The 57,671-nt window shown below is 58.3% G+C and carries 48 protein-coding genes (2 of these 48 running past the window's edge); 24 read left to right on the top strand and 24 right to left on the bottom strand.

The window, feature by feature from the left end; all coding sequences use genetic code 11:
• The 3 genes from focA to pflA form a co-directional block, all read left to right on the top strand.
• Positions 1-575 carry the 3' portion of a formate transporter FocA gene (focA, locus tag ABLV04_RS01470; RefSeq protein WP_023289015.1) on the top strand. It extends 283 nt beyond the left edge of the window, so the window shows 575 of its 858 coding nt (coding positions 284-858); the start codon falls outside the window, past its left edge; the stop codon is at positions 573-575.
• Between the two features lie 51 nt (positions 576-626).
• Positions 627-2,909, top strand: coding sequence for a formate C-acetyltransferase (gene pflB, locus ABLV04_RS01475; protein WP_023289014.1), 2,283 nt, complete (start codon positions 627-629; stop codon positions 2,907-2,909).
• A gap of 191 nt (positions 2,910-3,100) precedes the next feature.
• Positions 3,101-3,841 (top strand): pyruvate formate lyase 1-activating protein, encoded by a 741-nt coding sequence (gene pflA / locus ABLV04_RS01480; RefSeq protein ID WP_002898145.1) that lies wholly within the window; start codon positions 3,101-3,103, stop codon positions 3,839-3,841.
• A gap of 153 nt (positions 3,842-3,994) precedes the next feature.
• Here the strand turns inward: pflA and ABLV04_RS01485 are convergent, their stop codons facing one another.
• The 9 genes from ABLV04_RS01485 to lrp all read right to left on the bottom strand — a co-directional run bounded on the left by ABLV04_RS01485 (position 3,995) and on the right by lrp (position 17,817).
• Positions 3,995-5,143 carry an MFS transporter gene (locus ABLV04_RS01485; protein ID WP_008805851.1) on the bottom strand — a complete coding sequence of 383 codons (1,149 nt, stop codon included), beginning with the start codon at positions 5,141-5,143 and terminating at the stop codon, positions 3,995-3,997.
• Between the two features lie 274 nt (positions 5,144-5,417).
• A complete protein-coding gene (locus ABLV04_RS01490; RefSeq protein ID WP_048297152.1) occupies positions 5,418-6,281 on the bottom strand; it encodes a dimethyl sulfoxide reductase anchor subunit family protein in 864 nt (287 codons plus the stop codon).
• A 1-nt stretch (position 6,282) separates the two neighbouring features.
• A complete protein-coding gene (locus ABLV04_RS01495) occupies positions 6,283-6,900 on the bottom strand; it encodes a DMSO/selenate family reductase complex B subunit (protein WP_180265787.1) in 618 nt (205 codons plus the stop codon).
• 10 nt (positions 6,901-6,910) lie between these two features.
• A complete protein-coding gene (dmsA, locus tag ABLV04_RS01500; RefSeq protein ID WP_044521912.1) occupies positions 6,911-9,349 on the bottom strand; it encodes a dimethylsulfoxide reductase subunit A in 2,439 nt (812 codons plus the stop codon).
• Positions 9,350-9,547: 198 nt separating this feature from the next.
• Positions 9,548-10,840, bottom strand: coding sequence for a serine--tRNA ligase (serS, locus tag ABLV04_RS01505; protein WP_004201371.1), 1,293 nt, complete (start codon positions 10,838-10,840; stop codon positions 9,548-9,550).
• 91 nt (positions 10,841-10,931) lie between these two features.
• Positions 10,932-12,275: a replication-associated recombination protein RarA gene (gene rarA / locus ABLV04_RS01510; RefSeq protein ID WP_032455263.1), complete on the bottom strand. Its 1,344-nt coding sequence runs from the start codon at positions 12,273-12,275 to the stop codon at positions 10,932-10,934.
• Positions 12,276-12,283: 8 nt separating this feature from the next.
• Positions 12,284-12,895, bottom strand: coding sequence for an outer membrane lipoprotein chaperone LolA (gene lolA / locus ABLV04_RS01515; protein ID WP_004201368.1), 612 nt, complete (start codon positions 12,893-12,895; stop codon positions 12,284-12,286).
• A gap of 122 nt (positions 12,896-13,017) precedes the next feature.
• Positions 13,018-17,187, bottom strand: coding sequence for a DNA translocase FtsK 4TM domain-containing protein (locus ABLV04_RS01520; RefSeq protein ID WP_348815272.1), 4,170 nt, complete (start codon positions 17,185-17,187; stop codon positions 13,018-13,020).
• Between the two features lie 135 nt (positions 17,188-17,322).
• Positions 17,323-17,817: a leucine-responsive transcriptional regulator Lrp gene (lrp, locus tag ABLV04_RS01525; RefSeq protein ID WP_000228469.1), complete on the bottom strand. Its 495-nt coding sequence runs from the start codon at positions 17,815-17,817 to the stop codon at positions 17,323-17,325.
• A gap of 532 nt (positions 17,818-18,349) precedes the next feature.
• On the opposite strand from lrp, the gene trxB reads away from it, so the two are divergent.
• The 5 genes from trxB to infA all read left to right on the top strand — a co-directional run bounded on the left by trxB (position 18,350) and on the right by infA (position 24,234).
• Positions 18,350-19,318: a thioredoxin-disulfide reductase gene (gene trxB, locus ABLV04_RS01530; RefSeq protein ID WP_048334585.1), complete on the top strand. Its 969-nt coding sequence runs from the start codon at positions 18,350-18,352 to the stop codon at positions 19,316-19,318.
• 114 nt (positions 19,319-19,432) lie between these two features.
• Complete coding sequence (gene cydD, locus ABLV04_RS01535; protein ID WP_348815274.1) at positions 19,433-21,199, top strand: cysteine/glutathione ABC transporter permease/ATP-binding protein CydD; 1,767 nt, start codon at positions 19,433-19,435, stop codon at positions 21,197-21,199.
• A complete protein-coding gene (cydC, locus tag ABLV04_RS01540; RefSeq protein WP_023289007.1) occupies positions 21,200-22,921 on the top strand; it encodes a cysteine/glutathione ABC transporter ATP-binding protein/permease CydC in 1,722 nt (573 codons plus the stop codon). It begins immediately after the preceding gene.
• Between the two features lie 39 nt (positions 22,922-22,960).
• Positions 22,961-23,662 carry a leucyl/phenylalanyl-tRNA--protein transferase gene (aat, locus tag ABLV04_RS01545; RefSeq protein WP_023289006.1) on the top strand — a complete coding sequence of 234 codons (702 nt, stop codon included), beginning with the start codon at positions 22,961-22,963 and terminating at the stop codon, positions 23,660-23,662.
• A 353-nt stretch (positions 23,663-24,015) separates the two neighbouring features.
• Positions 24,016-24,234, top strand: coding sequence for a translation initiation factor IF-1 (infA, locus tag ABLV04_RS01550; protein WP_001040187.1), 219 nt, complete (start codon positions 24,016-24,018; stop codon positions 24,232-24,234).
• Positions 24,235-24,356: 122 nt separating this feature from the next.
• On the opposite strand, the gene clpA is transcribed toward infA, so the two are convergent.
• The gene (gene clpA, locus ABLV04_RS01555) at positions 24,357-26,636 is read right to left on the bottom strand and encodes an ATP-dependent Clp protease ATP-binding subunit ClpA (RefSeq protein ID WP_004201360.1); all 2,280 of its coding nucleotides are present in this window, start codon (positions 26,634-26,636) and stop codon (positions 24,357-24,359) included.
• A gap of 30 nt (positions 26,637-26,666) precedes the next feature.
• The gene (clpS, locus tag ABLV04_RS01560) at positions 26,667-26,984 is read right to left on the bottom strand and encodes an ATP-dependent Clp protease adapter ClpS (RefSeq protein ID WP_002896520.1); all 318 of its coding nucleotides are present in this window, start codon (positions 26,982-26,984) and stop codon (positions 26,667-26,669) included.
• A 325-nt stretch (positions 26,985-27,309) separates the two neighbouring features.
• On the opposite strand from clpS, the gene cspD reads away from it, so the two are divergent.
• On the top strand, positions 27,310-27,531 hold the full coding sequence (gene cspD, locus ABLV04_RS01565) for a cold shock-like protein CspD (protein ID WP_002896516.1): 222 nt from the start codon (positions 27,310-27,312) through the stop codon (positions 27,529-27,531).
• Between the two features lie 76 nt (positions 27,532-27,607).
• Here the strand turns inward: cspD and macB are convergent, their stop codons facing one another.
• The 3 genes from macB to ABLV04_RS01580 all read right to left on the bottom strand — a co-directional run bounded on the left by macB (position 27,608) and on the right by ABLV04_RS01580 (position 32,464).
• Positions 27,608-29,548, bottom strand: a complete 1,941-nt coding sequence (gene macB, locus ABLV04_RS01570; protein ID WP_044521907.1) for a macrolide ABC transporter ATP-binding protein/permease MacB — start codon at positions 29,546-29,548, stop codon at positions 27,608-27,610.
• Positions 29,545-30,660, bottom strand: coding sequence for a macrolide transporter subunit MacA (macA, locus tag ABLV04_RS01575; protein ID WP_004201357.1), 1,116 nt, complete (start codon positions 30,658-30,660; stop codon positions 29,545-29,547). The genes macB and macA overlap by 4 nt, the downstream gene beginning before the upstream one ends.
• Before the next feature lie 145 nt (positions 30,661-30,805).
• Entirely contained in the window at positions 30,806-32,464 is a 1,659-nt protein-coding gene (locus tag ABLV04_RS01580) for an ATP-dependent endonuclease (RefSeq protein ID WP_147733849.1), read from the bottom strand.
• 418 nt (positions 32,465-32,882) lie between these two features.
• Here ABLV04_RS01580 and aqpZ point away from each other — a divergent pair, with 418 nt between their 5' ends.
• The 4 genes from aqpZ (at position 32,883) to hcr (ending at position 37,368) form a co-directional block, all read left to right on the top strand.
• Positions 32,883-33,578 carry an aquaporin Z gene (aqpZ, locus tag ABLV04_RS01585; protein WP_004201355.1) on the top strand — a complete coding sequence of 232 codons (696 nt, stop codon included), beginning with the start codon at positions 32,883-32,885 and terminating at the stop codon, positions 33,576-33,578.
• A 115-nt stretch (positions 33,579-33,693) separates the two neighbouring features.
• Positions 33,694-34,593 carry a lysine exporter LysO family protein gene (locus ABLV04_RS01590; protein WP_023289001.1) on the top strand — a complete coding sequence of 300 codons (900 nt, stop codon included), beginning with the start codon at positions 33,694-33,696 and terminating at the stop codon, positions 34,591-34,593.
• A gap of 143 nt (positions 34,594-34,736) precedes the next feature.
• Entirely contained in the window at positions 34,737-36,389 is a 1,653-nt protein-coding gene (hcp, locus tag ABLV04_RS01595) for a hydroxylamine reductase (RefSeq protein WP_180265790.1), read from the top strand.
• Between the two features lie 10 nt (positions 36,390-36,399).
• The gene (gene hcr / locus ABLV04_RS01600; RefSeq protein WP_032455254.1) at positions 36,400-37,368 is read left to right on the top strand and encodes an NADH oxidoreductase; all 969 of its coding nucleotides are present in this window, start codon (positions 36,400-36,402) and stop codon (positions 37,366-37,368) included.
• Between the two features lie 86 nt (positions 37,369-37,454).
• Here the strand turns inward: hcr and ABLV04_RS01605 are convergent, their stop codons facing one another.
• Positions 37,455-37,889 (bottom strand): DoxX family protein, encoded by a 435-nt coding sequence (locus ABLV04_RS01605; RefSeq protein WP_147733851.1) that lies wholly within the window; start codon positions 37,887-37,889, stop codon positions 37,455-37,457.
• Between the two features lie 151 nt (positions 37,890-38,040).
• On the opposite strand from ABLV04_RS01605, the gene poxB reads away from it, so the two are divergent.
• The 4 genes from poxB to ABLV04_RS01625 all read left to right on the top strand — a co-directional run bounded on the left by poxB (position 38,041) and on the right by ABLV04_RS01625 (position 43,353).
• Positions 38,041-39,759, top strand: coding sequence for a ubiquinone-dependent pyruvate dehydrogenase (gene poxB, locus ABLV04_RS01610; protein WP_023288997.1), 1,719 nt, complete (start codon positions 38,041-38,043; stop codon positions 39,757-39,759).
• Between the two features lie 38 nt (positions 39,760-39,797).
• Positions 39,798-40,799, top strand: a complete 1,002-nt coding sequence (gene ltaE / locus ABLV04_RS01615; RefSeq protein WP_023288996.1) for a low-specificity L-threonine aldolase — start codon at positions 39,798-39,800, stop codon at positions 40,797-40,799.
• Between the two features lie 10 nt (positions 40,800-40,809).
• Positions 40,810-42,252 (top strand): SDR family oxidoreductase, encoded by a 1,443-nt coding sequence (locus ABLV04_RS01620; protein ID WP_048297143.1) that lies wholly within the window; start codon positions 40,810-40,812, stop codon positions 42,250-42,252.
• Between the two features lie 87 nt (positions 42,253-42,339).
• Positions 42,340-43,353, top strand: a complete 1,014-nt coding sequence (locus ABLV04_RS01625) for an NAD(P)-dependent oxidoreductase (RefSeq protein WP_002896399.1) — start codon at positions 42,340-42,342, stop codon at positions 43,351-43,353.
• Here the strand turns inward: ABLV04_RS01625 and ABLV04_RS01630 are convergent.
• Together ABLV04_RS01630 and ABLV04_RS01635 are read right to left on the bottom strand one after the other, a co-directional pair.
• Positions 43,350-44,180, bottom strand: a complete 831-nt coding sequence (locus ABLV04_RS01630; protein WP_147733852.1) for an N-acetylmuramoyl-L-alanine amidase — start codon at positions 44,178-44,180, stop codon at positions 43,350-43,352. The two genes, ABLV04_RS01625 and ABLV04_RS01630, sit on opposite strands and share 4 nt — an antisense overlap.
• Before the next feature lie 31 nt (positions 44,181-44,211).
• Positions 44,212-45,351 (bottom strand): GGDEF domain-containing protein, encoded by a 1,140-nt coding sequence (locus tag ABLV04_RS01635; RefSeq protein ID WP_023288993.1) that lies wholly within the window; start codon positions 45,349-45,351, stop codon positions 44,212-44,214.
• Positions 45,352-45,712: 361 nt separating this feature from the next.
• Between ABLV04_RS01635 and yahO the strand changes: the two genes are divergently transcribed.
• The 7 genes from yahO (at position 45,713) to artJ (ending at position 50,768) form a co-directional block, all read left to right on the top strand.
• A complete protein-coding gene (gene yahO, locus ABLV04_RS01640; protein ID WP_023288992.1) occupies positions 45,713-45,985 on the top strand; it encodes a DUF1471 family periplasmic protein YahO in 273 nt (90 codons plus the stop codon).
• A 254-nt stretch (positions 45,986-46,239) separates the two neighbouring features.
• Entirely contained in the window at positions 46,240-46,755 is a 516-nt protein-coding gene (locus ABLV04_RS01645) for a lipoprotein (RefSeq protein ID WP_023288991.1), read from the top strand.
• A 226-nt stretch (positions 46,756-46,981) separates the two neighbouring features.
• Positions 46,982-47,710, top strand: a complete 729-nt coding sequence (gene artP / locus ABLV04_RS01650; protein WP_032428704.1) for an arginine ABC transporter ATP-binding protein ArtP — start codon at positions 46,982-46,984, stop codon at positions 47,708-47,710.
• 20 nt (positions 47,711-47,730) lie between these two features.
• Positions 47,731-48,462, top strand: a complete 732-nt coding sequence (artI, locus tag ABLV04_RS01655; protein ID WP_002896390.1) for an arginine ABC transporter substrate-binding protein ArtI — start codon at positions 47,731-47,733, stop codon at positions 48,460-48,462.
• A gap of 6 nt (positions 48,463-48,468) precedes the next feature.
• Entirely contained in the window at positions 48,469-49,185 is a 717-nt protein-coding gene (artQ, locus tag ABLV04_RS01660; RefSeq protein WP_023288989.1) for an arginine ABC transporter permease ArtQ, read from the top strand.
• Positions 49,185-49,853: an arginine ABC transporter permease ArtM gene (gene artM, locus ABLV04_RS01665; protein WP_004201338.1), complete on the top strand. Its 669-nt coding sequence runs from the start codon at positions 49,185-49,187 to the stop codon at positions 49,851-49,853. Before artQ ends, artM begins: the two co-directional genes overlap by 1 nt.
• A gap of 183 nt (positions 49,854-50,036) precedes the next feature.
• Positions 50,037-50,768 carry an arginine ABC transporter substrate-binding protein ArtJ gene (gene artJ / locus ABLV04_RS01670; RefSeq protein WP_032455247.1) on the top strand — a complete coding sequence of 244 codons (732 nt, stop codon included), beginning with the start codon at positions 50,037-50,039 and terminating at the stop codon, positions 50,766-50,768.
• Between the two features lie 77 nt (positions 50,769-50,845).
• On the opposite strand, the gene ABLV04_RS01675 is transcribed toward artJ, so the two are convergent.
• From ABLV04_RS01675 to potG, 7 genes are all read right to left on the bottom strand, one after another.
• Positions 50,846-52,318: an ATP-binding protein gene (locus ABLV04_RS01675; RefSeq protein WP_048334568.1), complete on the bottom strand. Its 1,473-nt coding sequence runs from the start codon at positions 52,316-52,318 to the stop codon at positions 50,846-50,848.
• Complete coding sequence (locus tag ABLV04_RS01680) at positions 52,315-53,031, bottom strand: response regulator transcription factor (RefSeq protein ID WP_023288987.1); 717 nt, start codon at positions 53,029-53,031, stop codon at positions 52,315-52,317. Before ABLV04_RS01680 ends, ABLV04_RS01675 begins: the two co-directional genes overlap by 4 nt.
• Before the next feature lie 78 nt (positions 53,032-53,109).
• Complete coding sequence (rlmC, locus tag ABLV04_RS01685) at positions 53,110-54,237, bottom strand: 23S rRNA (uracil(747)-C(5))-methyltransferase RlmC (protein ID WP_048297139.1); 1,128 nt, start codon at positions 54,235-54,237, stop codon at positions 53,110-53,112.
• 41 nt (positions 54,238-54,278) lie between these two features.
• On the bottom strand, positions 54,279-54,767 hold the full coding sequence (locus ABLV04_RS01690) for a YbjO family protein (RefSeq protein WP_023288985.1): 489 nt from the start codon (positions 54,765-54,767) through the stop codon (positions 54,279-54,281).
• Positions 54,768-54,824: 57 nt separating this feature from the next.
• Positions 54,825-55,670: a putrescine ABC transporter permease PotI gene (gene potI / locus ABLV04_RS01695; RefSeq protein WP_023288984.1), complete on the bottom strand. Its 846-nt coding sequence runs from the start codon at positions 55,668-55,670 to the stop codon at positions 54,825-54,827.
• A complete protein-coding gene (gene potH, locus ABLV04_RS01700) occupies positions 55,667-56,620 on the bottom strand; it encodes a putrescine ABC transporter permease PotH (RefSeq protein WP_004201331.1) in 954 nt (317 codons plus the stop codon). The genes potI and potH overlap by 4 nt, the downstream gene beginning before the upstream one ends.
• 10 nt (positions 56,621-56,630) lie before the next feature.
• Positions 56,631-57,671, bottom strand: partial view of a putrescine ABC transporter ATP-binding subunit PotG gene (gene potG, locus ABLV04_RS01705; protein WP_147733867.1) — the 3' portion only. The gene runs 93 nt beyond the window's last position; 1,041 of the gene's 1,134 nt are visible here — the last part of the coding sequence; the start codon falls outside the window, past its right edge; the stop codon is at positions 56,631-56,633.

Consider the following 57,671-nt stretch of genomic DNA (forward strand, 5'->3'; position numbering starts at 1 on the left):
TGATCGTGGTGGCGAAAGCCAGCGGTCGAATTACCTGGGGGCAACTGGCAAAAAACTGGCTCAACGTCTATTTTGGTAACCTGGTGGGAGCACTGCTGTTTGTGCTGCTGATGTGGTTATCAGGCGAATATATGACTGCCAACGGCGGTTGGGGGCTCAATGTCCTGCAGACCGCTGACCACAAAATGCACCATACTTTTGTGGAGGCCGTGAGCCTGGGTATCCTCGCTAACCTGATGGTTTGTCTCGCCGTATGGATGAGCTATTCCGGTCGTAGCCTGATGGATAAAGCGATGATCATGGTCCTGCCGGTAGCGATGTTCGTTGCCAGCGGCTTTGAGCACAGCATCGCCAACATGTTTATGATCCCGATGGGTATCGTAATCCGCAACTTTGCAAGCCCGGAATTCTGGACCGCAATCGGTTCGACTCCGGAAAGTTTCTCTCACTTGACCGTTATGAACTTCATCACTGATAACCTGATTCCGGTAACTATCGGGAACATTATCGGCGGGGGTCTGCTGGTCGGGTTGACATACTGGGTCATTTACCTGCGTGGCAACGACCATCACTAAGGGTTGTTTCAGGCAGTAAATAAAAAATCCACTTAAGAAGGTAGGTGTTACATGTCCGAGCTTAATGAAAAGTTAGCCACAGCCTGGGAAGGTTTTGCGAAAGGTGACTGGCAGAATGAAGTCAACGTCCGTGACTTTATTCAGAAAAACTACACCCCATATGAAGGCGACGAATCCTTCCTGGCTGGCGCGACTGAAGCGACCACCAAGCTGTGGGACAGCGTAATGGAAGGTGTAAAACAGGAAAACCGCACTCACGCGCCTGTTGATTTTGACACTGCCCTGGCTTCCACCATCACCTCTCACGACGCAGGCTATATCGAGAAAGGTCTGGAAAAAATCGTTGGTCTGCAGACCGAAGCGCCGCTGAAACGTGCGATCATCCCGTTCGGTGGTATTAAAATGGTTGAAGGTTCCTGCAAAGCGTACAATCGCGAGCTGGACCCGATGCTGAAAAAAATCTTCACTGAGTACCGTAAAACTCACAACCAAGGCGTTTTCGACGTCTATACTCCGGACATCCTGCGCTGCCGTAAATCCGGCGTGCTGACCGGTCTGCCGGATGCTTACGGCCGTGGTCGTATCATCGGTGACTACCGTCGCGTTGCGCTGTACGGTATCGACTTCCTGATGAAAGACAAATTCGCCCAGTTCAACTCTCTGCAAGCGAAACTGGAAAGCGGCGAAGATCTGGAAGCGACCATCCGTCTGCGTGAAGAAATCGCTGAACAGCACCGCGCGCTGGGCCAGATCAAAGAGATGGCGGCTAAATATGGCTACGACATCTCCGGTCCGGCGACCACCGCTCAGGAAGCTATCCAGTGGACCTACTTCGGTTACCTGGCTGCCGTTAAATCTCAGAACGGCGCGGCAATGTCCTTCGGTCGTACCTCCAGCTTCCTGGATATCTACATCGAACGTGACCTGCAGGCGGGTAAAATCACCGAGCAAGACGCGCAGGAAATGGTTGACCACCTGGTCATGAAACTGCGTATGGTTCGCTTCCTGCGTACCCCGGAATACGATGAACTGTTCTCCGGTGACCCGATTTGGGCAACAGAATCCATCGGCGGTATGGGCGTTGACGGCCGTACTCTGGTGACCAAAAACAGCTTCCGCTTCCTGAACACCCTGTACACCATGGGGCCGTCTCCGGAGCCGAACATCACTATCCTGTGGTCTGAAAAACTGCCGCTGAGCTTCAAGAAATTCGCTGCTAAAGTGTCCATCGATACCTCTTCTCTGCAGTATGAGAACGATGACCTGATGCGTCCGGACTTCAACAACGACGACTACGCTATCGCATGCTGCGTAAGCCCGATGGTTGTTGGTAAGCAAATGCAGTTCTTCGGTGCTCGCGCCAACCTCGCAAAAACCATGCTGTACGCTATCAACGGCGGCGTGGATGAAAAACTGAAAATGCAGGTGGGTCCGAAATCTGAACCGATCAAAGGCGACGTTCTGAACTTCGACGAAGTGATGGAACGCATGGATCACTTCATGGACTGGCTGGCTAAACAGTACGTCACTGCGCTGAACATCATCCACTACATGCACGACAAGTACAGCTACGAAGCCTCTCTGATGGCGCTGCACGACCGTGACGTTATCCGCACCATGGCGTGTGGTATCGCGGGTCTGTCCGTTGCTGCTGACTCCCTGTCTGCAATCAAATATGCGAAAGTTAAACCGATTCGTGACGAAGACGGTCTGGCTGTCGACTTCGAAATCGAAGGCGAATACCCGCAGTTTGGTAACAACGATGCTCGCGTCGATGACATGGCCGTTGACCTGGTTGAACGTTTCATGAAGAAAATTCAGAAACTGCACACCTACCGCAACGCGATCCCGACTCAGTCTGTTCTGACCATCACCTCTAACGTGGTATATGGTAAGAAAACCGGTAACACCCCAGACGGTCGTCGCGCTGGCGCGCCGTTCGGACCAGGTGCTAACCCGATGCACGGCCGTGACCAGAAAGGTGCTGTTGCCTCTCTGACCTCCGTAGCGAAACTGCCGTTTGCTTACGCGAAAGATGGTATCTCTTACACCTTCTCTATCGTACCGAACGCGCTGGGTAAAGATGACGAAGTTCGTAAGACCAACCTGGCGGGTCTGATGGATGGTTACTTCCACCACGAAGCGTCCATCGAAGGTGGTCAGCACCTGAACGTGAACGTAATGAACCGCGAAATGCTGCTCGACGCGATGGAAAACCCGGAAAAATATCCGCAGCTGACCATCCGCGTATCTGGCTACGCTGTACGTTTTAACTCCCTGACCAAAGAACAGCAGCAGGACGTTATTACCCGTACCTTCACTCAGACCATGTAATTCCCTGTCTGACTGAAAAAGCGTACAATAAAGGCCCCACATCAGTGGGGCCTTTTTAACAAGCAATCCCCGCCCTAGCCTGCTTTGCCAGTTATCTATACTTTGGGTATCTGTCAAAACAGACTCGACACAGCCGCTGAGCTGTGCACCAACACGGCCCCGGATGGGCCACATCTGGAGAAAACACCGCAATGTCAGTTATTGGTCGCATTCACTCCTTTGAATCCTGTGGCACCGTTGATGGCCCGGGCATCCGCTTTATTACCTTTTTCCAGGGCTGCCTGATGCGCTGCCTGTACTGCCATAACCGTGATACCTGGGATACCCACGGCGGCAAAGAAATCACCGTTGAAGAGTTAATGAAAGAGGTGGTGACCTATCGTCACTTTATGAATGCTTCCGGCGGCGGCGTCACCGCATCGGGCGGCGAAGCGATCCTGCAGGCGGAGTTTGTTCGCGACTGGTTCCGCGCCTGTAAGAAGGAAGGTATTCATACCTGTCTCGATACCAATGGCTTTGTTCGTCGCTACGATCCCGTTATCGACGAACTGCTGGAGGTAACAGACCTGGTGATGCTGGATCTCAAGCAGATGAACGATGAGATTCACCAGAACCTGGTCGGCGTCTCTAACCATCGTACGCTGGAATTCGCCCAGTATCTGGCGAAGAAGAATATCAATGTCTGGATCCGCTACGTGGTGGTTCCGGGCTGGTCAGACGATGATGATTCCGCGCACCGCCTGGGCGAATTTACCCGCGATATGGGCAATGTCGAAAAAATCGAGCTGCTGCCCTACCATGAGCTGGGCAAACACAAATGGGTAGCGATGGGCGAAGAGTACAAGCTGGACGGCGTCCATCCGCCGAAGAAAGAGACCATGGAGCGAGTCAAAGGCATCCTTGAGCAATATGGGCACAAAGTGATGTACTAATCCCACCGGGCCGGTGATGCGCTTATGCCGGCCTGCAACGGCGTGGGAAGCTGTTACCGTCCAGCCGTTGCATTCTTATGCAAGACGGCTCTACTGCAGTAAGCACAGGCTATTAAAACCGATGACGCGCAGCATGCGCTGCGCGCTACAGGGTCAGGCGTGCGCCACCGGCGTTGGATGATGCCCGGCTTTGCGCAGCAGGGTCAGCAGATAGATAAACGACACGCTGGCGATCATAATAAACAGCAGGTTATCCGAGAAGTTCTGCATCAGCATCGCCGTCAGCGTCGGGCCCAGCAGGCTGCCGATGGTATAGCTCATCAACAGCGCCTGGTTCATTGCCACCAGCTGATGGTGCTCCACTTTTTCACAGGCCCAGGCCATCGCCACCGGATAGAGGGTAAAGCCCGAAGCGCCCAACACAAACAGCGCCGGCGCCATCGCCGCCTGGCTGAGCATCGCCATACATCCCAGAATCACCACAAAAACCTGCACCCGCAGCACCAGCAGGCGACCGTAGCGGTCTGCCAGGCGCCCTACCGGCCACTGGCCGAGGATCCCGGCGCTAACCATCACCGCCATCCAGAAGCCAATGCCGGCGTCGCTGACGCCCTGATGGTTCAGCCACAGCGGCATCAGACCATACAGCGAGCCGAGGACAATCCCTGAGATAATGCAGCCATTGACCCCATGGCGCGCCTGGCGCAGCTTCAGCATCGGCCAGATACGTACCGTTTCATGCGGCTCTTCGGCCTGCCCCATGATGCGGGTAAACAGCAGCGGCAGGATCGCCGCCAGCGCCAGACCCGTCACCCACGGCAGGACGCTCATTAAATCGGTGGGGAGTTTACTGACCATCAGCTGGCCCAGTACGGTACCGACGTAATAGACCATCATGTACGCCGCCAGCAGACGACCGCGGCTGCGTGAAGTGCCGCTGCAGACCAGCGCGCTTTCCACCACCACCCAAATCATCGCGCAGCCTACGCCGGCGATAAAACGCCAGCTCAGCCACGTCCAGAAGCCCACGGTGATCCCCAGCCCTACGCAGCCGACGGCGAATATTAACGACGCGAGATAATAGCTGCGGTTAAACCCCAGGCGCTTGATCACCCAGCCGGCAAGCAACGTACCGGCCAGATTGCCGGTAAAATAGGATGACCCTACCATGCCGACCTGCCAGGTTGGCATATTTTCATGGGCGAGCCAGAGCGGGACGAGCGTATTCAGCACCGCTATCGCCAGGGTCAGTAAAAGCAGGCCACAGAGCAGCATTTGCACTGGCCGGGTGTAGATGGTCATGGGTAAAAACCGTGAGGAATGTTCAGATCGCGAGCGAATCATGCCACCGCTAAAAACATTGTCAATCCACCTGAAATCAGGCCTGACGCGGTTTTGCCGGGCACGATAGAAGTTTTTTATCCACAGAACGGATAAAGATGAGGCAACAGATAATACGCTGTTGTTTTTCTTAATTTATTAATAAATCTTGCTGTTAATTTCAGTCGAAAAATTTCATCTATCGACAGCACGTTTTCATCATGCCGGCACGCCTGCGCCGGCATGATGACGCTGATTAACTGGCGATAGCCATCCCGACGGTCATATGCAGACCATAGAATACGCCGCGGCCGATCATCTCTCCCGCCAGCACCAGAACAAACGCCAGGCCGAGCAGCGAGACCGCCGGCTTGCGACCGCGGATCTGCGGCACGCACCAGCAGGCCAGGGCCAGCGCCAGCAGCACCACGCGCCAGGCCATAAGCAGCCCATAATCCGGCACCAGGGCGGAGGCCTGCTGAACTGAGCTGCGGATAGTGGCGAGTTCACTCCCCTGCATCAGGACCACCACGATACTCACCAGCAGCGCCAGTAAAGTGACCACCGGCAGCAGGCGCAGCGCCCAACCGTCGACGCCTGCGACGCGCAGCAGCAGGTAGCCCAGCAGCGGGCCGCCGATAAACAGCGTCAGGAAGAAGCTCAGCGGCGTCCAGACGGTATACCAGGTCGGCACCGTGTCGATGGTGTTATAGACCCGCACCATCATCCAGACGAAGATCACCCCAAGCGCCATGGTCGCTACCAGCCACAGGCTACGCAGTCCGGCAGGCAGCTTTTTACACACGGCCAGCAGCCAGCCAATCCCGCCGACGGCGAAGAAGATCGCCCCGCTGGCTATCTCATTACTCAGCGATGAGGCCCCTACGCGATTGAGCGAGTTAAAGGCCCGCAGCGGCGAACCGAGGTGCATTGTCGAGGCGATAAACCCGATCCCCATCAATACCCACAGGCCGAACATGCTACCCACCACGCGCTGCTCCTGCTCACGGGAAAGCTTGCCCGTCATGAGCGCCAGCGCCAGGACGATGAAGCCGCCCGCGACGCACTGGCCGAAGACCGTAAAGATCATCAGCGGCCATTCATGCCATCCGTTTCCCATCTTACACCTCCTTCGGGTTTGCCATGTAACCGGTGGTATCGCCACACGGCCGGGCATTGGCGTTAGGTTTGATCACGATGCTCGGCCGGGTAAAGTGCGCCGAAGGCAACGGCGCCACCGCCGCCAGCTGGCCGTGCTTAGCGCGCAGTTCGGCAATCGGCCCGAAATCCAGCGCCCGCAGCGGACAGGACTCGACGCAGATCGGCTTTTTCCCGTCGGCGACGCGCTCGTGGCAGCCGTCACACTTGGTCATATGGCCTTTGTCGGCGTTATATTGCGGCGCGCCGTAAGGACAAGCCATATGGCAGTAACGGCAGCCAATGCACACCTCTTCGTTGACCACCACAAAACCGTCTTCGCGCTTGTGCATCGCTCCGCTCGGACAGACCTTGGTGCAGGCCGGATCTTCGCAATGGTTACAGGCGATGGAGAGGTAATAGGCGAACACGTTCTGATTCCAGACGCCGTTATCCTCCTGCCAGTCGCCGCCGGCATATTCATAAATGCGGCGGAAGCTGACCTCCGGGGTCAGATTTTTGTAGTCCTTACAGGCCAGTTCGCAGGTCTTGCAACCGGTGCAACGGGCGGAATCAATAAAAAATCCATACTGAGTTGTCATCGGTTACTCCTTACAGCTTCTCAACCTGGACGAGGTTGGTATGCGACGGGTTCCCCTTCGCCAGCGGCGAGGGGCGCTGGGTGGTCAGCACGTTAATGCTGCCCGCCTGATCCACGCGCGAGGCGTCCGGGTTATACCAGGCCCCTTCCCCCAGCGCGACCACGCCCGGCATCATGCGCGGGGTCACCTTCGCTTCGATATGCACTTCCCCACGGTCGTTGAAGATGCGAATGCGATCGCCGTTGGCAATGCCGCGCTGGCGGGCATCGATCGGGTTAATCCACATCTCCTGCCGACAGGCAGCCTTCAGTACATCGACGTTGCCGTAGGTTGAATGGACGCGCGATTTATAGTGGAAGCCGGTCAGCTGTAGCGGGTATTTCGCCGTCAGCGGATCGTTGTAGTTTTCGAAGCCCGGGGTGTAGATCGGCAGCGGATCGATGACATCGCCTTCCGGCAGCTCCCAGGTGGCGGCGATTTTCGCCAGCGCCTGCGAATAGATTTCAATCTTGCCCGAAGGCGTGGTCAGCGGATTAGCCTGCGGATCCTCGCGGAAGGCTTTATAAGCCACATGGTGCCCTTGCGGATCGCGCTGCTTATAGATGCCCTGCTGACGGAAGGTGTCGAAATCCGGCAGGTCGGGAATCGCTGTACGCGACTGCTCATACAGATAGCGCATCCAGCCTTCCTGGGTACGGCCTTCGGTAAATTTTTCCTCGACGCCGAGGCGCTTCGCCAGCTCGCTGGTCATCTCATAGATAGTTTTGCATTCAAAACGCGGCTTGATGGCCTGGTCGGCAAAGATGACGTAGGACATGTTGCCGCAGGAAGCATCCAGCGCGAAATCCATCTGCTCAGAGGCGGTGCAGTCCGGCAGCAGAATATCGGCGTATTTCGCTGACGAGGTCATATGGCAGTCGATGACCACAATCATCTCGCACTTCTTGTCGTCCTGCAGGATCTCGTGGGTGCGGTTAATCTCTGAGTGCTGGTTGATCAGGCAGTTGCCCGCATAGTTCCAGATCATTTTGATCGGCACATCGAGCTTATCTTTGCCACGCACCCCATCGCGCAGGGCGGTCATTTCCGGGCCGCGCTCAATCGCATCGGTCCACATAAACATCGAGATGCTGGTCTGAACCGGATTCTCCAGCGTCGGCATGCGCTCAAACGGCAGGCTGTAGGAGCCCTCGCGCGCGCCGCTGTTGCCGCCGTTGATCCCGACGTTACCGGTCAGAATGGCGAGCATCGCGATAGCCCGGGTGGCGATTTCGCCGTTGGCGTGACGCTGCGGCCCCCAGCCCTGGCTGATATAGGCCGGTTTGGCGCTGGCAATTTCGCGCGCCAGTTTAACAATGCGTTCGCGCGGAATACCGGTTATGGTCGAGGCCCACTCCGGCGTTTTGGCGATACCGTCGGCGCCCTGGCCAAGTATCCAGGCTTTATAGTGGCCATTGGCCGGGGCATCGGCAGGCAGAGTTTTCTCGTCGTATCCCACACAGTATTTATCGAGGAACGGCTGATCGACCAGATTCTCGGTGATCATCACCCACGCCAGACCCGATACCAGCGCCGCATCGGTACCGGGGCGAATCGGGATCCATTCATCTTCGCGTCCGGCGCCGGTGTCGGTATAGCGCGGATCGATAATGATCATCCGGGCATTGGATTTCTGGCGCGCCTGCTCAAGATAGTAGGTCACCCCGCCGCCGCTCATCCGCGTTTCGCCTGGGTTGTTGCCGAACAGCACCACTAACTGGCTGTTTTCAATATCCGACGGGCTGTTGCCATCCGCCCAGCCGCCGTAGGTGTAATTCAACCCTGCGGCAATCTGCGCGGATGAATAGTCGCCGTAATGATTGAGATACCCACCGCAGCAGTTCATCAGACGGGCAATCAGGGTTTTCCCCGGCGGCCAGGAGCGGGTCAGCGTGCCTCCCAGCGTGCCGGTGCCGTAGTTCAGATAGATGGACTCGTTGCCGTAGTCTTTAATCAGGCGCTGCGTCGTGCTGGCGATGATATCGAACGCCTCTTCCCAGCTGATTTGCTCGAATTTACCCTCACCGCGTTTGCCTACGCGCTTCATCGGATATTTCAGCCGATCGGGGTTATAAACCCGGCGGCGCATAGACCGCCCGCGCAGGCAGGCGCGCACCTGATGCAGGCCGTCATAGTTATCGTCACCGGTATTATCGGTTTCGACGTATTGAATCGCGCCATCCACCACGTGCATGCGCAGCGGGCAGCGGCTACCGCAGTTGACGGTGCAGGCGCTCCAGACCACCTTCTCACTGGCCGGGGCAGGCGTGTCGGCGGCGTGGGCCATACGGGAAAAGGGTAACGTTAGTGCGTTGCTGGCCAGCGCCAGGCCGCCTATTGCCGTGGTTTTCATCAGACCACGGCGGCTTACCTCAGCAGCCAGTAAAGCATCGGGGGCTTTAATTTTCATGGATACTCGCTTTGGTTGCTCACAATAAACTGACAAGCGCTATATAGTGATATATATAAGGCTTTGAAATATTATTGGTTTTTTATGCTGGTTTAATCCAAAGGGAGTATCACTGCATTCGCGGATGGGATTATTGCCCGGTATCAATAAGGATGTAAAAAAAGCGCCCGCAGGCGCTTTTAAGGGAGAAGGTAAAAATTAACCGATATATTCGAGGCCGCGCATATACGGGCGCAGGATTTCCGGGATCTCGATACGGCCATCAGCCTGCTGATAGTTTTCCATCAGCGCCACCAGGGTACGACCGACCGCCAGGCCAGAACCATTCAGGGTATGAACGAGACGGGTCTTCTTGTCGGACTTGCTGCGGCAGCGAGCCTGCATACGACGCGCCTGGAAATCCCAGACGTTGGAACAGGAAGAGATCTCACGGTAGGTGTTCTGCGCCGGGACCCACACTTCGAGGTCATAGGTTTTGCAGGCGCTGAAGCCCATATCGCCGGTGCACAGCGCGACCTTACGGTAAGGCAGGCCCAGCAGCTGCAGCACTTTCTCGGCGTGGCCGGTCATCTCTTCCAGCGCCGCCATCGAGTCTTCCGGACGGACAATCTGCACCATTTCAACTTTATCGAACTGGTGCATACGGATCAGACCACGGGTGTCGCGACCATAAGAACCTGCTTCGGAACGGAAGCACGGCGTATGGGCGGTCATTTTTATCGGCAGATCGTCTTCATCGATAATTTCATCACGCACCAGGTTGGTCAGCGGCACTTCCGCCGTCGGGATCAGCGCGTAGTTGCTGCTGTCAGCCTCTTCTTCCAGCGGACGGGTATGGAACAGGTCGCCGGCAAATTTCGGCAGCTGACCGGTGCCATACAGGGTGTCCTGGTTAACCAGGTACGGGACATAGTTTTCGCTATAGCCATGCTGTTCAGTGTGCAGATCCAGCATGAACTGCGCCAGGGCGCGGTGCAGACGGGCCAGCTGGCCTTTCATCACCACGAAGCGCGAACCGGTGAGCTTAACGGCGGCGGCAAAATCCAGCCCCCCGTGCATTTCACCCAGCGTCACGTGATCGCGCACGTCGAAATCGAACTGGCGCGGCGTGCCCCAGCGGCTGACTTCAACGTTGTCGTTTTCGTCACGGCCAACCGGCACGTCATCGTGAGGAATATTCGGGATCGCCAGCGCGATATCGCGGATTTCCGCCAGCAGCGCTTCCAGCTCGGATTTTGCGGCATCCAGCTGTTCGCCGAGTTTGTTCACTTCCAGGCGTAATGGCTCGATGTCTTCCCCGCGCGCTTTCGCCTGGCCAATGGATTTCGATCGGGAGTTGCGCTCCGCCTGCAGGTTTTCCGTTTGCACCTGCAGAACTTTACGACGCTCTTCAAGCGCGCGAAGTTTATCTACATCCAGCTTAAAGCCCCGGCGTGCCAGTTTTTCTGCGACTGCGTCTGGCTCGGTACGCAGCAGATTGGGATCGAGCATGCTTATCCTGTGCTTATCGAATTAAAAAAAGAATAGTGGCCGCAGACTACGACCACGGAAATAGTGTAATAACCTTACCGCAACGCCTCAATTAGCGGTAGCGTTTTATCGGGCTATTTTGATCCTGTTCAGCGAGCCAGGCGAGCTTTTCGCCAATTTTGCCCTCAAGCCCCCGGTTTGTCGGGCGATAATATCGCGTTTGCGCCATTTCCTGCGGGAAGTACTGCTCACCGGCGGCGTAGGCGTTAGGTTCGTCATGAGCGTAACGATACTCCTGCCCATAGCCCATCTCTTTCATCAGCTTCGTCGGGGCATTGCGCAGATGCACCGGAACGTCATAGTCCGGACGGTCTCGCGCGTCGGCCAGCGCCGCTTTAAAGGCGGTGTAGACCGCATTGCTCTTCGGCGCGCAGGCCAGATAGACAATGGCCTGGGCAATCGCCCGTTCGCCTTCCGCCGGCCCGACGCGGGTAAAGCAGTCCCACGCCGAAATGGCCACCTGCATCGCCCGCGGGTCGGCGTTGCCGACGTCTTCCGAGGCAATCGCCAGACAACGGCGGGCAACGTACAGCGGATCGCCCCCGGCGGTGATGATCCGCGCGTACCAGTAGAGCGCCGCGTCCGGCGCGCTCCCGCGCACTGACTTATGCAGGGCGGAAATCAAATCGTAGAAACGGTCGCCTTTATTATCAAAGCGCGCGCTGCGCTCGCCGGCGATCTCGGTCAGCAGTTCCGCCTTCAGCACCCGCTTGCCCGCATCATCGCTCTCGGCCATATCGGCCATCATTTCCAGGGTATTCAGCGCCCGCCGCGCATCGCCGTTCACCAGTTCGGCGATGGCCCTGCGGGTCTCATCCGGCAATACGATATCCTGGCCGCCGTAGCCGCGGGTTTTATCGTGCATCGCCTGGTCAAGCACCTGCTCGATATCGTCGGTGGTGAGCGATTTCAGTAAGTAGACGCGGGCGCGGGAGAGCAGCGCCGAGTTAAGCTCAAAGGAGGGATTTTCGGTGGTCGCGCCAATAAAGGTGATGGTGCCATCTTCAATATGCGGCAGAAAGGCATCCTGCTGGCTTTTATTGAAGCGATGCACTTCGTCAACAAACAGAATCGTTCGTCGGCCGGCGTTGCGATTCTGCCGCGCGCGCTCAATGGCCTCGCGGATCTCTTTCACCCCGGAGGTCACCGCCGAGATCCGTTCGACATCGGCGCTGGCATAGCGGGCGATCACTTCCGCCAGGGTAGTCTTGCCGGTGCCCGGCGGCCCCCAGAGGATCATCGAATGCAGGTGCCCGGCTTCGATCGCCCGCGGCAGGGGTTTGCCCGGCGCCAGCAGGTGCTGCTGGCCAATATACTGCGCTAAATTTTCTGGCCGCATGCGAGCGGCCAGAGGTTGAAACGCGTTGTCGGAAAAATCGAGCGACAGATTGCTCACTTTCGCCTCTACTTACGTTGATCGTCCACCGTCACCCCTTTCGGCGGCGTAAAGGTGAACTTAGATGCGTCGACGGCGCCGTTCTGCTGCGATTTCAGCTGATAGCTGCTGCGCTGATCATCCTGCTCGACGGCGCTGAACTGATGGATGGTGCCGTCCCGACCGACGTTGATCGTGAACTGCTTCAGGTTGCCGCTGCCGCTTTTCGGCGTCAGCACAAAATCATCGCCGTTTTGTTTGATATTGTACTGCTGCCAGTCGCTGGACTGGTTGCGGGCAATCAGCATAAACGGCGTGTTGCTGGTGGCGTCTTTCAGCCAGGTCGCCGTGGCCTGCTCGACGAACGGGTTATAGAACCACAGGGTTTTACCATCCGAAACGAGGACGCTCTCATCCGGCTGGGTCATATGCCAGTTAAACAGATTCGGGCGTTTTACCCACAGGTCGCCCTGTCCGTCCTGCACGGCGTTGCCGCTGCCGTCGGTGACTTTTTGCGTGAAGCTGGCATGGAAGCTGCTCACTTTATCAAGACGGCTTTTTAAGTCACTGGCCGCATCTGCCCAGACCTGGCTGACGACCATACCAGACAGTAATGCACAGGTGATTGCGAGTTTTTTCATTGTTCTTCCTTAATGTGCGTCACTCCCGACGCGGGAGCCTCTTCTGCCCCTAATGTAGGACCGCCGACGGCGGCGGGACAGAAGAATTGGCTGATTTTGCGCTTATTTACCCAACTTTGCACTCATTCAAAGGGCGGCGGCGCCAGTACTTCTCGGTTACCGTTATGGCCCTGCTCGCTGACAATGCCCTGCGCTTCCATCTGTTCGATAATACGCGCGGCACGGTTATAGCCGATGCGGAACTGGCGCTGCACCCCTGAAATCGACGCTTTACGCTTCTCGGTCACAAAGCTGACCGCCTGATCGAACAGCGGATCCAGCTCTTCACCACCGTCGAAGCCACCGCCGCCGCCTTCGCTTTCGCTGTCGGAGGTAATGCCGTCTACATACTGCGGACGACCGCGGGCTTTCCAGTCCTGAACCACGGCGTGGACTTCCTGGTCGCGAACAAACGCCCCATGGACGCGCACCGGCGTGGTGGAGTTCGGCCCGGAGTAGAGCATGTCCCCCATCCCGAGCAGCGATTCCGCACCGCCCTGATCCAGAATGGTACGCGAGTCAATTTTGCTCGACACGGTAAAAGCGATGCGCGTCGGAATGTTGGCCTTAATCAGACCGGTAATGACATCCACCGACGGACGCTGCGTCGCCAGCACCAGGTGGATCCCCGCCGCACGCGCTTTCTGCGCCAGGCGAGCGATCAGCTCTTCCACCTTCTTACCGACGGTCATCATCAGGTCGGCGAATTCGTCCACCAGCACCACAATGTACGGCAGCTTTTCCAGTACCGGGTGCACGGCGTCCATACTGTCGCCTGGCTTCCAGTACGGATCCGGGATCGGACGCCCCATGCGCGCCGCTTCTGCAATCTTCTCGTTATAGCCCGCCAGGTTACGCACGCCCAGCGCCGACATCAGCTTGTAGCGACGCTCCATCTCGTTGACGCTCCAGCGCAGCGCATTGGCGGCGTCTTTCATGTCGGTAACCACTTCCGTCAGCAGGTGCGGAATACCTTCGTAGACCGACAGCTCCAGCATTTTCGGGTCGATCATGATGAAACGCACATCTTCCGGCTGCGCCTTGTAGAGCATGCTGAGGATCATGGCGTTGACGCCGACCGACTTACCGGAACCGGTGGTACCGGCCACCAGCAGGTGCGGCATTTTCGCCAGATCGGCCACCACCGGATCGCCGGCGATGTCTTTACCCAGCACCACGGTCAGCGGCGACGGGTTATCACGGAACTTGCTGTTGTCGAGCACTTCACGCAGGTAGACGGTCTGGCGCTTTTTATTCGGCAGCTCAAGCCCGACATACGGTTTACCCGGGATCACCTCCACCACGCGCACGGCGACCGTGGACAGCGAACGCGCCAGATCCCGTGACAGGTTAGAGATTCGCGCCGCTTTGACGCCAGGCGCCAGATTCAGTTCGAAGCGGGTGATCACCGGCCCCGGCGAGTAGTTCACCACATCCGCTTTAATGCGGAAATCGGCGAGTCGCGCTTCCACCAGTCGTGCCATCTGCTCGAGAGCAAAGGTATCCACCGGCTCGACTTCACTGGGCGGCGGCGTAAGCAGATCCAGCGACGGCAGCGGCGTCGTCGGCTTTTGCAGCGGTCGACTATCGCCATTGCGCATCAGCAGCGGGTGGATCAGGCTCTCCTGCGGCGCAGGCGCGGCAGGCTGATGCCCCGGCGGGGTAACCGGCTGGTGTTGCGGCACTGGCTGATGATGTACCGGCTGGTGCTGCGCAGGTTGATAACCCTGCTGCGGAGCGGCGGCCGGTTGTTGATAGTGCTGGGCTGGCTGCTGCGGCTGTACTTCCGGTGTCGGCGTAAACAGCGGCTCGCTCGGCCCCTCATTGACCAGGGTTTTCATCGGCGAGAATTCGTAATCCGCCGGCGAGAACGGATTGGCGCCCGGCGGCTGCTCGGAGGCGTAGCGCTGCTGCTGGGTGGCGGCAAACTGGCGCGCTAGCTCCGCTTCCGCCGCAGCGTCGGCATCATCGTCATCAGTCGCGTTATCGTCTTCCCAGCGATGGCCATAGCGCTGCTGTTGAGTGGCGGCGAACTGGCGAGCCAGTTCATCCTGCTCCATAGCATCCGCTTCCTCATCCGAGAGTAGCCCATCATCATAATGGGGGTCGCGCTCCGCCTGCCGCGCGCGCTGTTCTGCTTCCCGCTGCGACGGTAGCTTGATGCCGTAGGAGGCCAGTTCCCGACGCGTCGGGACGCGAACGCGATTAGGCCGCGGTAGTTTTGGACCAATGCCCTCTTTCACCTGTACCCGCGGTCCGCTGGAGGCCGGGCTGAACAATGGCGCCGTCGCTGCGGACGCGGCGGTCGCCGTCGTCGCGGCCGCTGAGCCGCCGCTGGCAGCCGTTGCCTGATGCACCCCGGCCGCCACCGCAGAAACCACGGTTGACTCCACGGGCGGTTTGGCCGGGGCGGCTGGCGGCGTCAGCGGTTTGGTGGCGATCGGGCTTTCCGGCTCCGGAATAGGCTGATACCAGGAAGCCAGCAGCTCGCGTTCGCGCGCCCGCTTCTCTTCCACTTCCTCGAAGTAATAGAGCGGCGGACGTTTCACTTCTTCCTGCACGACCTCAGGCTCTGGCTGCGCGGCAGGTACCGGCGCGGGCTCAGGCTGATACGCCTGCGGCGCGGGCTGGCCGGCATGCGGATCGTAACTCGGCTGCTGATACTGTGCAGGCTCGGGTTGATACCCCTGCGGCGCGGGCTGACCGGCATGCGGATCGTAAACCGGCTGCTGATACTGTGCAGGCTCGGGTTGATACCCCTGCGGCGCAGGCTGTTGCCCGGCATATGGATCGTAAACCGGCTGCTGATACTGTGCAGGCTCGGATTGATGCCCCTGCGGCGCGGGCTGACCGGCATGCGGATCGTAAACCGGCTGCTGATACTGTGCAGGCTCGGATTGATACCCCTGCGGCGCAGGCTGTTGCCCGGCATATGGATCGTAAACCGGCTGCTGGTGCGGCGCATGCTCGGGTTGATACCCCTGCGGCGCAGGCTGTTGTCCGGCATGCGGATCGTAAACCGGCTGTTGATACTGCGCCGGCTCTGGCTGATACGCCTGCGGCGCGGGTTGCCCCGCTGGCGGCTGATAAGCAGCCTGCTGGAACGGGGCGGGTTCAGGCTGATAGGCCTGCTGCGGCGGATAGCTGGCTTCTGGCTGATAAGCCGGCGCAGCGCCCTGATGGCCCGCCGTCGACTCGCCCCACGCCTGCGGCGCGGCAGTGGCCGCCGCCGCTGCGCCCACCGGCTCAGCGATACTGTGGCCGTTCAGCAACGGATCGTAAGGGTCGAAATCGCCCGGGCGCGCGGCGCTGGCGCCGGAAAATAGCACATCATTCTCTGCGGGACGCGCGGCGCTGGCGCCGGAAAACAGTACATCGTCGGCGGCGACAGGCGCACCGCTGGCGCTGTACTGCACGGCCTCTTCCCCGTCGTCCATCCGTTTGCCGGAGAAAAGCGCCGCGTCGGTTTTACGCCCCATAGGATTGGTAAACTTCTCGGCCAGACGTTTACGCCGCGCCAGCGCGCTGCGCAAGATACGGGCCCGACGCGATTCCTGGGGGGTTGCCGCCTCTTCGTCGTCGTACTCTTCATCGTCGTCTTCGTATTCGCCTTCATCGACCCAGGTATCATCCCGACGGGTGCGGTTGCTGGCAAAGGTGAGTACGGACAGGATGCCGCCGCCCAGTTTTTCCGCAATGCTGACCCACGACCAGCCGGTAAACAGCGTCAGGCCGGCCGCCCAGATGCACAACAGAGCGATGGTGCCGCCGCTGCTGTGCAGCAGCGGTTGCAGGGTGGTGCTCAGCAGGCTGCCAATCACCCCGCCAGAGGCGAAGTACCAGATATCATCGGCGTTAATCGCCGCCAGACCGCAGGAGGTCAGGATCAAGGCTAACGCACCGATGAGACGCAGAGAAACGGCGAAATAATCAATGTATTCGTCGTTTTCCTGATGCCGCCAGGCAAACCAGCATCCGCCGATGATGATCACCGGGATGGTATAGGCCATGACGCCAAAAATGAAAAACAGGGTATCGGCAAGCCACGCGCCGGGGGCGCCGCCTAAATTATGAATAGGCTCATGCCATGCCGTTTGCGACCAGCTTGGGTCCGAGGGGTTAAAGCTCAGTAATGCCGCCATCAGCCAGATGGCGAAGAGGGAGCAAAGGATGAGCATCGCCTCAAGGAGTCGGCGCCCGCTGCTGAGTTTGGTAAGTTTGACTTCTTTGTCTTCGGTGTATTCCTGGCTCAAGAAAGGCTCTCCAGGTATCAGGCTGTTTCCTGCCTGCTGCTAAAACGGACAACAGCGCCGGGTCTCCCCGGCACTGTTGCTGTATGGATTAACAGGAGTGTAATCAAACTACGTCGAGTTTGCACCTGTTCCGTGTTAGCGCGTCTTAATAACCAGACGATTACTTTGCTTGACTTCTTCCATTACCACATAGGTACGGGTGTCGTTAACGCCCGGCAGGCGCAGCAAGGTCTCGCCCAGTAATTTACGATACGCTGACATATCCGGTACGCGGGTTTTCAACAGATAGTCGAAATCCCCGGAAACCAGATGACACTCTTGAATTTCTTCAAGTTTTTGCACTGCGGCGTTAAATTGCTCAAACACATCCGGTGCGCCACGATTCAGAGTAATCTCAACAAATACCAGAAGTGATGCATCCAGATAATGCGGGTTGAGCAGCGCCGTATAGCCCTGAATAAAACCCTGTCTTTCAAGACGACGCACACGCTCAAGGCAAGGCGTCGGAGAAAGTCCCACCCGTTTAGAAAGCTCGACGTTAGAAATTCGCCCATCTTTTTGCAATTCATTCAGGATGTTACGATCAATGCGGTCGAGATCTTTGCCAGGGCGCTTCTTGCTATCTACCATTATTATTGTCTCTCTGTATTCCTTCCCTACTCCTGTTCCGGCTCTGTGCCTTCACTGCCAGAGCCCATCCTGTTATTACCCGTACGACATTAGGTAACCCAGGGGTACGTGAGAAGCCCGTTGCCTGACGGCAGTCACCGATATCACGCATGGCGTCTGTCCACACCATGCGTAGATTTCGTTAACCCGGATAAAAATGGCATTTGCGTGCATGAAAATTCGCCGCACGCCAAATACTGCTTTTCTTCTTCCTTGAATGTTTTCGCAAAAGCACAGGGGATTGTCAAAGCAAAACATCGATTTTTAGTACAAGATGCCAGATATTCATCATCCACCCTGGTTGATTCTCATTTTTTCGTCTTATAATTGTCCCGCCAACAGTAGAAATAGTTATATTCCTTGCCGGGAAAATCGCCAATTCATCGGCCGCTTCTATTGCACATATCGTTAACAAAATCGCTGCGCTCTTTTTTTACGACAACAAATTCCCTACAATCCCAGCCCAATGTATGCCAATTATTATGGGGATCTCATGGGCACAGCCAAACACAGTAAACTGCTTATTCTTGGTTCTGGACCTGCGGGATACACCGCGGCGGTCTATGCCGCGCGCGCCAACCTGCAGCCGGTGCTGATCACCGGGATGGAAAAAGGCGGTCAGCTGACCACCACGACGGAAGTGGAAAACTGGCCAGGCGATCCGAACGATTTGACCGGTCCGCTGCTGATGGAGCGCATGCACGAACATGCCGCGAAATTTGAAACCGAGATTATTTTCGACCATATCAGCCGCGTCGACCTGCAAAACCGGCCGTTCCGTCTGACCGGCGACAGCGGCGAATACACCTGTGACGCGCTGATTATCGCCACCGGCGCTTCAGCCCGTTACCTGGGTCTGCCTTCCGAAGAAGCCTTCAAGGGCCGCGGCGTTTCTGCGTGCGCCACCTGTGACGGATTCTTCTATCGCAACCAGAAAGTGGCGGTGATCGGCGGCGGCAACACCGCGGTTGAAGAGGCCCTGTATCTGTCGAACATCGCCTCTGAGGTACATCTGATCCACCGTCGCGATTCCTTCCGTGCGGAAAAAATCCTCATCAAACGCCTGATGGACAAAGTGGCAAACGGCAACATCGTGCTGCATACCGATCGCACCCTCGAAGAGGTGACCGGCGACCAGATGGGCGTTAGCGGCCTGCGTCTGCGCGATACCAAAAACAGCGACAACGTCGAGTCCCTGGAAGTAGCCGGTCTGTTTGTCGCCATCGGCCACAGCCCGAACACCGCCATCTTTGAAGGTCAGCTGGAGCTGGAGAACGGCTACATCAAAGTGCAGTCCGGTATCCACGGCAATGCGACCCAGACCAGCATCCCGGGCGTGTTTGCCGCCGGCGATGTCATGGACCATATTTATCGTCAGGCTATCACCTCCGCCGGCACCGGCTGCATGGCGGCGCTGGACGCTGAACGTTACCTCGACGGTCTGGCTGACGCGTGCAAATAATCTTTACAAGTCAGTAACAAAGGTAAAGAAGGCGACGAAAAGTCGCCTTTATTTTTGCCGCGATGTAACATTGCCGTGCCCAATATTCCCATAACGACACCTGCTAAGCGCGCAATGAATAAAACCCGTCAACAAGAGTTAACCCGCTGGTTAAAACAGCAAAGCATTATCTCCCGTCGCTGGTTGATGATTTCCCGCCTCCTCGGCGTGGCGAGCGGTCTGCTGATCGTGGCGCAGGCCTGGTTCCTGGCGCGGATCCTGCACCGGATGGTGATGGAGAATATTCCTGCGACCGCCCTGCTGCTGCCGCTGACCCTGCTGGTGCTGACCTTTGTGCTGCGCGCCTGGGTGGTCTGGCTGCGTGAACGAGTCGGCTTTCAGGCCGGGCAGCATATTCGCTATGAAATTCGCCGCCAGGTGCTCGACCGTCTCCAGCAGGCGGGCCCGGCGTGGATCCAGGGTAAACCTGCCGGCAGCTGGGCGACGCTTATCCTCGAGCAGATCGACGATATGCATGACTATTATGCCCGCTACCTGCCGCAGATGACGCTGGCGGCCTGCGTGCCGCTGCTGATCGTTATCACTATTTTCCCGATCAACTGGGCCGCCGCGCTGATCCTCCTCGGCACCGCGCCGCTGATCCCCCTGTTTATGGCCCTGGTTGGGATGGGCGCCGCCGATGCCAACCGGCGTAACTTCCAGGCGCTGGCCCGCCTCAGCGGCCACTTCCTCGACCGTCTGCGCGGCATGGAAACCTTGCGTATTTTTCACCGCGGTCAGGCCGAAACGGATAATATTCGCGACGCCTCGCAGGACTTTCGCCAACGCACCATGGAAGTCCTGCGCCTGGCGTTCCTCTCCTCCGGAGTACTGGAGTTTTTCACCTCGCTCTCCATTGCGCTGGTAGCGGTTTATTTCGGCTTCTCATACCTGGGCGAACTTAACTTCGGCCACTATGGCGCGGGCGTCACGCTGATGGCGGGCTTCCTGACGCTGATCCTCGCCCCGGAGTTTTTCCAGCCATTACGCGACCTGGGCACTTTCTACCATGCCAAAGCCCAGGCCGTCGGCGCTGCGGACAGTCTGAAAACGTTTATGGAAACCCCGCTGACCCAGGTGGAGCGTGGCGAAAAAACCTTAAATGATAACGATCTGATTGGCGTGGAAGCGCGCGATCTGCTGATTAAATCTCCCGACGGGAAAGTCCTCGCCGGGCCGCTGAATTTTTCACTGCCTGCAGGCGCGCGGGTGGTGCTGGTGGGGCAGAGCGGCTCAGGGAAAAGTTCCCTGCTGAACACCCTGCTCGGCTTTTTGCCCTATGAAGGTTCGCTGACGGTCAACGGCGTGGAGCTGCGCGAGCTGGACGCCGATCGCTGGCGTCGCCTGTTAAGCTGGGTGGGGCAGAATCCCCAGCTTCCTGCCGCCACGCTGCGGGAAAATGTGCTGCTGGCGTGGCCGGAAGCCAGCGATGCCCAGCTTCGGCTGGCGCTGGACAAGGCCTGGGTGAGCGAGTTTATCGCTCTGCTGCCGGATGGGATCCATACCGCCGTGGGCGATCAGGCGGGCCGTCTGTCGGTCGGCCAGGCGCAGCGTATCGCGGTCGCCCGCGCGCTGTTGGTGCCGTGCCGCCTGCTGCTGCTGGATGAACCCGCCGCCAGCCTCGACGCTCATAGCGAACAACGGGTTATGCAGGCGTTGACCCACGCCTCCACCCAGCAAACCACGCTGCTGGTTACCCATCAGCTTGAGGGACTGGCGGACTGGGATGCCGTCTGGGTGATGCAGGACGGACAGATTATCGAACAAGGCGACTACGCCACGCTGGCCCGCGCCGGCGGGGTCTTCTCGGCGCTGTTGGCCCATCGTCAGGAGGAGATTTAAATGCGCGCGCTCTTACCCTATCTGGCACTGTATAAACGCCACAAATGGATGCTGCTGCTCGGCATCGTACTGGCTATTGTGACCCTGCTGGCCAGTATCGGCCTGCTGACGCTCTCCGGCTGGTTTCTCTCCGCCTCTGCGGTGGTGGGCGTCGCCGGGATCTACAGTTTTAACTATATGCTGCCCGCAGCGGGCGTACGCGGCGCAGCGATTATCCGTACCGCCGGACGCTATTTCGAGCGTCTGGTCAGCCACGATGCCACCTTCCGCGTGCTGCAGCACCTGCGCGTCTTCACCTTCAGCAAACTGCTCCCCCTCTCTCCGGCGGGGCTGGCGCGCTTTCGCCAGGGGGAACTGCTCAACCGCGTAGTCGCCGACGTCGACACCCTGGATCATCTCTACCTGCGGGTCATTTCGCCGCTGGTCGGCGCGCTGGTGGTGATTGTGGTGGTGACCTGCGGATTAAGCCTGCTCGACGTTACCCTCGCGCTGACGCTCGGCGGCATCATGCTGGTGACCCTGCTGGTTATGCCGCCGCTGTTCTATCGCGCCGGTAAACCGGCCGGAGAGAGTATGACCCAGCTGCGCGGCCAGTATCGGCAACAGCTTACCGCCTGGCTGCAGGGCCAGGCGGAGCTGATGGTGTTTAACGCCAGCGACCGCTATCGCGCGCAAATGGAAAAAACCGAGCTCAGCTGGCAGGACGCGCAGCGTCGCCAGGCCGAGCTGACCGCGCTTTCACAGGCGCTAATGCTGTTAATCGGCGGAATCGCCGTGGTGGCCATGCTCTGGCTGGCCTCAGACGGCGTCGGCGGCAACAGTCAGCCCGGGGCGCTGATCGCCCTGTTCGTCTTCTGCGCCCTGGCGGCTTTCGAAGCCCTGGCGCCCGTCACCGGCGCTTTCCAGCATTTAGGTCAGGTGATCGCCTCCGCGCTGCGGATCTCGCAGATCACTGACCAGCAGCCGGAAGTCTCCTTCGTTGAGGGCGAGGCCAGCAGGCCTGCGCAGGTGGCCTTAACCTTCAGGCAGGTCACCTTCCGCTACCCGCAGCAGCCCTCCCCCGCCCTGGAGAACATCTCCCTGCAGATTGCCGCCGGGGAACATATCGCTATTCTTGGCCGAACCGGCTGCGGAAAGTCGACGCTGTTGCAGTTGCTCACCCGCGCATGGGATCCGGCGCAGGGAGAGATATTGCTCAACGACCAGCCGCTGTCCGGGCTGAGCGAAGCCACCCTGCGGCAGTCAATGAGCGTGGTGCCGCAGCGCGTGCATCTGTTCAGCGCCACCCTGCGCGACAACCTCCGGCTGGCGGCGCCTGAGGCTGATGACACTCTGCTCTGCGCCACCCTTGAGAAGGTAGGCCTGGAAAAACTGCTGGAAGATGGCGGACTCAACGGCTGGCTGGGCGAAGGCGGACGCCAGCTTTCCGGCGGCGAACTGCGCCGGCTGGCCATCGCCCGCGCGCTGCTCCACGATGCGCCGCTGATGCTGCTGGATGAACCGACAGAAGGTCTGGATGCCGCCACCGAAAGCCAGATCCTGCATCTGCTGGCGGAAGTCATGCGCGAGAAGACCGTGCTGATGGTCACCCACCGCCTGCGAGGCCTGGCGCGTTTTAATCAGATAATAGTCATGGACAACGGCCAGATAATTGAGCAAGGTAGTCACGCGGAGCTGCTCGCTAAACAGGGCCGGTACTTCCAGTTTAAACAGCGTCTGTAGGCTATTATCTAATTTTTGCTGATGCGTATTGAGGTTAAAATGCGTCTGGTTCAGCTCTCCCGGCATTCTATCGCCTTCCCTTCTCCGGAAGGCGCCCTGCGTGAACCTAACGGCCTGCTGGCGCTCGGCGGCGATCTAAGCCCCGCGCGTCTGCTGATGGCCTATCAGCGTGGTATTTTTCCCTGGTTTTCCCCCGGCGACCCGATCCTCTGGTGGTCGCCCGATCCCCGGGCAGTGCTTTGGCCGGAACAGTTCCATCTCAGCCGCAGCATGAAGCGCTTTCATCAGCGCTCCCCCTACCGCGTCACGCTCAATCATGCCTTTGGCGAGGTGATTGAGGGCTGCGCCAGCGATCGTGACGAAGGCACCTGGATAACCAGCAGCATCGTTCGCGCCTATCACCAGCTGCATGAGCTGGGCCATGCCCACTCCATTGAAGTCTGGCAGGAAAATACCCTGGTGGGGGGAATGTACGGCGTGGCGCAGGGGGCGTTGTTTTGCGGCGAGTCGATGTTCAGCCGGGCGGAAAATGCCTCTAAAACCGCGCTGCTGGTATTTTGCCAGGACTTTGCGCAGAGCGGCGGTAAATTAATTGACTGTCAGGTGCTGAACAACCACACCGCGTCATTAGGCGCAGTGGATATTCCCCGCCGCGATTATCTGGACTATCTCTCGGTATTACGCGGCTACCGTCTACCCGAGCGATTTTGGGTACCACGGGTGCTATTTCCGGGCGGATAATAAAATGTTTTCAGCACATTTTGCGTCAGGATGGTATAATTGCGCGGTAGAGTAGCTTCTGCCTGTTGCCCCGCCGCCGTTTGGGAATAATAAGAGTCAGATAACGCCCATCGTTCTGTCACTCCCCTTTACGTTTGCGCCTGTCACGCGGCATGGCCGTGTGTGTCCCGGGCAATGCGCCAAAACTACTTCGGCGATTCATACCCGTCATATTTCCATTGCCGGCGTGCTGACTGCGCGCCTTGCGGTAAGGTGAATGATTCAGGGTAGACACGTAAAACTTTACTTACATGATGAACTTCGGCATTATCTTGCCGGTTCAAAACTACGGTAGTGATACCCCAGAGGACTAGATGGCCAAAGAAGACAATATTGAAATGCAGGGCACCGTACTTGAAACGTTGCCTAACACTATGTTCCGCGTAGAACTGGAAAACGGTCACGTGGTAACCGCGCATATCTCCGGTAAAATGCGTAAAAACTACATCCGCATTCTGACGGGCGACAAAGTGACTGTTGAGCTGACCCCGTACGACCTGAGCAAAGGCCGCATTGTCTTCCGTAGTCGCTGATTGTTTTCGCCACTAAGGCGTCAGATGCTGAAGGCCGGGATAATTCCCGGTCTTTTCATTTCTACCGCCAGCCAGCAAAAAAAAACCGGCCAATGGCCGGTTTTTACATGCAAGATATCGCCTTAGTGGGCGGCTTCCGGTTTGTGCTTCGGCGCGCTCTGGAAGTCGTAAGTCAGCGTATTTTTCGCGCTGTCCAGAGAGACCGTCACCTGCCCCCCGTCGACCAGCGAGCCAAACAGCAGCTCGTTCGCCAGCGGTTTTTTCAGGTTGTCCTGAATGACGCGTCCCATCGGACGTGCCCCCATCGCCCGGTCGTAGCCTTTTTCCGCCAGCCAGTCGCGCGCTTCCTGGCTGACTTCCAGGGAGACGCCTTTCTGATCCAGCTGAACCTGCAGCTCGACGATAAACTTGTCGACAACCTGATGGATCACCGTGGTGGAGAGGTGATCGAACCAGATAATGTTGTCGAGACGGTTACGGAACTCCGGCGTAAAGATCTTCTTGATCTCATCCATTGCATCCGGACTGTTGTCCTGCTGGATAAGGCCAATCGATTTACGCTCGGTTTCCCGCACCCCGGCGTTGGTGGTCATCACCAGCACCACGTTGCGGAAGTCCGCTTTACGTCCGTTGTTATCGGTCAGCGTTCCGTTATCCATCACCTGCAGCAGCAGGTTGAACACGTCCGGATGCGCTTTTTCGATCTCATCGAGCAGCAGCACCGCGTGCGGATGTTTAATCACCGCATCGGTCAGCAGCCCGCCCTGATCGAAGCCGACGTAGCCCGGAGGCGCCCCGATTAAACGGCTGACGGTATGACGTTCCATATATTCGGACATATCAAAACGCAGCAGCTCAATACCCAGCGCCTTCGCCAGCTGCACGGTCACTTCGGTTTTCCCCACCCCGGTCGGCCCGGCGAACAGGAATGAACCCACCGGCTTGTGCTCATGGCCCAGCCCGGCGCGCGCCATTTTGATGGCTTCCGTCAGCGCCTCGATGGCCTTATCCTGACCAAAGACCAGCATTTTCAGTCGATCGCCAAGGTTTTTCAGCGTATCGCGATCGCTGCGGGAGACGCTCTTCTCAGGGATCCGCGCAATGCGCGCCACCACTGACTCGATATCCGCCACATTAACCGTTTTCTTACGCTTGCTGACCGGCATTAAGCGCGCCCGCGCCCCTGCCTCGTCAATCACGTCAATCGCCTTATCCGGCAGATGACGATCGTTAATGTATTTCACCGCCAGCTCAACCGCCGCACGCACCGCCTTGGCGGTATAACGCACATCGTGGTGCGCTTCGTACTTCGGCTTCAGGCCATTGATAATCTGGACGGTCTCTTCCACCGACGGTTCGGTAATATCAATTTTCTGGAAACGGCGGGCCAGCGCACGATCTTTCTCAAAGATGTTGCTGAATTCCTGGTAAGTGGTGGAGCCAATCACCCGGATCTTGCCGCTGGAAAGCAGCGGTTTGATCAGGTTAGCCGCATCGACCTGACCGCCAGACGCCGCCCCCGCACCGATGATGGTGTGGATCTCATCAATGAACAGGATGCTGTTGGTATCCTGCTCCAGCTGTTTGAGCAACGCTTTAAAGCGTTTTTCAAAATCGCCACGGTATTTCGTCCCGGCCAGCAGAGAACCAATATCGAGCGAGTAGATGGTGCAGTCAGCCATGACTTCCGGCACATCGCCCTGCACAATACGCCAGGCAAGGCCTTCGGCGATGGCGGTTTTACCGACGCCGGATTCCCCCACCAGCAGCGGGTTATTTTTACGCCGACGGCACAGAACCTGAATGGCGCGCTCCAGCTCTTTTTCACGGCCGATCAGGGGATCAATGCCGCCGACGCGAGCAAGCTGATTGAGGTTGGTGGTGAAGTTTTCCATACGTTCCTCCCCGCCGGCTTGCTCTTCATTGCCAGGCTGGCTTCCGCTGTTATCGGAAGACTGGCTCGGCTCGTCTTTGCGTGTACCATGAGAAATGAAGTTCACCACATCGAGTCGGCTCACTTCATGTTTACGCAGCAGGTAGGCGGCCTGCGACTCCTGCTCGCTGAAAATCGCCACCAGCACGTTGGCGCCGGTCACTTCGCTGCGGCCAGAAGATTGCACGTGGAAGACGGCGCGCTGCAGCACACGCTGGAAGCTCAGCGTCGGCTGGGTGTCGCGCTCTTCTTCCGTGGCTGGCAGGACGGGTGTGGTTTGTTCGATGAAGGCTTCAAGTTCCTGACGCAATGCCACCAGGTCCACTGAACACGCTTCCAGGGCCTCACGGGCCGAGGGGTTGCTTAGCAGAGCCAGCAGCAAGTGCTCGACGGTCATAAACTCATGACGGTGCTCGCGCGCTCTGGCGAAAGCCATATTTAAACTGAGTTCCAGTTCTTGATTGAGCATAGGCACCTCCCCCAATTTTCATGCCTGTATTCAGGCTTTTTCCAGCGTACACAGCAATGGATGCTCGTTCTCCCTCGCGTACTGATTCACCATAGCGACTTTGGTCTCCGCCACTTCCGCGGTAAACACGCCACAAATCGCCTTACCTTCATAGTGAACCGTGAGCATCAGTTGCGTTGCACGTTCAACATCATAAGAAAAGAATTTTTGTAACACGTCAATAACAAACTCCATTGGAGTGTAGTCATCATTGACCAATATCACTTTATACATAGATGGCGGTTTAATCGCATCACGAACTTCGTCGTCAACCAGGTGCTCGAAGTCCAGCCAATCTCTCTTACTCATCGTCAGTGTTCATCATCGGTTGCTGTTGCCAACAGGCGGAGGCCTGTCGATGACCAGAGGTTATGCTCATCACAAATCTACAACAGATCATAGATAACTATCATCTATCGCTTCTATCCGCGACGGCTGTCACATTCCCCGGCAATAGCGTTAACTGCTTCAAATTTTGACGCATTTTTCGCCGCTCCCCCTCCTCAATCGCTTGACGCGTTTTCGTATTTCTCTAAATTGTAGTGGCGAGAGTTGGCGAGCAATTGAACAACTCGTCACTCCACCACCGGTTCATTCCATCTTACTAATAAAGATTTACGAAGGATGTCGAAGTATGGAAATGGGTACTGTTAAGTGGTTCAACAATGCCAAAGGGTTCGGTTTTATCTGCCCTGAGGGCGGCGGCGAAGACATTTTCGCCCATTACTCCACCATCCAGATGGATGGTTACAGAACGCTAAAAGCCGGACAAGCCGTTCGGTTTGATGTTCACCAGGGGCCAAAAGGCAACCACGCCAGCGTGATCGTCCCTGTGGAAGCGGAAACGGCTGCATAACTCTTTTGCTTCATTGTGTACATCCTGCTAATAAAATGCCAGTCCTTCTGACTGGCATTTTTATTTCTCATCCCGACTACTCCCGCGCCAGGGCATCCACCGGATCGAGCCGCGCCGCATTGCGCGCCGGCAGCCACCCAAACAGCACCCCGGTTAACGTCGAACAGAGAAACGCTGTCACCAGCGCCAGCGGCGAAAAACCGATCTCCCAGCCGGGGAGAAACAGCTGCAGAATAAACGCAATCATCAGCGACAATGTCACCCCCAGCGCGCCGCCGACTAGGCAAACCAGCACCGCTTCGATGAGAAACTGCTGCAGCACATCGCTGGCCCGGGCGCCAACCGCCATGCGGATGCCTATCTCACGCGTTCGTTCAGTCACCGACACCAGCATAATATTCATCACGCCAATCCCGCCGACCACCAGGGCGATCACCGCCACCAATGTGAGGAACAGCTGTAAGGTATGTGTGGTCCTTTCGGCGGTTTTCAAGATGCTGTCCATATTCCATGTGAATACATCTTTTTTACCATGCCGCAGCTCCAGCAAACGCAGCAGCTGTTTTTCAGCGGTGTCGCTGTCATAGCCTTCATGAACGCGGACGGTGATCGAGTTCAGCCACGACTGGCCCATCACCCTTCCCGCCATGGTGGTGTAGGGCAACCAGACGCGGAGAATTTTACTGCTGCCGAACATCGACTGCTTTTCATCCGCAACGCCAATCACCGTGGCCGGCATATTGCCCACCAGAATCACCTCGCCCACCACTTTTGCTTTATTGGGAAACAGCTGGCGACGGGTATTGCTGTCGAGCACCACCACCTGCGCCCGGCTGTTGAGCTGCAGCTCATTAAAGGTATTGCCCTCGCTAAAGGTCATGCCGTAAACATTAAAGTATTGCGGCCCCACCCCTTCCGCGCTGGCGGCTACGTCAATATTGTTGGCGCGCAGACGCAGGCTTTTTGACACCGCCGGCGTAGCGGAACGCACCCACGGCTGTTTCTGGATCGCCAGCAAGTCGTCATACTTCAGCGCCTGTTGATAACGCGGGTCGTCATCGCCAAAATCCTTGCCAGGGTAGACGTCAATGGTATTGGTGCCTATCGCGCGAATATCTGCCAGCACCATTTGTTTGGCGGCATCGCCCACCACGACGATCGACACCACCGAGGCAATCCCAATAATAATGCCGAGCATGGTCAGCAGGGTGCGCATTTTATTCGCCGCCATCGCCCGCCAGGCCATGACCAGCGCCTCGCGAAAGCCGCTGGTGAACTGACGCCACGCCGAGGGCTCCTCCTGCTGACGGGCGCGCAGCCCACCGCCCTGGCGGCTGGCGGAGGGGTTGCGGACGATTTCGCCATCGCGGATCTCGACGATCCGCTCCGCCTGAGCAGCGACCTGCGGATCGTGAGTGACAATGATGACCGTGTGCCCCTGCGCTTTCAGCTGGTGCAGGATCGCCATCACCTCTTCGCCGGAATGGCTGTCCAGCGCGCCGGTCGGCTCATCGGCGAGGATCACTTCCCCACCGTTCATCAGGGCGCGGGCGATACTGACCCGCTGCTGTTGGCCGCCGGACAGCTGCGACGGCTGATAGTCGGCGCGATCGCCAAGCCCCAGGCGCGCCAGCAGCTCATGAGCGCGCGCCAGGCGCGCCCGCCGTTCACTACCGGCATACACCGCCGGCACTTCGACGTTCTGCGCGGCGGTCAGATGCGACAGCAGGTGATAGCGTTGAAAGATAAAACCAAAGTGTTCCCGCCGCAGACGGGCCAGCGCATCGCCATCCAGCTGTGCAATATCGGTTCCCGCCACCCGATAGGTGCCGCTGGTGGGTTTATCAAGGCAGCCAAGGATGTTCATCAGCGTTGATTTACCCGAGCCGGAGGCGCCCACGATCGCCACCATCTCCCCGGCATGGATACTGAGGGTGATCCCCTTGAGGACCTCAACGCTGCCGTCGCCGGAAGGATAGCTGCGACGAATATCACGCAGCTCGAGCAGGGCCGTCATTTTGCCGCCCCGCTCGCGCTCTCGCCGACGATCACCTCATCCCCCTCTTCAAGTCCCTGTACCACCGCGACGTCGGTATCATTGCGCGCGCCAATGACAATCTCACGCTCTTTGACCTCGCCGGTACGCAACAGCCGGACGTGGTAGCGGTTATCACCGACCGCATCGCCCAGGGCGCTCAGCGGGATGGTGATCACGTTCTTCACCTCGGCCAGTTGAATATGCACCTGCGCGGTCATGTCGAGGCGCAGGATCCCCTGCGGGTTCGGGACCTCGAAGCGGGCATAATAGAAGATGGCGTCGTTGACTTTTTCCGGCGTCGGCAGAATGTCCTTCAGCTTGCCTTCATAGCGGGTTAACGGGTCGCCCAGCACGGTAAACCACGCCTTTTGCCCCGGTCTGAGATGGATGACATCCGCTTCGGAGACCTGCGCTTTAACCAGCATGGTGCTAAGGTCCGCCAGGGTCAGAATGTTCGGCGCCTGCTGGGCAGCGATCACCGTCTGTCCCTGCAAGGTGGTAATTTGCGTCACTTCGCCAGCCATCGGCGCCAGGATCCGCGTGTAGTCGAGGTTGGTCTTCGCGGTGTCGAGCGTCGCCTGGTTGCGCTTAATTTGCGCTTCAATGGTGCCGATTTGCGCCTGTTTCACCGCCAGGTCGGTGGCCGCGGTATCGAGGTCCTGTCGCGAGACCAGCTGGCGCTGCGCCAGCTGCTGCTGACGGGCCAGGGTCACCTGCGCCAGCTTACTCTCCGCGCGCGCCTGATTGAGCTGGGCGCGCAGCTCCATCAACGTCGCTTCCACCTCTTTGATCTGGTTTTGCGCCTGCTCAGGATCGATAACCCCCAGCAGTTGGTCCTTTTTGACCTTATCGCCGATATTCACGTGCAGCGTCTTCAGCTGTCCGCTGACCTGGGCGCCGACGTCAACTTTTCGCAAGGCATCCAGCTTGCCGGTAGCCAGCACGCTCTGCTGAAGGTCGCCTTTGCGCACCACCAGTGTCTGGTAGTGCGGCAGCGGCGCGTTGAGGATCCGCCATCCCCAGACAGCCAGACCCAGCACCACGATCGCCAACAGCCACCAGACGGTCCTGCGTTTTCCCTTCACTTTCATATTCCGATTCCTGCTGTTTCCCTGCCGATCCAGGCGGTGATTCTATCGAAACCCGTTGGCAACAGAACATCCATTTTTCGCGCCAATGACGTTTTGTTTAGCTGCCGGAGAGCTTTGCGCCGCCGAGCCCCCGACGGCGAAGAGATTAATCGGCGCGACCGCGGGCCAGCCACAGTACCCGCGAGAACATTTTTTTCAGCAGCGTCGGCACTGCGTCCACCCCACGGCGGCCGGCTTCCATTGCCACCTCAATCGCCAGGTCCGGCTTGGATGAACGATGAATGGCCTTGGTGATCACCCGCCGCATATTCATGGGCACATTATCCGGGATCTGCGCCACCCGGTGGTAAACGTCATCAAATCCCTGACGATACATAAAGTGTTCCATATCCAGCGCCGGCAGAGTGGTCAGATGGTCGCGCTCCAGCTCGCGATCGTTATTCAGCAGGCCGCGTACGGTCGCGGCATATTTTTTCCCTGCCTCATCGCCGTCCACCAGCACGTGCCACTGGATCCCCATCCGGCGGGCGAATTTGATCAACGGCTTCAGGCCCGACTGGGCGAATTCAATGACTTTCACCCCTTCAGCATCAAAATGATGGCCGCACTGGCGGGCCAGTTCGTTGATAACCCAGGTTTCCGTCTCCCCCTCCACCAGCAGCCAACAGCGGGCGAAGAGCGATGAGGCGCGATTGAAGCGGATATGAAAGGCAATGCGCCGACTCTCTTCGGCATTCATTCCGCCGGGCCCCAGCCGCCATGCCGACACCCGCGCCGATTCACGCACCAGCCGACACACCTGCTCCACCGGCGTCAGGGACAGCAGCTCTCCGGAGTTGGTGGTGGTCACCCGCTGCAACGGCAGCAAATTCAGCAGATGCCAGGCGACGGAGAGCATGATCGGATGCAGGCGGGTCTCGGGATCTTCAATCAACAGCAGCGGCCGCGCGTCGCGATCGAGGCGCACCGTCCCTTTCGCCTGCAGCAGGGTGGCGAACAGCCCCAGCAGGATCACCCGATGGCTTCGCCCGCCGGGCTTGTCGATCATCCGGTTGATAATATCCAGATAACGCCAGCTACGCTGTTCATCATGGGAACGCCGCCGCATCAGGCGATGTCGCGTCTGGGCGCTGCTTTGCTCGGCAAAATAATGCTCCAGCAGCTGCACCATGGCCGACAACCCCTCGCGGATCTGACCGTCGGATAAATTTTGCGGGTGGCTGACCAGTTCGCGGGACAGAAAATCCAGCTGGCGGGCGGTGATCTCTATCTGCGGCGAGTGCGGTACCGTTCCGTTATGAATGCGCCGCATAAAGCGCGCGTCGCGCAGACGCAGCACCGGCATCAAACGCACCAGGTGTCTGGCCAGCTCATCGATATCCTCCAGCGCCAGCGCTTCGCCTTCGCCATCGATAAAACTGCGCAGGGTCATCACGCTTTCATCATCGGCGAGTTCGCCTTCCAGGCGGTAGAACACCCGGTGATACCCGTCATCACAGGGCACCCAACAGCGCTGAAGCGGACGGAAACGCCGCACCCGATGGCGTCCAGGCTCCGTTTCGCGGAAGGTCAGAATAATATGCAAATGGTGCTCGCGCCCCTGGATGTCGCCCGCGGGGAACCAAAAGTCATCGCGAACAAAGTGATAAAGATCGAACTCTGGCGACAAAAGCAGGGTCAGCGCATCAAGCAGACTGGACTTCCCCCACGCGTTCTCCCCGATCAGGACGTTATTTTGCTCGAGCATCAACGACAGACGATTGATACCGCGAAAACCGACGATTTCTACGCGCTCAAGAAGCATGTCCCCTCCGCTACACCACCACTCTCCTTCAGTAATCAACAGTATAGCGAGGGCGGCGGCAAGATGACACTCCGCTTAGTCACCTCGCGCATCCTATTCAGGAGGTTAAATATATTCATAAAATTACACACTTACCGCCTATTAACCGCTGTTGATTATTCATCAAACAAAATAGTTTTATTTCAGACGTTATGTTCTACACTATTGATAATCTTGGATGGATATAGGAATAGTTAAACTGGCAAACGCAATCCCTTCACCTTGCCCTAAATCAAATAATATCAATATATTTAACTGGCTCTGGGATGGCGATTATCTCTAGAATAACGCCGCTTTATTTTTATCGTCGTCCCTTATCACGATAAATAAAGAACGGCACGGTCCGCTCGTGCGCGTAAACATTTATATTGAGGTGGTTATGTTCAGAAAATTAGCAGCCGAATGCTTCGGCACCTTCTGGCTTGTATTTGGCGGCTGCGGTAGCGCCGTCCTTGCCGCAGCATTTCCCGAGCTGGGTATCGGTTTTGCCGGCGTGGCGCTGGCATTTGGTTTAACCGTATTAACCATGGCGTATGCGGTTGGCCATATTTCCGGCGGTCATTTCAACCCGGCGGTGACCTTAGGCCTGTGGGCCGGCGGTCGTTTCCCGGCGAAAGAGGTCATTGGCTATATTATCGCCCAGGTGGTCGGCGGAATTATTGCCGCCGCGGTGCTGTACGTAGTGGCCAGCGGTAAAGCCGGCTTTGATGCCGCCGCCAGCGGTTTTGCCTCCAACGGCTATGGCGAACACTCCCCGGGCGGCTTCTCTATGCTGTCGGCTATCGTTATTGAAATCGTACTGACCTGCGGCTTCCTGCTGGTTATCCATGGCGCTACCGACAAACACGCGCCTGCGGGCTTCGCGCCGATCGCTATCGGCCTGGCGCTGACCCTCATCCATTTGATCAGCATTCCGGTCACCAACACCTCGGTCAACCCGGCGCGCAGCACCGCGGTGGCGATTTTCCAGGGCGGTTGGGCGCTGCAGCAGCTGTGGCTGTTCTGGGTCATGCCGATCGTCGGCGGGATCCTCGGCGGCGTGCTGTACCGCACTCTGCTGGAAAAACGCGATTAATCTTTTCTAAAGCCCGGGTCCCCGGGCTTTTTCTTTCTGGCGACAGCTTTACTCGGCCCGGCTATTTGGATAGTGTCATGAGCGCTATTCTCATCATGCAAGGGTTGCATCGTTCATGTTCTCGGGACTGTTCATCATTCTGTTGCCGCTGGTCGTCGGCTATTTACTGCCTCTTCGTCACTCCTCCGCGTTAAAACTGATTAACCGGATGCTGAGCTGGATTGTCTATGTGATCCTCTTTTTTATGGGTATCAGCCTGGCGTTTCTCGACAATCTGGCCAGCAATCTGCTGGCGATATTGCATTACGCCGCGGTGAGCGTGGTCATCATTTTACTGTGTAATATTACCGCTCTGCTGTGGCTGGAAAGAAAAATGCCCTGGCGCAGTCTGCATCGTCAGGAGAAATTACCCTCGCGCCTGGCCATGGCCCTGGAATCACTCCAGCTGTGCGGTGTGGTGGTGCTCGGTTTCTTGCTTGGCCTGACCGGCCTGTCTTTTTTACAACACGCCACCGAAGCCAGCGAATATACGCTGATCTTTCTCCTGTTCCTCGTCGGTATTCAATTACGCAATAATGGAATGAGTCTGCGACAAATAGTCCTCAACCGGCGGGGAATGATCGTCGCCGTGGTGGTCACGGCCAGTTCATTACTCGGCGGCATCCTCAACGCCTTTATTCTGGATTTGCCGCTAAAGACCGGTCTGGCGATGGCCAGCGGCTTCGGCTGGTATTCACTCTCCGGTATTTTACTGACCGAATCCTTTGGCCCGGTGATCGGCAGCGCGGCGTTCTTTAACGACCTGTGCCGCGAGCTGCTGGCCATCATGTTAATTCCGGGCCTGATTCGCCGTAGCCGCTCCACGGCGCTGGGGCTGTGCGGCGCCACCTCCATGGACTTCACCTTACCGGTGCTGCAGCGTTCCGGCGGCGTGGAGATCGTCCCTGCCGCCATCGTGCACGGTTTTCTGCTGAGCCTGCTGGTCCCGATCCTGATCGCCTTTTTTGCCGCCTGAGCAGGCGCTGGCGGCAGACTTCCTGCCGCCAATTTTGCGCTAAATCAATCTCCCTTTAAGTTGTATCAGAAATACCTTTTCTCCTCACGCGCTCGGGCATAACCTTAAACATGTATATCAAATATAACTTTAAAGGTGTGACCATGTTTTGTGTGCAATGTGAACAAACCATTCGTACCCCGGCCGGCAACGGCTGCTCTTACGCGCAGGGGATGTGCGGTAAAACAGCGGAAACCTCCGATCTGCAGGATCTGCTGATTGCGTCACTGCAAGGCCTCTCCGCCTGGGCGCTCAAGGCCCGCGAATATGGCATTATCGACCACGACGTCGATAGCTTTGCGCCGCGCGCTTTTTTCTCTACGCTGACTAACGTTAACTTCGACTCCCCGCGTATCGTTGGCTATGCGCGCCAGGCTATCGCCATGCGTGAAGCGCTTAAAGCGCAGTGCCTGAACATTGATGCCCACGCGACGGTTAACAATCCGATGGCCGCTCTGCAACTGGCTAGCGACGATCTGGGCGACCTGCAGCGTCAGGCGGCGGAATTTACCCCGAACAAAGACAAAGCGGCCATCGGCGACAACATTCTCGGCCTGCGCCTGCTGTGCCTGTACGGCCTGAAAGGCGCTGCGGCTTATATGGAACACGCGCACGTTCTCGGCCAGTACGACAACGACATCTACGCCCAGTACCATAAAATCATGGCATGGCTGGGTACCTGGCCTGCCGATATGAACGCGCTGCTGGAGTGCTCAATGGAGATCGGCCAGATGAACTTCAAAGTCATGAGCATTCTGGACGCCGGTGAGACCAGCAAATACGGTCATCCGACCCCAACCCAGGTCAACGTTAAAGCGACCGAGGGCAAGTGCATCCTGATCTCCGGCCATGACCTGAAAGATCTCTATAACCTGCTGGAGCAGACCGAAGGCACCGGCGTTAACGTCTATACCCACGGGGAAATGCTGCCGGCGCACGGCTATCCGGAGCTGCGTAAATTCAAACACCTGATTGGGAACTACGGCAGCGGCTGGCAGAACCAGCAGGTGGAGTTCGCCCGCTTCCCGGGCCCCATCGTCATGACCTCTAACTGCATCATCGACCCCACCGTCGGCGCCTACGACGATCGTATCTGGACCCGCAGCATCGTCGGCTGGCCGGGCGTGAACCACCTGGAAGGTGAAGACTTCGCGCCGGTTATCGCCCAGGCGCAGCAGATGGCTGGCTTCCCGTACAGCGAAATCCCGCATCTGATCACCGTCGGCTTTGGCCGTCAGACCCTGCTCGGCGCGGCGGACACACTGATCGATCTGGTCAGCCGGGAAAAACTGCGTCACATTTTCCTCGTCGGCGGCTGCGATGGCGCCCGCGGGGAACGTAACTATTTCACCGATTTCGCCACCAGCGTGCCGGACGACTGCCTGATCCTGACCCTGGCCTGCGGTAAATACCGCTTCAACAAGCTGGACTTCGGCGATATCGAAGGCCTGCCGCGTCTGGTCGATGCCGGTCAGTGCAACGATGCCTACTCGGCGATTATTCTGGCGGTCACGCTGGCGGAAAAACTGGGCTGCGGCGTCAACGATCTGCCGCTGTCGCTGGTGCTCTCCTGGTTCGAGCAGAAAGCGATCGTCATCCTGCTGACGCTGCTGTCTCTCGGCGTGAAAAACATTGTCACCGGCCCGACGGCGCCTGGCTTCTTCACTCCGGATCTGCTGGCTATCCTCAATGAGAAGTTTGGTCTGCGTTCCGTGACCGCCGTGGAACAAGATATGCAGCAGCTGCTGAGCGCGTAAGGAGTCCCTGATGACCATGCCAACCTCACAATGCCCGTGGCGAATGCAGGTGCATCACATCCATCAGGAAACGCCGGATGTGTGGACCGTTTCATTGCTCTGCCATGACTATTATCCGTACCGTGCCGGGCAGTACGCCCTGGTCAGCGTGCGTCATTCGGCAGAGACCCTGCGCGCTTACACTATTTCGTCCACGCCGGGCGTCAGCGAATATATTACGTTGACCGTTCGCCGTATTGACGATGGCGCGGGCTCACAGTGGCTCACCCGCGACGTAAAGCGCGGCGACTATATCTGGCTGTCCGACGCGATGGGGGATTTCACCTGCGAGGATAAAGCGGATGATAAGTTCCTGCTGCTGGCCGCTGGCTGCGGCGTCACGCCGATCATGTCGATGCGCCGCTGGCTGGCGAAGTACCGTCCGCAGGCCGACGTGCAGGTGATCTATAGCGTTCGTTCGCCGGAGGATGTGATCTTTGCCGAAGAGTGGCGCAACTATCCGGTTACCCTGGTGGCGGAGCACCACGCGACGCACGGTTTTGTCGCCGGCCGTCTGACCCCGGAACTACTGCAGAGCGTGCCGGATATCGCCAGCCGCACCGTGATGACCTGCGGGCCAGCGCCGTATATGGAGAAAGTTGAACAGGACGTTGCCGCCCTGGGTGTTACCCGCTTCTTTAAGGAGAAGTTCTTCACCCCGGTGGCGGAGGCCGCCACCAGCGGGCTGAAATTCACCAAACTGCAGCCGGCGCGAGAATTTTACGCGCCGGTGGGCACCACCCTGCTCGATGCGCTGGAGAGCAATCAGGTGCCGGTGACCGTCGCCTGCCGCGCCGGCGTCTGCGGCTGCTGCAAAACCAGAGTCGTTTCCGGGGAGTATAGCGTCACCAGCACCATGACGCTGACCGACGGCGAAATCGCCGACGGCTATGTGCTGGCCTGCTCCTGTCACCCGCTGGGCGATCTGGTTCTGGCCTGACCTTAAAAGGCCGGATGGCGCTATGCTTATCCGGCCTCTGTTTCTGCTTTACGTCGTACGCAGTTGTTCCGCCTTTCGGCGCATGGCTATCGCCAGGCCGACTGACCGGCCAGCGAGTAACGCCCGGCGCCCAAAAGCGCTATCGCCAGCGCGCCAACAAAAAAATAGACCAGATTCTCGATCGCCCACGCGCCCACCGCATCAAGCGCAAACGTCTTGCCGAGACCGACCATCAGCCACGCCACTACCATGGTGAAAGCCAACACCAGCGCCGCTGGGCGCGTCAGGATGCCGACAATCAACAAACAGGGGGCAACCACTTCCCCCACCAGCACACCGTAGGCGATAAACCCCGGCCACCCCTTCGCCACCAGCATCCCGCTAATGCCGTCCACGCCATCCAGCAGCTTGTGCAAACCGTGAAACAGCATTAACCCGCCGACGGCGAGTCGTAACAAGAGTTTACCGGCATCTTCATGCGACAGCGTTCTGTTTACTGTGTTTAACAATCCCTTAACCATTTGATGTGCTTCCTGTTTTACACCCTGTGAGACCCCAGAGTATGCCCAATACTTCAGCAATAAAACCAGCGAAAAATTGAGGGAAATCGGCAACGTACGCTGCAGTTTCATCTAAGCTTGAGGGCGTTATCAAAAAAAGGAGATGGAGATCATGAAACAAACCGTGGCCGCATACATTGCCAAAACGCTGGAACAGGCCGGCGTGAAACGTATCTGGGGCGTCACCGGCGATTCCCTCAATGGATTGAGCGATAGCCTGAACCGCATGGGCACCATCGACTGGATGGCCACCCGGCACGAAGAGGTCGCCGCTTTCGCCGCCGGCGCGGAGGCGCAACTGACCGGCGAACTGGCGGTCTGCGCCGGTTCCTGCGGACCGGGTAACCTGCACCTGATCAACGGTCTGTTTGACTGTCACCGCAACCATGTCCCGGTGCTGGCCATTGCCGCCCACATCCCTTCCAGCGAGATTGGCAGCGGCTATTTCCAGGAGACCCATCCCCAGGAGCTGTTCCGCGAATGCAGCCACTACTGCGAGCTGGTCTCCACCCCGGAGCAGATCCCGCAGGTGCTGGCGGTGGCGATGCGTAAGGCGGTGATTAACCGCGGCGTTTCGGTGGTGGTTCTGCCCGGCGACGTGGCGCTGAAAGCCGCCCCGGAGAGCGCCAGCAGCCACTGGTACCATGCGCCGTTGCCGACGGTCTCCCCGGCCGACGAGGAGCTGCGCAAGCTGGCGCAGCTTATCCGCTACTCCAGCAATATCGCGCTCATGTGCGGTAGCGGCTGCGCCGGCGCCCACCAGGAGCTGGTGGAGTTCGCAGCGAAAATTAAAGCCCCCATCGTCCATGCGCTGCGCGGTAAAGAGCATGTGGAGTATGACAACCCGTATGATGTGGGCATGACCGGGCTGATTGGCTTCTCTTCTGGCTTCCACACCATGATGAATGCCGACACCCTGATCCTGCTCGGCACCCAGTTCCCCTATCGCGCCTTCTATCCGACCGACGCCAAAATTATTCAGATCGACATTAACCCCGGCAGCATCGGCGCGCACAGTAAGGTTGATATGGCGCTGGTGGGCGACATCAAATCAACGTTAAAGGCGTTGCTGCCACTGCTGGAAGAGAAAACCGATCGCCGCTTCCTCGATAAGGCGCTGGAGCACTATCGCGACGCGCGAAAAGGACTCGACGATCTGGCGAAGCCCAGCGAGAAGGCGATCCACCCGCAATATCTGGCGCAGCAGATCAGCCATTTTGCCGATGAAGACGCCATTTTCACCTGCGATGTCGGCACCCCGACCGTCTGGGCGGCACGCTATCTCAAGATGAACGGCAAACGCCGACTGCTGGGTTCATTCAACCACGGCTCCATGGCCAACGCCATGCCGCAGGCCATTGGCGCCAAAGCCACCGCGCCGGAGCGTCAGGTGGTGGCCATGTGCGGCGACGGCGGGTTTAGCATGCTGATGGGGGATTTTCTGTCGCTGGCGCAGATGAAGCTGCCGGTGAAAATTATCATCTTTAACAACAGCGTGCTGGGTTTCGTGGCGATGGAGATGAAGGCCGGGGGCTATCTCACCGACGGCACAGAGCTGCACGATACCAACTTCGCCCGCATCGCCGAAGCCTGCGGTATTAAAGGTATTCGCGTTGAGAAAGCCGCCGAGGTGGATGAAGCGCTGCAGACCGCCTTCCGCACCGACGGTCCGGTGCTGGTCGACGTCGTGGTCGCCAAAGAGGAGCTGGCGATCCCGCCGCAGATCAAGCTGGAGCAGGCGAAAGGCTTTAGCCTGTATATGCTGCGGGCGATCATCAGCGGGCGCGGCGATGAAGTCATCGAACTGGCGAAAACCAACTGGCTCAGGTAAAACAGAAGCAATACTCAGAACCAGAACAAGGAAAAACCGTGATCGATCTGCGCAGTGATACCGTTACCCGTCCCGGGCGCGCCATGTTGGAAGCCATGATGGCCGCCCCGGTCGGGGACGATGTGTATGGCGACGACCCTACCGTCAATGAACTTCAGCGCTACGCCGCCGACCTGGCCGGCAAAGAGGCGGCGCTGTTTCTGCCCACCGGCACCCAGGCCAACCTCGTCGGCCTGCTCAGCCACTGCCAGCGCGGCGAAGAGTATATCGTCGGCCAGGGGGCGCATAACTATCTGTACGAAGCCGGCGGGGCGGCGGTTCTCGGCAGTATTCAGCCGCAGCCGATTGACGCCGCGGCGGACGGCTCGCTGCCGCTGGATAAAGTCGCAGCGAAAATCAAACCTGACGATATCCATTTTGCCCCGACCCGCCTGCTGAGCCTGGAAAACACCCATAACGGTAAGGTGCTGCCGCGCGACTATCTCCAGGAAGCCTGGGCGTTTACCCGCCAGCGCGATCTGGCGCTGCACGTCGACGGCGCGCGCATCTTTAACGCCGTGGTCGCCTACGGCTGTGAGCTGCGCGATATCGCCCAGTACTGCGACTCCTTCACCATCTGCCTGTCAAAGGGGCTTGGCGCCCCGGTTGGCTCGCTGCTGGTCGGCAGTGAGGCGTATATTCGCCGCGCCGTTCGCTGGCGGAAAATGGTCGGCGGCGGGATGCGCCAGGCGGGCATTCTGGCCGCCGCCGGGCTGTACGCGCTGAAAAATAACGTGCAGCGCCTGCAGGAGGATCATGATAACGCCGCGTGGATGGCGGATCAGCTGCGCGCCATCGGCGCCGACGTCACCCGTCACGATACCAACATGCTGTTCGTTCGCGTCGGTGATGAACAGGCCCGGGCGCTCGGCGAGTTTATGCAGGCGCGCGGCGTGCTGATCAACGCCTCGCCCATCGTCCGTCTGGTCACTCACCTGGATGTCAATCGTCAGCAGTTGAGCGAAGTGGTCGCCCACTGGCAGGCTTTTTTACAACGCTAAGGAGTCAGGCGTGTCGCAATCGGTTTTGGTGCTCGGCGCCAGCGGCTATATTGGTCAGCATTTAGTCCGCGAATTAAGCGCGCGGGGTTATCCGGTGCTGGCGGCGGCGCGCCATACCGACCGACTGCAAAAACTCGCTTTGCCCGGCGTCACCTGCCGGTCAGTCGATCTCAATCAGCCGCAGGCTCTGCCTGCGCTGCTCACAGGTATCGATACCCTTTACTATCTGGTACATGGCATGGGCGAAGGCGGCGATTTTATCGCCCATGAGCGTCGGGTGGCGACGCATGTTCGCGATGCCCTGCGCCAGACGCCGGTGCGTCAGATTATCTTTCTCAGCTCGCTGCAGGCTCCAGCGCAGGAGCAGTCCGACCATCTGCGCGCTCGTCAGGTCACCGGCGATCTCCTGCGCGAGTCGGGCGTGCCGGTAACCGAGCTGCGGGCCGGAATTATCGTCGGCGCCGGCTCCGCCGCCTTCGAGGTGATGCGCGACATGGTCTATAACCTGCCGGTGCTGACCCCCCCGCGCTGGGTGCGTTCGCGTACCACCCCTGTCGCGCTGGAAAACCTGCTCGTTGACCTCGTTGAGCTACTGAATCATCCTTCCGACGCGCACCGCGTCTTCGAAGCCGCCGGTCCGGAGGTGTTAAGCTATCAGCAGCAGTTCATTCGCTTTATGGCCGTCAGCGGCAAACACCGCCCGCTCATTCCGATTCCCCTGCCGACGCGCTGGATCTCGGTGTGGTTCCTCAATGTCATCACCTCGGTGCCGCCGACCATCGCCAAAGCGCTAATTCAGGGGTTGAAGCACGATCTGATCGCCGATGACCGGACGCTGCGGGCGCTGATCCCGCAAACGCTGGTCCCCTTCGATCAGGCGGTTCGCCGCACCCTGAAAGAAGAAGAGCAGCTGGTAAACTCCAGCGACTGGGGCTACGACGCCCAGGCTTTCGCCCGCTGGCGACCGGAGTATGGCTATTATCCGAAACAGGCAGGCTGCACCATCACCACTCAGGCGAGCCGCAAAGCCCTGTGGCAGGTCGTTAACCAAATCGGCGGTAAAGAGGGATATTTTTTCGGCAATCTGCTGTGGAAAACCCGCGGCGCGATGGATCTGCTGGTCGGCCACCGGCTGGCCAAAGGGCGACCGCAGCGCGACTATCTGCAGACCGGCGATACGGTCGACAGCTGGAAGGTGATTATCGTGGAGGAAGAAAAACAGCTCACTCTGCTGTTCGGCATGAAAGCGCCGGGACTGGGCCGGTTAAGCTTTACCATTAACGATAAAGGCGATCGTCGTGAACTGGACGTCCGCGCCTGGTGGCACCCGCACGGTATGCCGGGCCTGGTCTACTGGCTGCTGATGATCCCGGCGCACCTGTTTATTTTCCGCGGTATGGCGCAACGCATCGCCCGGTTGGCCGAACAAATCTCAGGCAGAGTCGAAGGATAAGCATTATTCTTTCATGATTCTCATTGCATAGTCGGGAGAATCACGGAAAAATGCGCACGAAATTCTTTTCTGGGACAGTAGAGTAATATGAAGGTACTGGTTACCGGTGCGACCAGCGGATTAGGCCGCAACGCAGTGGAATATCTGCGCAACAAGGGCATCAGCGTGCGAGCGACCGGGCGCAACGAAGCGATGGGTAAGCTTCTGAGCAAAATGGGGGCGGAATTCATCCCGGCAGATTTAACCGAGCTGGTCTCTTCGCAGGCTAAAGTGATGCTCGCCGGTATCGATACCCTGTGGCACTGCTCAAGTTTCACCTCGCCCTGGGGCACGCAACAGGCTTTCGATCTCGCTAACGTCCGCGCCACCCGCCGCCTCGGCGAATGGTCGGTAGCATGGGGCGTACGCAATTTCGTCCATATCTCTTCGCCCTCGCTCTATTTTGATTATCACCACCATCGCGATATTCAGGAAGATTTCCGCCCGCACCGCTTCGCCAATGAGTTTGCCCGCAGCAAGGCGGCCAGCGAAGAGGTGATCAACCTGCTGGCGCAGGCCAACCCGCACACCCGTTTTACCATTTTGCGCCCGCAGAGCCTGTTCGGGCCGCACGATAAAGTCTTTATTCCCCGGCTGGCGCAAATGATGCAGCACTACGGCAGCGTCCTGTTGCCGCGGGGCGGCAGCGCGCTGGTCGATATGACCTATTATGAAAATGCCGTCCACGCGATGTGGCTGGCGAGCCAGCCTGCCTGCGATCATCTTCCCTCCGCCCGCGCGTGGAATATCAGCAATGGCGAACCGCGCACCCTGCGCAGCATCGTGCAGAAACTGATCGATGAGCTGGGCATCAAATGCCGGATCCGTTCAGTTCCCTACCCGATGCTGGATATTATCGCCCGCAGCATGGAGCGTTTTGGCGATAAAACGGCCAAAGAGCCGGCCTTTACCCACTACGGCGTCTCTAAACTTAATTTTGATTTTACGCTCGATATCACGCGCGCGCAGGATGAGCTGGGCTATCAGCCGGTGGTGACGCTGGACGACGGGATTGTGCGTACCGCCGCCTGGTTACGCGACCACGGTAAACTTCACCGCTAACCCTGGCCATATTTCTCTAACAGCGCCTCGGCTATCGCTTCGGTTTGCGCATCCGCTACGCCATCCCAGCGCTGGGGGCGGAAGTGCATCTGGAAGGCGATAATTACCCGTTTCTTCTGCGCGGGAGTCATCTCCGGCGTGACCTGATAGCCGTAGCGCGCCAGCAAATCCAGCACCATCTCAGGGTCCACTGGCTCACTGGGCGGCCGCCCGTTCAGATAAAAAGCCACCCGCTGCTCGTCCGGCCAGGCGCCAATCCCCTGCTGCGCCAGCTGTTGCCAGGGGAACAACGGCCCCGGATCGTCTTTGCGCTGCGGGGCGATATCGGCATGGGCCACCACGTTCTGCGGCGCGATGTGGTAGCGGGTGATAATATCGCGCGCCAGCGGGATCAGGGCCGCGATCTGTTCCGGGTGAAAGGGGGTAAAGCTTTTACCTCCCGCGGTCTTCTGCCAGCCGCGGTTTTCCAGTTCAATACCGATGGAAGTATCGTTGATGCGCGTGCTGCCGCGCCAGTAGCTGACACCGGCGTGCCAGGCTAGATCCTCTTCCGGCACCAGCTGCCAGATCCGCGGTTTATTATGGTGGCGCGGCGGCTGTTCAGGAATTAAATAGTGGGAACTGACCTCTTTATCGGTCAGGGTCGCCAGAGAAGTATCAAAGTTGTCTGCCGTATAGTGGATCACCAGCACTTTTATTCGCGGATAGGCCGCCTGCGCCGGATGGCGGGTGTCCAGCTGGTATCCATCGCGATCGATAATCCCTTTTTCGCCGGCACAGCCGCTTAGCAGTAACGCTAGCAGCGCGATCAGCGCAATCCGTGTCATTTTTTCATCCTTGCCCGGCAGCGTCTCCGGGTTAATAAGACCATCGATTTCGTCCTTTATTTTTCGCCTGGTACAGCGCGCTGTCCGCCCGGGCGATCAGCGTCTCCATCGGAACCGTGCCGTCGGAAGCGACGACCCCCATACTGACGGTCACCACCGAGGCCACCGCCGAAGCTTCATGGGGGATCGCCGCCTCGCTAATTTTCTGCTGAATGCGCTCGGCAATGGAGGTGGCTCGCGCTAAGGAAACCCCCGGCAGGGCGATGACAAACTCTTCGCCGCCGTAGCGGGCGACCAGATCGCCCTCGGCCCGTACCGCCATTTTAAGCACCTGGGCGACAGTCGATAAGCAATCGTCGCCAGCCTGATGGCCATAGTGGTCGTTGTAACGCTTAAAGTAATCGACGTCGATCATCATCAGCGCCAACGGCGTTTTTTGCTGCCAAATCTCCGCCAGATAGGCATTCAGCGCCCGGCGATTCGCGGTCCCGGTTAATGCATCCTGGTTGGCAATACTTTCCAGCCGCTGAATAAGCCGCATATTTTCCTGATGCGTATTCCAGGCCTCATCATACCAGCGCTTAAGAATACGCCTGCCATAGAGTAAAATCGCCGTAAAAATGCCCCACAGGATCAAAAAGCGGACCTCAGTGTGAGGGTGGATCTGTAGTCCCGCCAGCAAGGCGGTTCCCCATAACGGAAGCAAAAAAGCGATAATGCCGGGCCAATGGTGATACAGCGCGGCGAGGCCGGTGGTCATTAATATCACCAGCAGCGGCCAGGCGAAGGGCAGTGTCCAGAAAAAGATAAAACAGTAATTACTCAGGGACCAGCACAGGCTGAGTGCCAGCTGCAGGCCGGTGATAATGCTCAACGTATAGCGCCCCTGCGCCAGGCGCGGCGTGACGGCAATAATGGCTAAAATTACCGAAATAATAATAACCGCGATCAGCGCGACTTCGACATAAGGAATAACCGCCTGGTGCGTTAACAGCTTCTTATCAAAATGAGTAAAGATAAAATTGCGGAAGAAAACCATTAACGCAAAAGCGATATTGACAAAGGCCAGCCAGGGCATACTCATGGATAGCGCATGGCGCTGGACATTATCTCTGGTGGCCCACAGCTCGGTTCGCAGCTGGCGGACGCCCTCTTGCTTATTTGTTAACATCTTATCTCCCTGGTGACCTGCATGACCATGGGCGCAGACCCTGCTTTGCTTTATGATAAACCATGTTTCCGGGAATGTCTGTCAACGCTGCCCCCCTTTCTGCCCCGGCGCCTTAAGCTGATTTTCTGCTAACGTCAGATGAAAAGGGTCTGGTCCTCTCCCTATGTGTATCCGGCAAAAAAAAGCAAGCATTATCAATGCGAAATACGTCATCTTTTCTTTAAAAAAGAGTTAACTAACCGTCATAAAATTGCAGTATTCCACTTGAAAAAAAAACGGTGTTAGTACAATCTGAAACCGCTCATTGGTGAGATAAAACAAGAGCATGATGATAGCAAGATAAACAATGGAGTCTAAAAATATGAAATATGCAGCTTTAGTGGCAGGTGCAGCATTGTTTTTAACGGCGAACGCCTTCTCTGCAGAAATTTTAACGAAAGAAGCCTTCGATAAGGTCCATACGCAATATACTAAAATCGGTACCATTTCTTCTACCGGTCAGACTGCACCCAGCGATGCCCGTGAAGAACTGATTAAAAAGGCCGATGAGAAAGGCGCAGACGTTATCGTGCTCTCTTCCGGTAATACCGATAAAAAACTGCACATCTCCGCTAACATCTATAAGAAGAAGTAATTAATCTTATATTTCAAGAAACATTATCATATTGCCCGGGTAATGTTTCTTGTTTGCCCAAAAAGTCTGTTTATTTTTAAACGGCCCCCAGATTTTCCTGCCTTAATATCATACAGCGATCTCCCCTGTCGATGTCCTGCCCTAAGGCCGTAGTCACATCAAGGTCTTAGCTCTTTGCGTCAAGTACAATCCGTACGCTATACGCTATGCTTTAACGGAAACTGAAAACGTAGTTCGCTTATAAGGAAATCATCATGCGCTACAAACTTCTTGCAGCACTTCTCCCTTGCGCGCTGGCGCTCAGCGCCTGTACGACCGTCACCCCGGCCTATAAAGATAATGGCACCCGCAGCGGCCCCTGTGTCGAAGGCGGCCCTGACGACGTAGCGCAAAAATTCTACGACACCCAGCTCCAGAACCGTACGCAGGATCCGGCGGCGCTGCGCCCCTATCTCAGCGACGGCCTGGCGAAGTTACTCAATGACGCCCGTCAGGATCCGGCCAACAGCAAACTGCTGCAGGCTAACCTGTTCTCGAGCAGCAGCACCCCGGCGGACAGCGCCGTCGTCGCCAGCGCCTCAACCATCCCTAATCGCGATGCGCGCAACATTCCGCTGCGCGTGGAGCTGAAGCAGGGAACCCAGAGCTGGAAAGACGAAGTGCTGATGATCCAGGAAGGCCAGTGCTGGGCCGTCGATGACGTTCGCTATCTCGGCAACAACAGCCACGCGCCGGCCGGGACGTTGCGACAGAGTCTGGAGAAACGTTAGTTCCGGAGTTGAAGCGACGTCGCTGAAACGATAACCCCGGTAAAATGTCGGTATTCGCCCCGAGAATGCCGACATTTACTCCCCCCTCACCCACCAGGCAATATTTTGTGCTAACTTTAAAGCTAAACGTGGTTTAGATTTAACTTTTAACGCATAAATATTGCATAACTATTCTGCCAAAGGTAGTATTTGCGGCCTCAATAGCTATTCGTATCAGACTGCCCAGATGAGTATTAAACTAAACGGCATTAATTGCTTCTACGGCGCGCACCAGGCGCTGTTCGACATCACGCTGGATTGCCCGCAGGGGGAAACGCTGGTGCTGCTCGGCCCCAGCGGTGCCGGGAAGAGCTCGCTGCTGCGCGTACTCAACCTGCTGGAGATGCCGCGTTCCGGTTCATTAACCATCGCCGGTAACCATTTCGACTTCACCAGAGCGCCGTCCGATAAAGCGATTCGCGAACTGCGCCAGAACGTCGGCATGGTCTTTCAGCAGTACAACCTGTGGCCGCACCTGACGGTACAGCAGAACCTGATCGAGGCCCCCTGTCGCGTACTGGGGTTAAGCAAGGATCAGGCGCTAGCTCGCGCAGAGAAGCTGCTGGAGCGCCTGCGTCTGAAGCCCTACAGCGATCGTTACCCGCTGCATTTATCCGGCGGTCAGCAGCAGCGTGTGGCGATCGCCCGCGCGCTGATGATGGAGCCGCAGGTTCTGCTGTTCGATGAGCCTACCGCGGCGCTCGACCCGGAAATCACCGCCCAGATCGTTAGTATCATCCGCGAGCTGGCTGAAACCGGCATCACCCAGGTTATCGTCACCCATGAAGTTGAAGTGGCGCGCAAGACGGCCAGCCGGGTGGTGTATATGGAAAATGGCCATATCGTCGAGCAAGGGGATGCCTCCTGCTTCACGCATCCGCAAACTGACGCGTTTAAAAACTATCTTTCACACTGATGTTTTTCGGGGAAATGACGATGAAAAAAGTACTGATTGCCGCCCTGCTCGCAGGCATGAGCCTCTCCGCTTCCGCCGCGCAAACCATTCGTTTCGCCACCGAGGCCTCCTACCCTCCGTTTGAGCTGGTGGATGCCAACAACCAGATCGTCGGTTTCGATGTGGATCTGGCTAACGCGCTGTGTAAAGAGATCGACGCCACCTGTACCTTTACCAACCAGGCCTTTGACAGCCTGATCCCGGGCCTGAAATTCCGCCGTTTCGACGCGGTCATGGCCGGGATGGACATCACGCCTGAGCGTGAAAAGCAGGTCCTGTTCTCCACCCCGTATTATGACAACTCGGCGCTGTTCGTCGGTCAGCAGGGCAAGTTCACCAGCATTGACCAGCTGAAGGGCAAAAAAGTGGGCGTACAGAACGGCACCACCCACCAGAAATTTATCACGGATAAACATCCGGAAATCACTACCGTGCCTTACGACAGCTACCAGAATGCGAAGCTGGATCTGCAGAACGGTCGTATTGACGCAGTCTTCGGTGATACCGCCGTGGTCACCGAATGGCTGAAGAGCAATCCGAAGCTGGCGGCCGTGGGCGATAAAGTGACCGACAAAGCCTATTTCGGCACCGGGCTGGGCATTGCCGTGCGTCAGGGCAACACCGACCTGCAGCAGAAATTTAACGCTGCGCTGGAAAAAGTGAAGAAAGACGGCACTTACCAGACCATCTATAACAAATGGTTCCAGAAGTAAGACTGAATGAACGAAATTTTTCCATTAGCAAGCGCCGCCGGGATGACCGTCGGCCTTGCCGTTTGCGCGCTCGCCATCGGCCTCGTCCTGGCGATGCTCTTCGCGGTACTGGAGTCAGTGAAATGGCGCCCGGTAGCCTGGCTTGCAACCGGCATTGTGACCATTCTGCGCGGCCTACCGGAAATTCTGGTGGTGCTGTTTATCTATTTCGGCTCGTCCCAGCTGCTGCTGACGCTCTCTGACGGTTTCACCATCCCGCTCGGGTTCACGCAGATCCCGGTGCAGATGCAGATTGAGAACTTTGACGTCAGTCCGTTCCTCTGCGGGGCGATCGCCCTGTCGCTGCTGTATGCCGCCTACGCCTCGCAAACGCTGCGCGGCGCGCTGAAAGCCGTTCCGCAGGGTCAGTGGGAGTCCGGCCAGGCGCTGGGGCTGTCGAAAGCGGCCATTTTCTTCCGCCTGGTGATGCCGCAGATGTGGCGCCATGCCCTGCCCGGTCTCGGCAACCAGTGGCTGGTGCTGCTGAAGGACACCGCGCTGGTGAGCCTGATCAGCGTCAACGATCTGATGCTGCAGACCAAAAGCATCGCCACCCGCACTCAGGAGCCCTTTAACTGGTATATCATTGCCGCAGCAATCTATCTCGTCATCACCCTGTTGAGTCAATACATCCTTAAGCGGATTGACCAGCGTGCGACGCGCTTCGAACGGAGACCAGGCTGATGCTCGACTACTTACCCGAACTGCTGAAAGGCCTGCATACCAGCCTGACGCTGACCGTGGCGTCGATTATCGTGGCGCTGATCCTGTCGCTGATCTTTACCATTATCCTGACGCTGAAGACGCCGGGGCTGGTGTGGATAGTGCGCGGCTACATCACCCTGTTTACCGGTACGCCGCTGCTGGTGCAGATCTTCCTGATCTACTATGGCCCCGGGCAGTTTCCTTCGCTGCAGGAATATCCATGGCTGTGGCATCTTATCTCCGAGCCGTGGCTGTGCGCCCTGATCGCCCTGTCGCTTAACAGCGCCGCCTATACCACCCAGCTGTTTTACGGCGCCATCCGGGCGATCCCCGACGGGCAATGGCAGTCGTGCAGCGCGCTGGGGATGAGTAAAAAGGATACCCTGGCGATCCTGCTGCCGTACGCCTTTAAACGCGCGCTGTCGTCCTACTCCAACGAAGTGGTGCTGGTGTTCAAAAGTACCTCTCTGGCCTACACCATCACCCTGATGGAAGTGATGGGTCACGGCCAGCTGCTGTACGGACGGACCTACGACGTGATGGTGTTCGGCGCCGCCGGGATTATTTATCTCATCGTCAACGGGTTGCTGACCCTGTTGATGCGCCTGGTGGAGCGCAAAGCGCTAGCTTTCGAACGGCGTAACTAGCGCCTGGCGTATTTGCATAATAAGCGAACAACAAGACGGACAAGTCTAATACCTGTCCGTCTTTTTTTATATCAAACAAAATAGTTAATCATTTTTATTGAATACAAATTCATTTAATGGCATTGTCACCCTATGCCGCAGACACGGCGAATAATCATAAGATTGACAGACGGGAGTTCCACGATGAAAAAGTTAGTTCTGGCTGCACTGCTCACCACGTTCACCTTCGGCGCCGCCGCCGCGGAGAAAATCAGCTTCGGCGTGTCCGCGACCTATCCGCCGTTTGAATCGATGGACGCGAATAACCAGATTGTCGGCTTTGATATCGATCTGGCCCATGCGCTGTGCAAACAAATGCAGGCAGACTGCACCTTTACCAACCACGCGTTTGACAGCCTGATCCCGGCGCTGAAGTTTAAGAAGTATGACGCGGTGATTTCCGGAATGGATATTACGCCAGAACGCAGCAAGCAGGTGGCCTTCACCGACCCGTACTACGCCAACTCCGCGCTGGTGATCGCCAAAAAAGACGCGTTCCACTCGTTCGATGATTTGAAAGGCAAACGGATCGGCATGGAAAACGGCACCACCCACCAGAAATATCTGCAGGATAAACATCCTGAGGTGAAGACCGTCGCCTATGACAGCTACCAGAACGCGATTATCGACCTGAAAAATGGCCGTATCGACGGCGTGTTCGGCGACACGGCGGTAGTCAACGAGTGGCTGAAAACCAACCCGCAGCTGGGGGCAGCCACGCCGAAAGTAACCGATCCGCAATACTTCGGCACCGGCCTTGGGATTGCCGTGCGCCCGGATAACAAGGCGCTGCTGGAGAAACTGAACGCCGCGCTGAAGGCGATTAAAGCCGACGGTACCTACCAGAAAATCAGCAACCAGTGGTTCCCGGAGTAACTTTTTTGCCGGGTGGCGCTGCGCTTACCCGGCCGTCCCCGTAGCCGGGTAAGGCGTAGCCGCCACCCGGCAATTTCTCAAAGTGGCACGAAGAACCTGAACCGCGCCCCGCTTACCGACTCCACCAGCCGGATCCCGCCCCCGTGCAGCTCCAGCATCCGTTTCACAATCAGCAGCCCTAACCCACCGCGATCCTCCCGCGACGCCTGGGTAGACAACGCCGACGGCCGCTGGAACAGATCATCGCGCAGCGCGGCATCGACGCCCGTTCCGTTGTCTGCCACTTCAACCTGGAGCTGTTGATTCTCCTGCCAGACCGCCAGACGGATCTCCCCGCCGACGGGAGTATGCCGCATCGCGTTATCGAGCAGGTTGGTCACCACCCTCTCAATCATCGACACATCGGCGTTGATCAGCGGCAACGGCCCCGGCACATCAATTTGCAGGTTCACCTCGCGCGTGCGGGCGGTGAGTTCAAACTTCTGCGCCACGTCGGAAATCAGCTCCGCCATCGCGAAACGCTCGCGCTGCGGCTTAATGCTCCCGTGCTCCAGTCGCGCCAGCTCAAACAGCTGCTGTGAAAGATGGCGCACCTTGTTGCCCTGGCGCAGGGCGATGGTGAGATACTGCCTGCGCTCCTCGGCGGTCAGCCTTTCGTCCTTCAGGGTCAGCGTTTCCAGATACCCCAGCAGCGAAGTCAGCGGTGTGCGCAAATCGTGGGAAATATTGGCCACAAATTCGCGGCGCTGGCGGTCGCTGTCGGCCAGCCGATCCCACTGACCGGCTATCTGCCGGGCAAGGTCAATAAAGCGGTTCTCAAGGACCGCTACCTCGTTACCGGGCTGTGGCTCCGGCGTGCGGGCCGCCAGGGTTTTGATGGCGCTGATGCTGTCCCGATCGTTCGCCGCCACCTGGGCGGTGAGCTGGCGGACAGGCCGGGTAACCCAGAACCATGCCAGGCCTCCCGCCAGCAGACCAAACAGGGCCACCAGCAGCAGGGTCCACAGAACAATGCTCCACAGCGTTTTTTGCCAGGCGTCGGCCGCCAGCTGATTAAAGGTCTCCCCCTGCAAAATGATATACAGGTAGCCGCGCAGCTGGCCGTCGACGCGCAGCGGGGCGGCGCTGAAGACTTTTCGCCCGTCAAGGCTGCGGGGATCGTCGCCATACACCGGCGACGTACTGCCGGTGAGAAAAACCTGTACCGGCGCCATGTCGATCCGCTGGCGCTGGATATGGCCCGGCGGCGCCGCATCGGCCAGCAGGTCGCCATCAGGCGACAGCAGATAGAGCTCCACGCTGGGATTAAAGGTCATCAGGCGGTCAAACAGCGACTTCAGGGTTTGCCGGTTGACCTCGCCGTGGGCGTCCAGCAGCGGTTCGCGGGCCACAATTTGCTGAGCCAGCCCGGCGGAGAGGCGCTGCACCATGGCGTTGCCATACTGCGCGCTGCTGTGTAACTGAACGGCGCACACCGCCGCCGCGCACAGCATCAGCAGGGAGACCACCACCAGCGCCAGCCGCTGGCTGAGGCTCAGGCGGCGGATCACGGGGCGGCCTCCTGGGTCACCGGGGCGAACTTATAGCCTTTTCCCCAGACGGTCAGAATGATGTCCGGCTCGGCCGGGTCACGTTCGATTTTACTGCGCAGGCGGTTGATATGGGTATTGACCGTGTGCTCATAGCCCTCATGCTGATATCCCCAGACCTGCTCCAGCAGCGCCAGCCGGGAAAACACCTCCCCGGGATGGCGGGCAAAGTAATACAGAAGCTCGAATTCGCGCGGCGTGAGGTCCACCATCTCGCCGCGCAGCCTCACTTCGCGGGACAGCGGATCGATGCTCAGACCATGGCAGGACAGGCGCCCGGCGTCCATCAGCAGGTTCTGCCCCATCGCCTCCTGGCGACGAAACAGCGCTTTAACGCGGGCGATAAGCTCCAGTAACGAAAAGGGTTTCGCCAGATAGTCGTCGGCGCCCATCTCCAGGCCCAGCACACGGTGCATTTCGCTGGTGCGAGCGCTGATGATGATCACCGGCAGATAGCGGGTCATCTGGCGGATGCGCCGGCAGATCTCCAGGCCATCGACGCCGGGCAGCATCAAATCGAGGATCACCGCATCCCAGACCCGCGTTTCCAGTCGGGCGAGGGCCTGGCCGCCATCGGCCTCATGCACAATCTGATAGCCCTCATCCTGCAGATTGAGCCGCAGCAGCGTGGCTATATCCTCATCATCTTCCACCAGCAGAATGGTTTTGGCCATTAGATTCCCCCCACCAATAACAAAACATGCTGCGTCAAGCTTACCCGATTTCGGCGGCGCAAAGCCTTCACATTTTGTTTAAACTTCGCGGACCAGCAGGGTCAGCACTTCGTAGTGGGCGGTATGAGGGAACATATCAAACAGCTGGACCCGCTCGACGCGATAGCCGCTAAGACGGGCAATGTCGGTCGCCATGGTGCGGGCGTTACAGCTGGAATAGATAATGTAGGGCGGCGCCATGCGGCTTAAATAGTCGCACAGTTCAGCGCCAATGCCGCGTCGCGGCGGGTTGACCAGCACCAGCTGCGGGATATCCGCTTCATGCGTGGCGAACCGCGTGGAGTCCAGCGCCTGAAAATGCAGATTGCCGAGCCCCAGCTGCGCGGCAGACTGCCTGGCGCAGGCGATCGCTTCCGGGGCTATCTCTATGCCGGTCAGGCGCATCGCCGGCGTCGCGCAGTGCAGGCCAAAACCGCCGACGCCGCAAAACAGATCCCACATATGCTGGACCGGCAGCGCGCGCACCCAGTCGCGGGCGGTGGCGTACAGCCGGCTGGCTACCGTCGGGTTAGTCTGAAAGAAGCTTTGCGGACGGATCCACAGCGGCACCTCATTAAAGACCTCGCCCAGCGCCTGCTGTTCGGTGAAGAAGATCTCCTGTTCGCCTTCCATGATTGCCATATGCACCGGCTGGATATTCGCCGTGATCACCTTGAGCTGCGGGAGCTGTGCCTGCAGCCAGGGCAGCGCGGCGCGCAGCTGGGCCACCTTGGCCTCTGAGCGCAGCACGAAGCGCAGCATCATCTCCCCCTGCTGGCTGGCGGTCAGCAGCAGATATTTCAGCTCCCCGCGCTTGCGCGCGACGTTGTAGGGAGTTAACCCGGCGCGGGCGATAAAGGGCTTCAGGCCGGCAAACACCGGCGCAAACTCGGCGGGATAGAGCGGGCAGTCGGTGAGGTCCACCGGGGTGCCATCGCGGTGCAGCATCCCCAGCAGCGGACGCTCCACGCTGCCGCTGACCACCATTTTGGCCTTGTTACGGAAAGCCGCCTCCGGCCCGCTGACCGGCTCGCCCCAGTCGGCGACGGGGATTGCCGCCAGCAGCGTGCGCAGGTCGGCCATTTTATCGGCGAGCTGTTGCGGAACCGACCGTTCCAGCCATTGACAGGAACGGCAGCGGCCGGCGTCGTAGAGTGCGCAATGCATAATTGACCTTCAAAATTCCAGGGGCGGGGATTGTATCACCGTTATTGCAGGCGGAAAAACCGACGGCAGGTCGCTGGCACAAACAGCAGCGTCAGGACCAGTAGATCCGGCAGTTTTTGCATCACCAGCGAGTGGAAGATCTCCCGTTTGGATTCGCCGGGAATACTGAACAGCTCCGGATACCCGTAGCCCAGCGACGCCGCCCACAGGTAGCCGGCGGCTATCATCTGCGTCAGCAGATAAACCCAGCGCGCCCAGTTGCGCCCTTTCACCAGCGAGAAGGCGCACCAGATTTCGATAAACACCAGCGCCAGGCTGCCGAGGAAGACCAGCGTCAGGTTCCAGGTCTGGACGCTACGGTGTATGAATTCGTTCAGCCCCTGCAGGCCCAACAAATTGAGGATCATCAGCAGATCCAGACCGCGAATCAAAATAATCGCAAAGGCCGCCACCTGCACCAGCGCAGGGACGTTAAGGCGGGCATGCGATGAGCGAGTTTTCGTAAACAATCCCAACGTAATGTCTTCCATGAAAACGGCGCCACAGAGTGGCGCCGACCGGAGGCTGCTGTACCGATTTTAGGTGGTTCAGCCTTGTCTTGCACGCTGGATATCGCGCACTCGCTGCTTTTCTGCGCGGGCCATCAAATACCAGGCGATAAAACCAACAACGCCGACCACGCCGAGGATGAGCGTCGCCAGGGCGTTAATCTCCGGGTTGACCCCCATGCGCACGCTGGAGAAGACCAGCATCGGCAAGGTCGTGGCCCCGGGACCGGAGACAAAGCTGGCGATCACCAGGTCATCCAGCGACAGCGTGAAGGCCAGCAGCCAGCCGGAGATCACCGCTGGCATAATCATCGGCAGCGTGATGACGAAGAAGACCTTCAGCGGCGCGGCGCCCAGATCCATCGCCGCCTCTTCGATCGAGTGGTCCAGCTCACGCAGGCGCGAGGAGATCACCACCGCCACGTAGGCGGTACAGAAGGTGACGTGCGCCAGCCAGATGGTCAGCATCCCGCGATCCGACGGCCAGCCGATGGCATGTCCCAGCGCCACGAACAGCAGCAGCAGCGAGAGCCCGGTGATCACGTCCGGCATGACCAGCGGCGCGGTGATCATAAACGCGAAGCCGTTGGAGCCGCGAAAACGTCCAAAGCGCACCATCACCACCGCGGCGATGGTGCCAAGGATCGCCGCCGCCGTCGCCGCGCAGGCGGCGATAGTCAGGCTGAGCCCCACCGCGCTCATCATCGCGTCATCGTGGAACAGCTCGCTATACCAGCGCGTTGACCACCCGGCCCAGACCGTCACCAGCTTTGAGCTATTGAAGGAGTAGATCACCAGCATCAGCATCGGGGCATAGAGGAAGGTGAACCCGAGCACGAGGATCAGAATGCGCCACGGCGAGCGTACTACCGGCAAGTCGTTCATCCCTGCTCTCCCATCTGTTTTTGCTGGTGCTTATGGAACCACATGATCGGCACGATCAGCAGCAGCAGCATGACAATCGCCACCGCCGAAGCCACCGGCCAGTCACGGTTGTTAAAGAACTCCTGCCACAGCACGCGGCCAATCATAATGCTGTCCGGCCCGCCCAGCAGCTCCGGGATCACGAACTCCCCCACCGCCGGGATAAACACCAGCATGGAGCCAGCGATAATCCCCCCTTTGGTGAGCGGAACGATCACCTGAAAGAAGGTCTTCAGCGGCCGGGCGCCGAGATCCAGCGAGGCCTCCACCAGCGAATAGTCGATGCGGGTCAGCGCGGTGTAGATAGGCAGCACCATAAACGGCAGATAGGCATAGACGATACCGATATATACCGCCAGGTTGGTGTGCAGGATCTCCAGCGGCTGATCGATAACCCCTAGCCACAGCAGGAAGTTATTCAACACCCCGTTGCTTTTCAGCAGTCCCATCCAGGCATAGACGCGGATCAAAAACGACGTCCACGACGGGAGGATCACCAGCAACAGCAGAATATTGCGCGTCGACGGCTTGCTGTGCGCCACCGCCCAGGCCAGCGGATAGCCCAGCAGCAGGCAGCAGAGCGTCGAGATGCCCGCCACCTGCAGCGACTGCAGATAAGCCTCAAAATAGAGCGGATCGTCGGTCAGCTGCAGGAAGTTGGCAAAGTTAAGGGTCAGCGTCAGCTGACCATCCGCCCACTCCATCAGATCGGTGTAGGGAGGGATCGCCCGCGCCATCTCGGCAAGACTTATCTTGAACACGATCAGGAACGGCAGCATAAACAACAGGATCAGCCACAGATAGGGCAGCGCGATCACCAGCTTGCGGCCATGCGCCATCTGCAGGCGCGCCGCCCACAGCGCGAAGCCGCCCGGTTTTTTCGCCCCTGACGGGGATTCAACGGTACTCATCGCCCTCTCCTTACACCGTCAGTACAACGCAGCTGTCCGCATCCCAGCATAAACGCACCTCGTCACCCCAGGTGGGCGTCCCTTTCCGATGGCGGTGCTCATTCTGCAGCTGGGCGCTGATCATCTGCCCGCTTTGCAGGCGCACATGGTAGATGGAGAGATCCCCCAGATAGGCGATATGAATCACCTCGCCGACGGCAAAATTGTAGCCATCCGCCGGCGGCTCATCGCACAGCATGATCTTCTCCGGACGCAGCGCCACCCACACCGGCACGTTGTCCACCACCGAGGCGTCGGGGTCGACCTTCAGCGGATGCACCAGTCCCGGCGAGCGCAGCACCAGGCCATCTTCCAGACGCTCTTTCACCAGCCCTTCAAAGACGTTCACCGAGCCGATGAACTCGGCGCTGTAGCGGGTGGTCGGGTGCTCGTAAATCTCTTCCGGTTCGCCAATCTGCACAAACTTGCCGCGGTTCATGATGGCGATACGGCCCGCCATGGTCATGGCCTCTTCCTGATCGTGAGTCACCATCACGCAGGTCACGCCAACGCGCTCAAGAATATCCACCACCTCCAGCTGCATGCGATCGCGCAGCTTTTTATCCAGCGCCCCCATCGGCTCGTCGAGCAGCAGCAGCTTTGGTCGTTTCGCCAGGCTGCGCGCCAACGCGACGCGCTGGCGTTGACCGCCAGAGAGCTGGTGCGGCTTACGTTTAGCGAACTCCTGCATGTGCACCAGAGCCAGCATCTCCTGCACCCGGGCGATGATTTCCGCCTTAGGCAGACGATCCTGCTTCAGACCGAAAGCGATATTCTGCTCAACGGTCATATGGGGGAACAGGGCGTAGGACTGGAACATCATATTGATAGGCCGCTGATAGGGCGGTACGCGCGCCAGATCCACGCCGTCGAGCATAATCTGTCCGGCGGTCGGTTGCTCAAAGCCCGCCAGCATGCGCAGCAGGGTCGATTTCCCGCAGCCTGATGCGCCCAGCAGAGCAAAAATTTCGCCTTTATAAATAGTGAGACTGACATCGTCGACAGCGTGCTG

Origin of the sequence: Klebsiella sp. JN_Kp127, assembly GCF_040062505.1 — a bacterium.
GTDB lineage: Bacteria > Pseudomonadota > Gammaproteobacteria > Enterobacterales > Enterobacteriaceae > Klebsiella > Klebsiella quasipneumoniae.

What these genes read in the sequence shown, in the direction of transcription:
- pflA (WP_002898145.1), top strand. Translation starts at nt 3,101, where the DNA reads ATGTCAGTTATTGGTCGCATTCACTCCTTTGAATCCTGTGGCACCGTT.
- ABLV04_RS01580 (WP_147733849.1), bottom strand. Translation starts at nt 32,464, where the DNA reads ATGCTTCTTGAGCGCGTAGAAATCGTCGGTTTTCGCGGTATCAATCGT.
- clpA (WP_004201360.1), bottom strand. Translation starts at nt 26,636, where the DNA reads ATGCTCAATCAAGAACTGGAACTCAGTTTAAATATGGCTTTCGCCAGA.
- cydC (WP_023289007.1), top strand. Translation starts at nt 21,200, where the DNA reads ATGCGCGCGCTCTTACCCTATCTGGCACTGTATAAACGCCACAAATGG.
- ABLV04_RS01635 (WP_023288993.1), bottom strand. Translation starts at nt 45,351, where the DNA reads ATGTTAACAAATAAGCAAGAGGGCGTCCGCCAGCTGCGAACCGAGCTG.
- clpS (WP_002896520.1), bottom strand. Translation starts at nt 26,984, where the DNA reads ATGAGTAAGAGAGATTGGCTGGACTTCGAGCACCTGGTTGACGACGAA.
- lolA (WP_004201368.1), bottom strand. Translation starts at nt 12,895, where the DNA reads ATGAAAAAACTCGCAATCACCTGTGCATTACTGTCTGGTATGGTCGTC.
- macA (WP_004201357.1), bottom strand. Translation starts at nt 30,660, where the DNA reads ATGAAAGTGAAGGGAAAACGCAGGACCGTCTGGTGGCTGTTGGCGATC.
- pflB (WP_023289014.1), top strand. Translation starts at nt 627, where the DNA reads ATGTCCGAGCTTAATGAAAAGTTAGCCACAGCCTGGGAAGGTTTTGCG.
- ABLV04_RS01625 (WP_002896399.1), top strand. Translation starts at nt 42,340, where the DNA reads ATGAAGGTACTGGTTACCGGTGCGACCAGCGGATTAGGCCGCAACGCA.
- ABLV04_RS01690 (WP_023288985.1), bottom strand. Translation starts at nt 54,767, where the DNA reads ATGGAAGACATTACGTTGGGATTGTTTACGAAAACTCGCTCATCGCAT.
- ABLV04_RS01680 (WP_023288987.1), bottom strand. Translation starts at nt 53,031, where the DNA reads ATGGCCAAAACCATTCTGCTGGTGGAAGATGATGAGGATATAGCCACG.
- macB (WP_044521907.1), bottom strand. Translation starts at nt 29,548, where the DNA reads ATGACGGCCCTGCTCGAGCTGCGTGATATTCGTCGCAGCTATCCTTCC.
- serS (WP_004201371.1), bottom strand. Translation starts at nt 10,840, where the DNA reads ATGCTCGATCCCAATCTGCTGCGTACCGAGCCAGACGCAGTCGCAGAA.
- hcp (WP_180265790.1), top strand. Translation starts at nt 34,737, where the DNA reads ATGTTTTGTGTGCAATGTGAACAAACCATTCGTACCCCGGCCGGCAAC.
- cydD (WP_348815274.1), top strand. Translation starts at nt 19,433, where the DNA reads ATGAATAAAACCCGTCAACAAGAGTTAACCCGCTGGTTAAAACAGCAA.
- infA (WP_001040187.1), top strand. Translation starts at nt 24,016, where the DNA reads ATGGCCAAAGAAGACAATATTGAAATGCAGGGCACCGTACTTGAAACG.
- yahO (WP_023288992.1), top strand. Translation starts at nt 45,713, where the DNA reads ATGAAATATGCAGCTTTAGTGGCAGGTGCAGCATTGTTTTTAACGGCG.
- aqpZ (WP_004201355.1), top strand. Translation starts at nt 32,883, where the DNA reads ATGTTCAGAAAATTAGCAGCCGAATGCTTCGGCACCTTCTGGCTTGTA.
- ABLV04_RS01490 (WP_048297152.1), bottom strand. Translation starts at nt 6,281, where the DNA reads ATGGGAAACGGATGGCATGAATGGCCGCTGATGATCTTTACGGTCTTC.
- potI (WP_023288984.1), bottom strand. Translation starts at nt 55,670, where the DNA reads ATGAACGACTTGCCGGTAGTACGCTCGCCGTGGCGCATTCTGATCCTC.
- hcr (WP_032455254.1), top strand. Translation starts at nt 36,400, where the DNA reads ATGACCATGCCAACCTCACAATGCCCGTGGCGAATGCAGGTGCATCAC.
- artM (WP_004201338.1), top strand. Translation starts at nt 49,185, where the DNA reads ATGCTCGACTACTTACCCGAACTGCTGAAAGGCCTGCATACCAGCCTG.
- lrp (WP_000228469.1), bottom strand. Translation starts at nt 17,817, where the DNA reads ATGGTAGATAGCAAGAAGCGCCCTGGCAAAGATCTCGACCGCATTGAT.
- aat (WP_023289006.1), top strand. Translation starts at nt 22,961, where the DNA reads ATGCGTCTGGTTCAGCTCTCCCGGCATTCTATCGCCTTCCCTTCTCCG.
- trxB (WP_048334585.1), top strand. Translation starts at nt 18,350, where the DNA reads ATGGGCACAGCCAAACACAGTAAACTGCTTATTCTTGGTTCTGGACCT.
- ABLV04_RS01485 (WP_008805851.1), bottom strand. Translation starts at nt 5,143, where the DNA reads ATGACCATCTACACCCGGCCAGTGCAAATGCTGCTCTGTGGCCTGCTT.
- artP (WP_032428704.1), top strand. Translation starts at nt 46,982, where the DNA reads ATGAGTATTAAACTAAACGGCATTAATTGCTTCTACGGCGCGCACCAG.
- ABLV04_RS01630 (WP_147733852.1), bottom strand. Translation starts at nt 44,180, where the DNA reads ATGACACGGATTGCGCTGATCGCGCTGCTAGCGTTACTGCTAAGCGGC.
- ABLV04_RS01495 (WP_180265787.1), bottom strand. Translation starts at nt 6,900, where the DNA reads ATGACAACTCAGTATGGATTTTTTATTGATTCCGCCCGTTGCACCGGT.
- ABLV04_RS01590 (WP_023289001.1), top strand. Translation starts at nt 33,694, where the DNA reads ATGTTCTCGGGACTGTTCATCATTCTGTTGCCGCTGGTCGTCGGCTAT.
- cspD (WP_002896516.1), top strand. Translation starts at nt 27,310, where the DNA reads ATGGAAATGGGTACTGTTAAGTGGTTCAACAATGCCAAAGGGTTCGGT.
- poxB (WP_023288997.1), top strand. Translation starts at nt 38,041, where the DNA reads ATGAAACAAACCGTGGCCGCATACATTGCCAAAACGCTGGAACAGGCC.
- ABLV04_RS01605 (WP_147733851.1), bottom strand. Translation starts at nt 37,889, where the DNA reads ATGGTTAAGGGATTGTTAAACACAGTAAACAGAACGCTGTCGCATGAA.
- potH (WP_004201331.1), bottom strand. Translation starts at nt 56,620, where the DNA reads ATGAGTACCGTTGAATCCCCGTCAGGGGCGAAAAAACCGGGCGGCTTC.
- dmsA (WP_044521912.1), bottom strand. Translation starts at nt 9,349, where the DNA reads ATGAAAATTAAAGCCCCCGATGCTTTACTGGCTGCTGAGGTAAGCCGC.
- artI (WP_002896390.1), top strand. Translation starts at nt 47,731, where the DNA reads ATGAAAAAAGTACTGATTGCCGCCCTGCTCGCAGGCATGAGCCTCTCC.
- ABLV04_RS01645 (WP_023288991.1), top strand. Translation starts at nt 46,240, where the DNA reads ATGCGCTACAAACTTCTTGCAGCACTTCTCCCTTGCGCGCTGGCGCTC.
- rlmC (WP_048297139.1), bottom strand. Translation starts at nt 54,237, where the DNA reads ATGCATTGCGCACTCTACGACGCCGGCCGCTGCCGTTCCTGTCAATGG.
- artQ (WP_023288989.1), top strand. Translation starts at nt 48,469, where the DNA reads ATGAACGAAATTTTTCCATTAGCAAGCGCCGCCGGGATGACCGTCGGC.
- artJ (WP_032455247.1), top strand. Translation starts at nt 50,037, where the DNA reads ATGAAAAAGTTAGTTCTGGCTGCACTGCTCACCACGTTCACCTTCGGC.